At 42.1% G+C, this 56,885-nt stretch carries 62 protein-coding genes, 3 riboswitches and 1 other annotated feature (2 of these 66 only partly in view); of the genes, 11 read left to right on the top strand and 51 right to left on the bottom strand.

The features are described 5' to 3' along the window. The 8 genes from mgtE to NST01_RS06430 form a co-directional block, all read right to left on the bottom strand. Positions 1 to 850 carry the 5' portion of a magnesium transporter gene (gene mgtE, locus NST01_RS06465; RefSeq protein ID WP_007498785.1) on the bottom strand. The gene continues 509 nt to the left of window position 1, outside the view, so 850 of the gene's 1,359 nt are visible here — the first part of the coding sequence; it begins with the start codon at positions 848 to 850; the stop codon falls past the left edge of the window. Positions 851 to 1,057: 207 nt separating this feature from the next. Next, a riboswitch (M-box (ykoK) riboswitch) is annotated at positions 1,058 to 1,221 on the bottom strand. A gap of 131 nt (positions 1,222 to 1,352) precedes the next feature. Further along, on the bottom strand, positions 1,353 to 1,496 hold the full coding sequence (locus tag NST01_RS06460) for a hypothetical protein (RefSeq protein ID WP_008346168.1): 144 nt from the start codon (positions 1,494 to 1,496) through the stop codon (positions 1,353 to 1,355). Positions 1,497 to 1,670: 174 nt separating this feature from the next. After that, the gene (locus NST01_RS06455; RefSeq protein WP_008346169.1) at positions 1,671 to 2,189 is read right to left on the bottom strand and encodes a PepSY domain-containing protein; all 519 of its coding nucleotides are present in this window, start codon (positions 2,187 to 2,189) and stop codon (positions 1,671 to 1,673) included. 93 nt (positions 2,190 to 2,282) lie between these two features. Then, entirely contained in the window at positions 2,283 to 2,972 is a 690-nt protein-coding gene (locus NST01_RS06450; protein WP_065460251.1) for a PepSY domain-containing protein, read from the bottom strand. Between the two features lie 66 nt (positions 2,973 to 3,038). Beyond that, positions 3,039 to 4,388, bottom strand: coding sequence for a sensor histidine kinase (locus NST01_RS06445; protein WP_041092345.1), 1,350 nt, complete (start codon positions 4,386 to 4,388; stop codon positions 3,039 to 3,041). Positions 4,389 to 4,391: 3 nt separating this feature from the next. Beyond that, positions 4,392 to 5,078 (bottom strand): response regulator transcription factor, encoded by a 687-nt coding sequence (locus NST01_RS06440; RefSeq protein ID WP_041092343.1) that lies wholly within the window; start codon positions 5,076 to 5,078, stop codon positions 4,392 to 4,394. A gap of 199 nt (positions 5,079 to 5,277) precedes the next feature. Next, complete coding sequence (locus NST01_RS06435) at positions 5,278 to 5,481, bottom strand: helix-turn-helix transcriptional regulator (RefSeq protein ID WP_008346178.1); 204 nt, start codon at positions 5,479 to 5,481, stop codon at positions 5,278 to 5,280. Position 5,482: 1 nt separating this feature from the next. Next, the gene (locus NST01_RS06430) at positions 5,483 to 5,785 is read right to left on the bottom strand and encodes a hypothetical protein (RefSeq protein WP_098680932.1); all 303 of its coding nucleotides are present in this window, start codon (positions 5,783 to 5,785) and stop codon (positions 5,483 to 5,485) included. Between the two features lie 460 nt (positions 5,786 to 6,245). Between NST01_RS06430 and NST01_RS06425 the strand changes: the two genes are divergently transcribed. The 3 genes from NST01_RS06425 (at position 6,246) to NST01_RS06415 (ending at position 10,568) form a co-directional block, all read left to right on the top strand. Next, positions 6,246 to 7,205 (top strand): S8 family peptidase, encoded by a 960-nt coding sequence (locus tag NST01_RS06425; RefSeq protein ID WP_007498796.1) that lies wholly within the window; start codon positions 6,246 to 6,248, stop codon positions 7,203 to 7,205. Between the two features lie 112 nt (positions 7,206 to 7,317). After that, positions 7,318 to 7,510, top strand: a riboswitch (cobalamin riboswitch). Between the two features lie 156 nt (positions 7,511 to 7,666). Continuing rightward, positions 7,667 to 9,955 carry a 5-methyltetrahydropteroyltriglutamate--homocysteine S-methyltransferase gene (gene metE / locus NST01_RS06420; protein WP_326114328.1) on the top strand — a complete coding sequence of 763 codons (2,289 nt, stop codon included), beginning with the start codon at positions 7,667 to 7,669 and terminating at the stop codon, positions 9,953 to 9,955. Between the two features lie 142 nt (positions 9,956 to 10,097). Continuing rightward, on the top strand, positions 10,098 to 10,568 hold the full coding sequence (locus tag NST01_RS06415; RefSeq protein WP_008346184.1) for a nucleoside deaminase: 471 nt from the start codon (positions 10,098 to 10,100) through the stop codon (positions 10,566 to 10,568). A 64-nt stretch (positions 10,569 to 10,632) separates the two neighbouring features. On the opposite strand, the gene NST01_RS06410 is transcribed toward NST01_RS06415, so the two are convergent. Then, the gene (locus tag NST01_RS06410) at positions 10,633 to 11,052 is read right to left on the bottom strand and encodes an organic hydroperoxide resistance protein (RefSeq protein ID WP_008346186.1); all 420 of its coding nucleotides are present in this window, start codon (positions 11,050 to 11,052) and stop codon (positions 10,633 to 10,635) included. 161 nt (positions 11,053 to 11,213) lie between these two features. On the opposite strand from NST01_RS06410, the gene NST01_RS06405 reads away from it, so the two are divergent. After that, positions 11,214 to 11,660, top strand: a complete 447-nt coding sequence (locus tag NST01_RS06405) for a MarR family winged helix-turn-helix transcriptional regulator (RefSeq protein ID WP_008346188.1) — start codon at positions 11,214 to 11,216, stop codon at positions 11,658 to 11,660. Between the two features lie 34 nt (positions 11,661 to 11,694). Here the strand turns inward: NST01_RS06405 and NST01_RS06400 are convergent, their stop codons facing one another. From NST01_RS06400 to purU, 6 genes are all read right to left on the bottom strand, one after another. Further along, on the bottom strand, positions 11,695 to 12,123 hold the full coding sequence (locus tag NST01_RS06400) for an organic hydroperoxide resistance protein (RefSeq protein ID WP_007498801.1): 429 nt from the start codon (positions 12,121 to 12,123) through the stop codon (positions 11,695 to 11,697). Between the two features lie 176 nt (positions 12,124 to 12,299). Then, positions 12,300 to 12,434 carry a hypothetical protein gene (locus tag NST01_RS06395; RefSeq protein ID WP_008346190.1) on the bottom strand — a complete coding sequence of 45 codons (135 nt, stop codon included), beginning with the start codon at positions 12,432 to 12,434 and terminating at the stop codon, positions 12,300 to 12,302. After that, entirely contained in the window at positions 12,424 to 13,560 is a 1,137-nt protein-coding gene (locus tag NST01_RS06390) for a Rap family tetratricopeptide repeat protein (RefSeq protein WP_024719625.1), read from the bottom strand. The genes NST01_RS06395 and NST01_RS06390 overlap by 11 nt, the downstream gene beginning before the upstream one ends. Positions 13,561 to 13,685: 125 nt before the next feature. Beyond that, entirely contained in the window at positions 13,686 to 14,933 is a 1,248-nt protein-coding gene (locus NST01_RS06385; protein WP_081114173.1) for a glutamate-5-semialdehyde dehydrogenase, read from the bottom strand. Between the two features lie 12 nt (positions 14,934 to 14,945). Continuing rightward, the gene (proB, locus tag NST01_RS06380; protein WP_026050079.1) at positions 14,946 to 16,043 is read right to left on the bottom strand and encodes a glutamate 5-kinase; all 1,098 of its coding nucleotides are present in this window, start codon (positions 16,041 to 16,043) and stop codon (positions 14,946 to 14,948) included. 56 nt (positions 16,044 to 16,099) lie between these two features. Then, positions 16,100 to 16,318, bottom strand: a binding site (T-box leader). A gap of 43 nt (positions 16,319 to 16,361) precedes the next feature. Next, positions 16,362 to 17,264: a formyltetrahydrofolate deformylase gene (gene purU, locus NST01_RS06375; RefSeq protein ID WP_144684407.1), complete on the bottom strand. Its 903-nt coding sequence runs from the start codon at positions 17,262 to 17,264 to the stop codon at positions 16,362 to 16,364. Between the two features lie 163 nt (positions 17,265 to 17,427). On the opposite strand from purU, the gene NST01_RS06370 reads away from it, so the two are divergent. Continuing rightward, positions 17,428 to 17,613 carry a hypothetical protein gene (locus tag NST01_RS06370; protein WP_017367097.1) on the top strand — a complete coding sequence of 62 codons (186 nt, stop codon included), beginning with the start codon at positions 17,428 to 17,430 and terminating at the stop codon, positions 17,611 to 17,613. Between the two features lie 33 nt (positions 17,614 to 17,646). Here the strand turns inward: NST01_RS06370 and NST01_RS06365 are convergent, their stop codons facing one another. Both NST01_RS06365 and NST01_RS06360 read right to left on the bottom strand, forming a co-directional pair. Next, entirely contained in the window at positions 17,647 to 17,961 is a 315-nt protein-coding gene (locus NST01_RS06365; protein WP_017367096.1) for a DMT family transporter, read from the bottom strand. Beyond that, positions 17,958 to 18,287: a DMT family transporter gene (locus tag NST01_RS06360; protein ID WP_017367095.1), complete on the bottom strand. Its 330-nt coding sequence runs from the start codon at positions 18,285 to 18,287 to the stop codon at positions 17,958 to 17,960. The genes NST01_RS06365 and NST01_RS06360 overlap by 4 nt, the downstream gene beginning before the upstream one ends. A 66-nt stretch (positions 18,288 to 18,353) precedes the next feature. Then, positions 18,354 to 18,464, bottom strand: a riboswitch (guanidine-I (ykkC/yxkD leader). A 199-nt stretch (positions 18,465 to 18,663) separates the two neighbouring features. On the opposite strand from NST01_RS06360, the gene NST01_RS06355 reads away from it, so the two are divergent. Next, positions 18,664 to 19,707, top strand: coding sequence for a bifunctional transcriptional activator/DNA repair enzyme AdaA (locus NST01_RS06355; RefSeq protein ID WP_326114323.1), 1,044 nt, complete (start codon positions 18,664 to 18,666; stop codon positions 19,705 to 19,707). Positions 19,708 to 19,725: 18 nt separating this feature from the next. Here NST01_RS06355 and NST01_RS06350 read toward each other — a convergent pair whose 3' ends face one another. The 5 genes from NST01_RS06350 to NST01_RS06330 all read right to left on the bottom strand — a co-directional run bounded on the left by NST01_RS06350 (position 19,726) and on the right by NST01_RS06330 (position 22,807). Further along, positions 19,726 to 20,271 carry a GNAT family N-acetyltransferase gene (locus tag NST01_RS06350; RefSeq protein WP_181891533.1) on the bottom strand — a complete coding sequence of 182 codons (546 nt, stop codon included), beginning with the start codon at positions 20,269 to 20,271 and terminating at the stop codon, positions 19,726 to 19,728. A 17-nt stretch (positions 20,272 to 20,288) separates the two neighbouring features. Further along, a complete protein-coding gene (locus NST01_RS06345) occupies positions 20,289 to 20,777 on the bottom strand; it encodes a small multi-drug export protein (protein WP_007498817.1) in 489 nt (162 codons plus the stop codon). A 310-nt stretch (positions 20,778 to 21,087) separates the two neighbouring features. Next, positions 21,088 to 21,840 carry an HAAS domain-containing protein gene (locus NST01_RS06340; protein WP_341041681.1) on the bottom strand — a complete coding sequence of 251 codons (753 nt, stop codon included), beginning with the start codon at positions 21,838 to 21,840 and terminating at the stop codon, positions 21,088 to 21,090. Positions 21,841 to 21,844: 4 nt separating this feature from the next. Further along, complete coding sequence (locus NST01_RS06335) at positions 21,845 to 22,171, bottom strand: PadR family transcriptional regulator (protein WP_017367090.1); 327 nt, start codon at positions 22,169 to 22,171, stop codon at positions 21,845 to 21,847. A 114-nt stretch (positions 22,172 to 22,285) separates the two neighbouring features. Further along, positions 22,286 to 22,807 carry an acyl-CoA thioesterase gene (locus NST01_RS06330; protein ID WP_008346212.1) on the bottom strand — a complete coding sequence of 174 codons (522 nt, stop codon included), beginning with the start codon at positions 22,805 to 22,807 and terminating at the stop codon, positions 22,286 to 22,288. Between the two features lie 179 nt (positions 22,808 to 22,986). On the opposite strand from NST01_RS06330, the gene NST01_RS06325 reads away from it, so the two are divergent. Further along, positions 22,987 to 23,847: a dimethylarginine dimethylaminohydrolase family protein gene (locus NST01_RS06325; protein ID WP_035700470.1), complete on the top strand. Its 861-nt coding sequence runs from the start codon at positions 22,987 to 22,989 to the stop codon at positions 23,845 to 23,847. Between the two features lie 61 nt (positions 23,848 to 23,908). Here NST01_RS06325 and NST01_RS06320 read toward each other — a convergent pair whose 3' ends face one another. The 10 genes from NST01_RS06320 to proG form a co-directional block, all read right to left on the bottom strand. Beyond that, on the bottom strand, positions 23,909 to 24,877 hold the full coding sequence (locus NST01_RS06320) for an ABC transporter ATP-binding protein (protein ID WP_035700468.1): 969 nt from the start codon (positions 24,875 to 24,877) through the stop codon (positions 23,909 to 23,911). Next, entirely contained in the window at positions 24,867 to 25,784 is a 918-nt protein-coding gene (locus tag NST01_RS06315; RefSeq protein WP_025207219.1) for a C40 family peptidase, read from the bottom strand. Before NST01_RS06315 ends, NST01_RS06320 begins: the two co-directional genes overlap by 11 nt. Further along, positions 25,784 to 26,863 (bottom strand): dipeptide epimerase, encoded by a 1,080-nt coding sequence (locus tag NST01_RS06310; protein WP_272755267.1) that lies wholly within the window; start codon positions 26,861 to 26,863, stop codon positions 25,784 to 25,786. The genes NST01_RS06315 and NST01_RS06310 overlap by 1 nt, the downstream gene beginning before the upstream one ends. Next, positions 26,860 to 27,801, bottom strand: coding sequence for a S66 peptidase family protein (locus tag NST01_RS06305; RefSeq protein ID WP_017367085.1), 942 nt, complete (start codon positions 27,799 to 27,801; stop codon positions 26,860 to 26,862). Before NST01_RS06305 ends, NST01_RS06310 begins: the two co-directional genes overlap by 4 nt. 115 nt (positions 27,802 to 27,916) lie before the next feature. Continuing rightward, a complete protein-coding gene (locus NST01_RS06300; protein ID WP_341041678.1) occupies positions 27,917 to 29,536 on the bottom strand; it encodes a peptide ABC transporter substrate-binding protein in 1,620 nt (539 codons plus the stop codon). Continuing rightward, positions 29,533 to 30,546: an ABC transporter ATP-binding protein gene (locus tag NST01_RS06295; protein ID WP_136944424.1), complete on the bottom strand. Its 1,014-nt coding sequence runs from the start codon at positions 30,544 to 30,546 to the stop codon at positions 29,533 to 29,535. The genes NST01_RS06300 and NST01_RS06295 overlap by 4 nt, the downstream gene beginning before the upstream one ends. 7 nt (positions 30,547 to 30,553) lie before the next feature. Then, a complete protein-coding gene (locus tag NST01_RS06290) occupies positions 30,554 to 31,516 on the bottom strand; it encodes an ABC transporter permease (RefSeq protein WP_341041677.1) in 963 nt (320 codons plus the stop codon). Then, positions 31,513 to 32,448 carry an ABC transporter permease gene (locus tag NST01_RS06285; protein ID WP_008346233.1) on the bottom strand — a complete coding sequence of 312 codons (936 nt, stop codon included), beginning with the start codon at positions 32,446 to 32,448 and terminating at the stop codon, positions 31,513 to 31,515. The genes NST01_RS06290 and NST01_RS06285 overlap by 4 nt, the downstream gene beginning before the upstream one ends. 18 nt (positions 32,449 to 32,466) lie before the next feature. Continuing rightward, positions 32,467 to 33,291 (bottom strand): M55 family metallopeptidase, encoded by an 825-nt coding sequence (locus NST01_RS06280; RefSeq protein WP_341041676.1) that lies wholly within the window; start codon positions 33,289 to 33,291, stop codon positions 32,467 to 32,469. A 189-nt stretch (positions 33,292 to 33,480) separates the two neighbouring features. Next, positions 33,481 to 34,305: a pyrroline-5-carboxylate reductase ProG gene (gene proG / locus NST01_RS06275; RefSeq protein ID WP_326114312.1), complete on the bottom strand. Its 825-nt coding sequence runs from the start codon at positions 34,303 to 34,305 to the stop codon at positions 33,481 to 33,483. Between the two features lie 169 nt (positions 34,306 to 34,474). Here proG and NST01_RS06270 point away from each other — a divergent pair, with 169 nt between their 5' ends. Beyond that, on the top strand, positions 34,475 to 35,794 hold the full coding sequence (locus NST01_RS06270; RefSeq protein ID WP_326114310.1) for a S1C family serine protease: 1,320 nt from the start codon (positions 34,475 to 34,477) through the stop codon (positions 35,792 to 35,794). A gap of 42 nt (positions 35,795 to 35,836) precedes the next feature. Here the strand turns inward: NST01_RS06270 and NST01_RS06265 are convergent, their stop codons facing one another. Then, positions 35,837 to 36,787 (bottom strand): ring-cleaving dioxygenase, encoded by a 951-nt coding sequence (locus NST01_RS06265; protein ID WP_025207212.1) that lies wholly within the window; start codon positions 36,785 to 36,787, stop codon positions 35,837 to 35,839. A gap of 329 nt (positions 36,788 to 37,116) precedes the next feature. On the opposite strand from NST01_RS06265, the gene NST01_RS06260 reads away from it, so the two are divergent. Then, positions 37,117 to 38,442: an APC family permease gene (locus NST01_RS06260; protein WP_035392321.1), complete on the top strand. Its 1,326-nt coding sequence runs from the start codon at positions 37,117 to 37,119 to the stop codon at positions 38,440 to 38,442. Between the two features lie 13 nt (positions 38,443 to 38,455). On the opposite strand, the gene NST01_RS06255 is transcribed toward NST01_RS06260, so the two are convergent. The 18 genes from NST01_RS06255 to ggt form a co-directional block, all read right to left on the bottom strand. Continuing rightward, the gene (locus NST01_RS06255; protein WP_024719605.1) at positions 38,456 to 38,785 is read right to left on the bottom strand and encodes a hypothetical protein; all 330 of its coding nucleotides are present in this window, start codon (positions 38,783 to 38,785) and stop codon (positions 38,456 to 38,458) included. Positions 38,786 to 38,848: 63 nt separating this feature from the next. Then, on the bottom strand, positions 38,849 to 39,805 hold the full coding sequence (locus NST01_RS06250; RefSeq protein ID WP_007498849.1) for a sugar-binding transcriptional regulator: 957 nt from the start codon (positions 39,803 to 39,805) through the stop codon (positions 38,849 to 38,851). Between the two features lie 93 nt (positions 39,806 to 39,898). After that, entirely contained in the window at positions 39,899 to 40,684 is a 786-nt protein-coding gene (locus NST01_RS06245) for an SDR family NAD(P)-dependent oxidoreductase (protein WP_108611579.1), read from the bottom strand. Then, positions 40,662 to 41,357, bottom strand: coding sequence for an SDR family NAD(P)-dependent oxidoreductase (locus NST01_RS06240; RefSeq protein WP_046526584.1), 696 nt, complete (start codon positions 41,355 to 41,357; stop codon positions 40,662 to 40,664). Before NST01_RS06240 ends, NST01_RS06245 begins: the two co-directional genes overlap by 23 nt. Positions 41,358 to 41,370: 13 nt before the next feature. Beyond that, the gene (gene lpdA / locus NST01_RS06235) at positions 41,371 to 42,771 is read right to left on the bottom strand and encodes a dihydrolipoyl dehydrogenase (protein ID WP_341041674.1); all 1,401 of its coding nucleotides are present in this window, start codon (positions 42,769 to 42,771) and stop codon (positions 41,371 to 41,373) included. 12 nt (positions 42,772 to 42,783) lie between these two features. Next, positions 42,784 to 44,106: a dihydrolipoamide acetyltransferase family protein gene (locus NST01_RS06230; protein ID WP_108611577.1), complete on the bottom strand. Its 1,323-nt coding sequence runs from the start codon at positions 44,104 to 44,106 to the stop codon at positions 42,784 to 42,786. Positions 44,107 to 44,123: 17 nt separating this feature from the next. Next, entirely contained in the window at positions 44,124 to 45,104 is a 981-nt protein-coding gene (locus NST01_RS06225; protein ID WP_026050078.1) for an alpha-ketoacid dehydrogenase subunit beta, read from the bottom strand. A gap of 31 nt (positions 45,105 to 45,135) precedes the next feature. Then, positions 45,136 to 46,119, bottom strand: coding sequence for a pyruvate dehydrogenase (acetyl-transferring) E1 component subunit alpha (gene pdhA, locus NST01_RS06220; RefSeq protein WP_008346257.1), 984 nt, complete (start codon positions 46,117 to 46,119; stop codon positions 45,136 to 45,138). Positions 46,120 to 46,299: 180 nt separating this feature from the next. Further along, the gene (locus tag NST01_RS06215) at positions 46,300 to 47,331 is read right to left on the bottom strand and encodes an alcohol dehydrogenase catalytic domain-containing protein (protein ID WP_056704882.1); all 1,032 of its coding nucleotides are present in this window, start codon (positions 47,329 to 47,331) and stop codon (positions 46,300 to 46,302) included. Further along, entirely contained in the window at positions 47,328 to 47,774 is a 447-nt protein-coding gene (locus NST01_RS06210; RefSeq protein ID WP_008346260.1) for a hypothetical protein, read from the bottom strand. The genes NST01_RS06215 and NST01_RS06210 overlap by 4 nt, the downstream gene beginning before the upstream one ends. A 62-nt stretch (positions 47,775 to 47,836) precedes the next feature. After that, complete coding sequence (locus tag NST01_RS06205; RefSeq protein WP_008346262.1) at positions 47,837 to 48,115, bottom strand: PTS sugar transporter subunit IIB; 279 nt, start codon at positions 48,113 to 48,115, stop codon at positions 47,837 to 47,839. Positions 48,116 to 48,134: 19 nt separating this feature from the next. Continuing rightward, on the bottom strand, positions 48,135 to 49,508 hold the full coding sequence (locus NST01_RS06200; RefSeq protein ID WP_007498866.1) for a PTS galactitol transporter subunit IIC: 1,374 nt from the start codon (positions 49,506 to 49,508) through the stop codon (positions 48,135 to 48,137). A gap of 50 nt (positions 49,509 to 49,558) precedes the next feature. After that, the gene (locus NST01_RS06195; protein WP_008346265.1) at positions 49,559 to 50,026 is read right to left on the bottom strand and encodes a PTS sugar transporter subunit IIA; all 468 of its coding nucleotides are present in this window, start codon (positions 50,024 to 50,026) and stop codon (positions 49,559 to 49,561) included. Positions 50,027 to 50,266: 240 nt separating this feature from the next. Next, positions 50,267 to 50,998, bottom strand: a complete 732-nt coding sequence (locus NST01_RS06190; protein WP_170916879.1) for a sulfate/molybdate ABC transporter ATP-binding protein — start codon at positions 50,996 to 50,998, stop codon at positions 50,267 to 50,269. 15 nt (positions 50,999 to 51,013) lie between these two features. Further along, entirely contained in the window at positions 51,014 to 51,883 is an 870-nt protein-coding gene (gene cysW / locus NST01_RS06185) for a sulfate ABC transporter permease subunit CysW (RefSeq protein WP_081114899.1), read from the bottom strand. 5 nt (positions 51,884 to 51,888) lie between these two features. Then, complete coding sequence (gene cysT / locus NST01_RS06180; RefSeq protein WP_144625967.1) at positions 51,889 to 52,734, bottom strand: sulfate ABC transporter permease subunit CysT; 846 nt, start codon at positions 52,732 to 52,734, stop codon at positions 51,889 to 51,891. An 11-nt stretch (positions 52,735 to 52,745) separates the two neighbouring features. Next, positions 52,746 to 53,759 carry a sulfate ABC transporter substrate-binding protein gene (locus NST01_RS06175; protein WP_341042530.1) on the bottom strand — a complete coding sequence of 338 codons (1,014 nt, stop codon included), beginning with the start codon at positions 53,757 to 53,759 and terminating at the stop codon, positions 52,746 to 52,748. A 276-nt stretch (positions 53,760 to 54,035) separates the two neighbouring features. Beyond that, positions 54,036 to 55,790, bottom strand: coding sequence for a gamma-glutamyltransferase (ggt, locus tag NST01_RS06170; protein ID WP_017359155.1), 1,755 nt, complete (start codon positions 55,788 to 55,790; stop codon positions 54,036 to 54,038). 227 nt (positions 55,791 to 56,017) lie between these two features. Here ggt and NST01_RS06165 point away from each other — a divergent pair, with 227 nt between their 5' ends. Together NST01_RS06165 and NST01_RS06160 are read left to right on the top strand one after the other, a co-directional pair. Then, positions 56,018 to 56,476 carry an ASCH domain-containing protein gene (locus tag NST01_RS06165; RefSeq protein ID WP_035392337.1) on the top strand — a complete coding sequence of 153 codons (459 nt, stop codon included), beginning with the start codon at positions 56,018 to 56,020 and terminating at the stop codon, positions 56,474 to 56,476. A gap of 206 nt (positions 56,477 to 56,682) precedes the next feature. After that, a protein-coding gene (locus NST01_RS06160) for a DUF47 domain-containing protein (protein WP_017359157.1) crosses the window boundary here: on the top strand, positions 56,683 to 56,885 show its 5' portion. Its footprint extends 415 nt past the window's final position; 203 of the gene's 618 nt are visible here — the first part of the coding sequence; the start codon lies at positions 56,683 to 56,685; the stop codon falls past the right edge of the window.

Here is a 56,885-nt window from a genome sequence, read left to right as displayed (position 1 = left end):
GGTATGCCGCCACAAATGCCGGTGTGTCGAACGTGATATCTTTACCAGAGGCAGCAAACTTTTCATAGTCTTCTCCTGCCTCTTGAATCACAACATCAATGATATCATCGACTGTCACAATTCCGACTAGGACATTGTTCTCTTCTACAACAGGGATGGCAAGGAAATCATATCGTTCAATGAGCTTTGCGATTTCTTCCTGGTCTTGAAAGGCACCAACGGCAATGACTCTTGTAAACATAAGATCCTGCACTTTTTCATCTGGCTCACCTAAAATAAGATCCCTGTATGAGAGTACCCCTACAAGCTGTTTTTGATCATTTATGACATATAAGTAGTTGATCGATTCGGCAATTTCAGCAAAGCTTTTCAGCTTCACCACGGCATCTTGAACCGTATAATGCTGCGGAATCCAAACGTACCGGTTGGTCATGATCCGGCCTGCTGTCTCAGCAGGATAATTCATGAGAAGCTGGACGGCTTTGGATTCCTCTGCCTCCATGTTAGATAAAAGCTGATCCTTCAGCTCATCCTCCATCTCATCAAACAAGTTGGCAAGGTCATCGTTATCCATTTTGTTTGTGACGAAGGTGGCTTTGTCTTTCCCTACTTTTTCAAGAACAATCTCTTGATATTCCCGCTCCAGTTCACCCATCATTTCCGTCACGTCATCGACTGTTAAAAAGCTGAGAAAGCGGCCGCGGTGTTTTTCTGGAAGCTCCTTGAATAAGTAGGCCATATCATAAGGCTGAAGTTCTTCCATAATGTTTTTAAATTCTTTACGTTTTCCATCTCTTAGTAAAATAATGATGCGTAAAATGAGTTCATCGTACGTAATGTTCTGTATCATCGCTGTTACCTCCCCAAAATCAGGAGATACCCGAATCCCTTAGATTGTGCGGGGGTCAGGATCTCCGCTATCTGATGCGTCAATCTGATCTTTTGACATACTCTCTATGTGTCTCGAATCGGGATGATCCATCCCCACACCTCCTTTTCTCATAAAAAAGCACCTTCAATCGAATGAAGGCGCTTTGTAAGCATGACAAATAAACACTTGCTCCTTCAATCGTAGAGCTTTAGCACTGTATGGCATAGGATTCATCCAGCTGCATTAAAAATCACCTTATGTCGATGATTCCTGTTGACCCATTGGCGTCTTTGGACATTTTTGGGCAGCAGCGTATCTCCATACAGGAGCCTCACCTAACGAAGTCTCATATTGTTGACACACTGAGATTACAGAAAAAGCGCAATGATGTCAATAAGCAAGATGCCAAGTTTTCTGATGTATTCGCTTACTTTTCAAAAAAAGAGCGATAGACAAGTTGACCATCACCCTTTCATGTCTTCTATTCCTCTTCTGGCTGATTCATATCCTCTTGGGAGAGGAGATGAAAAGAATCATGCAAAAACAAAGCATATCCTTCTCCATCAGGATGGGGAACATATTCCGCACGATCCATCGTCTGTTCTTCTTCTTTTTTCTTCATCATATTCTCTCGCCTCCTTTCCAGTAGTTTGTCCCAATGAAAAAACCTTACACATAAAAGTGTAAGGTTCAGCGTGTGCGTGCTGGTGCTCACGATTGTCAAATTCGCCCCGCGCCAGTACTCGTCCTTCCTAGGACTGCAAAGGTTTTCTATCACGCTCAAAGGTTCTTTTATAGCTTAATCGTCCCATTCTTGCTTGAGGATTTTGCCTGTTTTAGCGGAAATCTCAAAATCAACTTCTTCGCCGCTTGGTGTCGTAATTTCAATTTCATACAAGTACACACCATTTTCTTTATCTAATTCTGAATCTGTGACTGTTCCTTTTACTTTTGCAAGGGCAATTTGTTCAGCCTGTTTTTTGGTGATTTTTACATTTTGTTTCTTTTCTTTGACTGGATCATTGAGCGCTTTGCCTGTTTTGGCATCGACATATACTTTATATTCAAAGCCGCCTTTTTTAATCTCGACCTCATATACCCATTTTCCTTTTTTACGCTCAAGATCTACATCATCTACATAGCCTTTCACAACTTTTAATGCTGCTTTTTCAGCCTGTTTCTTTGAGACAAATGAAGATTTCTTTTGCACCACTTGTTCGGCATTTGCCGTTTGATTGGTATTTTGCGCTTGAAGGGTGAAACCACCTGCGACAAGGGCTCCTGTGAATGCTGTAGCTACTAGTACTTTTTTTATCATGTTTAACTCCTCCTCTGTTTGATTTCTCCTTTATCTTAAAAAAACAAGATGATAAAGGAAGGAAAGGAAGATGAGAAAATCATGAGAAAATGATTAGTTTTCGTACGTAATACCTTCAATATCTCCTGTATAGGCATTCACTAACACCTCTGCCTCTCTTCCATCCGGCAAATCGAGCTCTACCTCAAACACGAGCATTCCGCTAAAAGTTTCAAGATCTGCATCATCCACTGTGCCGCCCACTTCTTTTACGGCAATCTGAATGGCTTCTTCTACCGTTATTTTTGTCAGCTTCTTTTCTTTAGAGGTTGGCTTTTTCTTTTCTGCTTCAATCACCTTGAACGTGTCTTTCTCAACATCCACTTGATACAGTTCTTTTTTTGATTGAATCGTAAAGATAAAGCGATCCGATTTTTCTTTCTTTTGAATCACAGTACCCTTCACTTTTTTCACTGCCGCTTCTTCTGCTTGAAGTTCGGCATTTTTCTCATTTGGTTTTTGATAGCTCTTTAACTGTTTCATCTCTTTCATTTGACCGCTTGAGGAAGATGCAATGATTTGATAGATGCCATTTGAATTTTCAAGCGTCAATGTATAGTCCTGTTTATGATTGATCAAATCAATATTTGTGATGTTTCCATTGTAGTCTTTTGCTATGATTTTTTTAATGTCTGCTTCGCTTAATATTTTTTGGTCAATGGTTTGAATCATGAGCATTGCAAAGGCCGCAAGAATGAAAAGACATCCTGCGAGCGTAAGCAGCATTTTCATTTTTTTAGACATGCAGCGCCTCCTTCCTATTTCCTATTTTATAAGGAAGAAATGAGAAATTGATGAGAAAAGACCTACTTATTTCTGAAAAAGAATGGTCATCACGGTTCCTTCACCGATACGGCTGTCTACCTTTAGCTCAGCCCCATGCTCTTCAGCAATTTGCTTCGCAATTGACAGGCCAAGTCCAGTACCGCCCGTCTCACTGTTTCTCGCTTCATCCACACGGAAAAAGCGGTCAAAGATTTTCGGCAGATCCTCTTCTTTTATGCCAATTCCTTTGTCAACAACCGAAATAAACGGTTTCTCTCCTGCTCGTCCGCAGTTCACATCAACTGGCTCTGCACTATATTTAACCGCATTATCAATCAAGATGGTCAAAAGCTGTTTGATCTTCTCTTCGTTCCCTTCAGCAATAACAGGCTGATCTGTTTGTACATGAGTAAGGATGGTTCGATTTGTTGCCACTTCAAGTGTATGGCCAACTTGGCTGCACAAATGACCAAGATCAACCGGCTTCATGTCCAAGTAAAGCGGCTGCCCATTTTTCGCCAGTGTGAGTAGTTGATCTGTCAGCCTTTTCATTTTTTTTGCCTCATCATGAATGGCTTGAGAGGATTCTTCTACGACCTCTGGCCGGCTTTGCCCCCAGCGTTTTAGTAAATTGCTGTAGCTCATGATGACGGTAATGGGTGTTTTCAATTCATGAGAAGCATCGTGCAAAAATTGCTGCTCTTTCTCATAATGTTTCTCAAGAATTTCGGCCATTTCATTAAAGGTTTGACCCATTTGATACAGTTCATCCTTTGAATCGCCTGTTAATTCAATTCGTTTAAATGCCTTTTCTCTCATACTTGCTTTCATCGTATTGGTCATTCTACTAATTGGGCGGACAATTTGTTTCGTTAAAATGTGGCCTGCAAAATAAGAAAGCACAATAAACAAAACGCCAGCAGCGATTAAAATCATTTTTAATAACGCCAAGTTCTCTTCTGTATTTTCAATTTCTTCATAAACTTGCAGCGACACAATGTCCCCATTTGTCCAAATGACAGGGATAGCCGCGAACGCAATCATATGCTTATTGTATTCTTGAATTTCTGCTGTCTGACCAGATTCGTATGTAAAAGGAAGTGAGCTAAACGTAGATTCCTTCGTGACGGTCAGCTTTGATTCACCTTTCTCTGTGACGACACGGATCATACCATTTTGAGGCAGATACGCTTTCAGAAGCTCTGAAGATGGAAGGCCCTCTTCTTCTGACTTCTTTAGTGCAATCGCAATATTTTCAGCTACTTCCGACAGTCTGGACATATCTTTTTGCGTCAAGGTCATCGAAAAAATAAAATAAATCGCTGTATGAAACAGCAGCACCATTAAAAACAAGGACAACGATGTATAAAGCTGGATCTTATTTTTTAATCTCATGCTTTATCCTTTCATCACATAACCCACACCTCTCACTGTGTGAATCAATTGTTTTTCAAACGGGTAATCGATTTTTTTCCTTAAATAGCGAATATAGACATCAACCACGTTCGTGTCACCAAAATAATCAAAACCCCAAACAGCTGTTAAAAGCTGATCTCTTGTGAGCACTTGCTGTTGATGTTTCAATAAATGAACAAGCAGGTCATATTCTCTCGGTGTCAGCTCAAGCGTCTGACCGCCTCTTTGAATTTCTCTTGTTTTCTCATTCACCGTTAAATCTGCAATACTTAGCTCAATTTCCTTTTCATCTTGCGCATTGTGATTGAACCTCAGCTGTGCACGAATTCGCGCTAATAATTCTTCTATGTCAAAGGGTTTTGTAATATAATCGTTTGCCCCAAGATCAAGACCGCTGACCTTATCGGGAACACTTCCTCTTGCGGTAATCAAAATGATCGGTGTTGCCGTATTTGTCTTTCGAACCCTTCTAAGCACTTCAAGTCCGCTTAATTCTGGAAGCATGACATCTAGAAGCACTAAATCAAAACTCTCCTCCTCGAGCGCCTGGAGCCCTTTCATCCCTGTATCTTGGACTGTGACCTCATATCCTTCATATTCAAGTTCTAATGACAGCACTCTTGCAATTTTCTTTTCATCTTCGACCACGAGTATCTTCCCTTTGTTCATCTCTATCTCTCCTATCTAAAAGGCAAGCTTGTCTTTCCATTATTATATGTTGCCTTTCTCCATTGGAACAGTCACAATCTTCATATCTTATTTTTCATGAATGAGGAATTGTTATGTAATATGGTTGATTTTTATTTTCAGCTGATCCTTTCACATTACACAAATCAACAAAAAAAGCCTCTTTTCTGAGGCTGGTCCTTTACTTCTTTTTAGGTTGACTGACAAAAAGCTCATCTACAGTCGTATTCAAAACAGAGGCGATGTCAAAGGCTAATTGTAAAGTAGGGTCGTACTTATCGTTTTCAATGGCATTGATGGTTTGTCTCGAGACCTTACACCGTTTAGCAAGTTCTTCTTGGGATAATTTAATGGATTTCCTTAGTTCTCTTATATGATTTTGCAATTTAATCACCATATTTTTTTCTGTATATGAGTAATGTAACTAAATATATGACCGAAATTACAGTTAGGAACATGATGGGAGAAATCCCAAACCCCTTATCAGAATTGTTCCCCTGGGTCGTTAAAAATATAGACTTTGCGACTTCTAATAAAAGCGTACCAATGACCACCATAAATGCATACGATTGAGCTTTTGAGTAGATAAATCTCTTTCTTTCATCACCCTTTTGAATCATAGGCGCGATAAAGATGAACAGTCCGACCACTAATAAGATGACTGAATACACAACTTTTACAACATCCAACGGTTAGTCCCCTCCTAATCAAAATGTCAAATACTTTTTACATTTTAATCATATCATCCGCTTAAAAAATGTCAAATACTTTTTACATTCTATATTCTTTCGATCATTATAATAAAAAAACAATTATCTGCACATGGCATGTACCTTTTTCTTTTCTGTCATCCTCTATCTCTTTATATGATTGTTTTTTCGATCTGCCTTTTTTAGTTCTTTTCACCCATTTTCATCTGTACAGGTGCAAGCTCACTATGCAACAATTCATTCTTTTTCATATGATACTAAGAGTTTTCCTCAAAAGGTGACTTCTTTCGGCAAGATATGAGGAGAACTGCACAATAAATAATTATTTGATTATTTGAAAAATTATTACAATTGACCCTTTCCGATCAAACATTTGTTTTATACAATAACATTACGCAACCTGAATCTACTTTGAAAACAAAATAAGGAGGGCTTTCTTATGAAAGGTGAAATTCGCTTAATTCCGTATGAAGTAAAAGCCAATGTGATGGAAGCGAAAGAGACGCCGGAAAGTATTCAGGAGATTAAAGCACCCGAACTTTGGTCAAGTGGCTTCAAAGGAAAAGGCATAACCATTGCTGTCCTTGATACAGGTTGCGACACGGAGCATCCCGATTTAAAAGATCAGATTATCGGAGGAAAAAACTTTACCGATGATGACAATGGAGATGCTGAGAATGTAAAAGACTACAACGGGCATGGTACCCATGTATCAGGAACGATTGCAGCAACAGATCAAAATGGTGGCATTTTAGGTGTTGCGCCTGAAGCCAAGCTGTTGATCGTGAAAGTTCTTGGAGGGAAAAATGGCAGCGGGAAATACGAATGGATTATCAATGGCATTAATTATGCGGTTGAACAGAAGGTTGATATCATTTCCATGTCTCTCGGTGGGCCAAGCAATGAACCAGAACTGCAAAAGGCTATCCAACATGCGGTAAGCAGCGGTGTGCTTGTTGTCTGCGCAGCAGGAAATGAAGGTGACGGAGACGAGCGTACTGAAGAGTTCTCCTACCCAGCTGCATACAACGAGGTCATTGCCGTCGGCTCTGTCTCTCTTGCAAGAGAATCCTCTGAATTCTCCAATGCGAATAAAGAAATCGACCTCGTCGCTCCAGGTGAAGACATTTTATCCACTCTCCCTAACCATAAATACGGAAGACTAACAGGCACTTCCATGGCTGCCCCTCATGTGAGCGGTGCACTCGCCATTATTAAAAATGCCGAAGAAGAAGCGTTCCAGCGTAAGCTGACAGAACCTGAGGTATATGCTCAGCTCGTACGGAGAACCCTTCCGCTAAAACAATCAAAAACCCTTGTAGGAAACGGGTTTTTATATTTAACTGCACCAGATGTGCTTCTTGAGAAAACATTGGAAGCAGAACTTTTGTCTCTATAGGTACATGTTAGGTCCTGAGAAAAGATAGAATTTTCTCAGGATTTTTTTAATTAAAATTATTCAAAATTTACTTTGACGAAATGAAGTGAACGTTATATAATCGAACACAATAAATTCATAGTTTGAGAGTCGGTAATTCGATCACACATCGAATTTTAATTGGGAAGACCGGTGAAAATCCGGCGCGGTCCCGCCACTGTAAGTGAGGAGAGCTTTTCGTTAATAATCCACTGTCATTAAGATGGGAAGGATGAAAAGCTTGCAGATTCGCGAGCCAGGATACCAGCCGCTCTATCACATCAAACCCCCTACGGTTGATAGGAGATGTCGGAAAAGCGTTCGTCATTGATACTTACGCCTTCTTTCGCACACACATTTTGTCTTTTTAAACCAGACATTTGCCCTCATCAATCTTAACCATGAGTGTGAGTGTCTTTTTATATTTAGAGGAGGAATTGGAATTGACAATTGTTAAAACAAGTAATCTAGGTTTCCCGCGAATTGGTTTAAACAGAGAATGGAAAAAAGCACTTGAGTCTTATTGGAAAGGTCAAACTGACCGAGAAACCCTCTTAAGCACACTCGATGAACAATTTTTAGCCGCTATTAAAACTCAAATTGATCAACAAATTGACGTTGTTCCTTCTGGAGACTTTACCTTCTATGATCACGTGCTGGATACTGCCGTTATGTTCAATTGGATTCCAGAGCGCTTCCGCAGCTTGAAAGACCCGCTAGATACATACTTTGCGATGGCAAGAGGAACAAAAGATGCTGTCTCAAGTGAAATGACAAAATGGTTTAATACAAACTATCACTACATCGTTCCAGAATACGAAAAAAGCACAGAATTCAAACTCACACATAACAAACCACTTGAAGCATACGAAAAGGTGAAAAAAGCGTTTGGTGTTGAAACAAAACCTGTCGTTCTTGGCCTTTATACATTTGTCGCACTTTCTAAAGGCTATGAAGCCAATGAAGTGAAAGAGATTCAGCAACGCCTAGTGCCGCTTTATACTCAGTTGTTAAAAGAGCTTGAAGAAGCCGGTGTAAAATGGGTTCAAATTGATGAGCCTGCTTTAGTCACAGCTTCAAGTGAAGACGTGAAAGCAGTAAAAGCCATCTATCAAACGATTAAAAAAGCTGTACCTGCCTTAAACGTTCTCCTTCAAACATACTTTGACTCAGTAGATGCCTATGAAGAGCTTGTGACGTATCCTGTTGAAGCCATCGGTCTTGATTTTGTCCATGATCAAGGACGAAACCTTGAACAATTTAAAAAACACGGCTTCCCAAAAGATAAAATTTTAGCAGCCGGTATCATCGACGGCAGAAATATTTGGAGATCAGATCTAGGAGAAAGATTATCGTTTATTTCTGAAGTGATTGCTGACGTGCAGCCAAAAGAAGTATGGCTACAGCCTTCAAGCAGCCTGCTACATGTCCCAGTTGCAAAACATCCGAGCGAACAGCTTGAAGAAAAACTATTAAACGGACTTTCTTATGCCACTGAAAAGCTGGCTGAATTAACGCTATTAAAAGAAGGATTATCAAAAGGAGCAGCTGCCATTGATGCAGACATCCATGCAGCAAATGAAGCACTTCTGACGTTAAAAGAATTCGCGAAAGGAACGAATGCGGACCTGACAGCAGAGCGCAACAGCCTTTCATCAAAAGATTTTAAACGTCCAGTTGCTTTTGAAGAACGACTACGCATTCAAAATGAATCTCTTGAACTGCCGCTTCTTCCAACCACAACAATCGGAAGCTTCCCTCAGTCAGCTGAGGTGCGCAGTGCTCGTCAAAAATGGCGCAAAAATGAGTGGACAGATGCAGAGTATGATGAATTTATTAAAAAAGAAACAAAAAGATGGATTGATATTCAAGAAGAGATTGGCCTAGATGTACTCGTTCATGGAGAATTTGAACGTACAGACATGGTTGAATACTTCGGTGAAAAACTCGCTGGATTTGCCTTTACAAAATTCGCTTGGGTTCAATCTTATGGATCACGCTGCGTGAAGCCGCCGATCATTTATGGAGATGTAGAATTTACAGAGCCAATGACAGTGAAAGAGACGGTTTACGCTCAAAGCTTAACAGAGAAAAAAGTCAAAGGAATGCTGACAGGACCTGTCACAATCTTAAACTGGTCTTTCCCAAGAACAGATATCTCTCGTAAAGACATTGCCTTCCAAATCGCTTTTGCTTTACGCAAAGAGGTAGAAGCGTTAGAAGCAGCGGGTATTCAAGTGATTCAAGTGGATGAACCTGCGCTAAGAGAAGGTCTTCCTTTAAAAGAGAGTGATTGGGCAGCATACTTAAACTGGGCAGCAGAGTCATTCCGTCTATCGACATCGTCTGTTCAAAATGAAACGCAAATTCATACACATATGTGCTACAGCAATTTCGAGGATATTGTTGATACGATTGAAGACCTTGATGCAGACGTGATTACGATTGAACATTCACGCAGTCATGGCGGGTTCCTCGATTATTTAGAAAAACACCCGTATTTGAAAGGTCTTGGACTTGGGGTATACGACATCCACAGCCCGCGCGTTCCATCTGTTGAAGAAATGAGTAAAATCATTGATGATGCACTGAACGTATGTCCGACAGATCGCTTCTGGGTCAACCCTGACTGTGGACTGAAAACAAGACAAGAACCTGAAACCATTGCTGCTTTGAAAAACATGGTGACAGCTGCTGAAGTCGCTCGTAAAAAGCTAGCGCAGCACGCATAATGGAATCACTCTTCCCCTGCTGAACATTTGGCAGGGGTTTTTTATGCGTAAATTGTCCTGTTCGATCTCCTCCTACAATGATTCCTTTTCTATCATGATTCGTTTATACTAGAGAAGTCAGTCGAACAAAGGGAGGAAGACAATGAATCACGAAGCTTTTTTACAACGCGCAATTGATCTTGCAGTAGAAGGAGTAAATAGTGGCACAGGCGGCCCTTTTGGAGCGGTCATTGTCAAAGACGGTCAGATTATTGCAGAGGGAAGCAACAATGTCACAACGAGTAATGATCCAACTGCACATGCAGAAGTGACAGCTATTCGAAAGGCGTGCCAAACACTACATACATATCAATTAGAAGACTGTATTTTGTATACAAGCTGTGAGCCTTGTCCAATGTGTCTTGGTGCTATCTATTGGGCTAGACCAAAGGCCGTATATTTTGCCGCTGGACACAAGGATGCAGCGACTTCTGGTTTTGATGACTCCTTTATTTATGAAGAAATCAATAAAGAATACGAATCAAGAAACATTCCATTTTACCAGCTGACCCTTCAAAAAACCCTTGCTCCATTTGAAGCATGGGACACATACGACAAAAAGAAAGAATATTAAAAAAGACACCTGCTCCACAGCAGATGTCAGTGAGAAAGGGCTAAATTTTAGCCCTTTTTTCTTTTCATGATTCCGCCACTTCAAGCTCTACTTCGATGTTTCCTCTTGTTGCTTTTGAATATGGACAGAATTCATGTGCAGCCTCAACAAGCTCTTTCGCTTTGTCATGATCAAGCCCTTTAGCGGAAACAATCAGCTTCACGCCAAGTTTAAAACCGCCATCACTTTCATCTTTTAATAGACTGACATGTCCTTCTACTTCTGATTCAATTTCGACACCTTGCTTCTTGGCGACTTGTTCAAGCGCCCCTCCGAAGCAGGCCGCATAACCCGCTGCAAATAATTGTTCAGGATTCGTACCAGTTTCTCCATCTTTCTTTGCGTTTGGCATCACAATGTTGTGGTCAAGCACACCATCATCAGAACGAACATGTCCTGCTCTTCCGTGCTGTGCTTTTACTTTTGCAGTAAATAATGGTTTCATCTTGATCTCCTCCTTCTTCTACTTATACCTTTCACGTTCTATTCGTTGCTCAAACATTTATGGCACATTGAAGAATTTTTCATTTTTAGTCTGTATTTATTTTAAAAAGGAAGAAAATCTTATACAATGATAAGTATGACAAAAAATAGTTGGTGACAGATATGACAAATGAATTTGAACATATGAAGCTGGAAAATCAGCTTTGTTTCTTGTTATATGCAAGTTCAAGAGAAATGACGAAGCAATATAAACCATTATTAGAAGAGTTAAATATCACATACCCGCAATATTTGGCACTGCTTTTGTTATGGGAGCATGGGACATTAAATGTGAAAACAATGGGAGAGCTTTTATATTTAGACTCCGGTACACTCACACCTATGCTAAAACGAATGGAACAAAATGGACTCATCATCCGTGAACGTTCAAAAGAGGATGAGCGTTCGGTCCAAATTCGTTTAACAGAATACGGAGAAGCTTTACAAGAGAAGGCCACTTCGATTCCATTTCAAATGCTGTCTGGAACAGGCAGATCAGAAGAAGAGCTGAAAACACTTCGCGCTTCTTTACATGAGCTTCTGCAAAAATTAACACAATCAAAAGGCTGAGGGAATATTCCCTCAGCCTTTTTTTTGATGTCTATTATTGAGCGACAGCTACTAATTCTACTTCAATGTTTCCTTGCGTTGCTTTTGAGTATGGGCAAACGCCGTGTGCTTTATGAACAAGTTCATCAAGTGCAGATTGCTCAATTCCAGTTCCTTTTACTTCTAATTTAACACCTAGTTTGAAACCGCCGTCTGAACTGTCTTTGATTAAGCTTACATGTGCCGTTACTTCACTTTCAAAACGGATACGCTCTTGTCTTGCGACCATTTGAAGGGCTGAATCAAAACATGCAGAATAGCCCGCTGCGAATAATTGCTCTGGATTCGTTGCTTTCTCAAGCTTTTTCGCTCTTGGCGTTCCTGGCATTGCTACATCATGCTCTAGTACACCATCTGTTGACACAACCTTACCTTCTCTTCCTCCTACAGCTGATACTGTTGCAGTAAATAAAACTTCTGACATGAATATAACCCTCTTTCGCTCTATTAATATTTTCTACAATTAAATTGTACACAATCTAAATTCAAGAGTCAATGAAAAACACTCACTTTCATCTTTCCTCCATTTTTTATTTTTATGAATGTGCAACCTACGATGATTGAAGCGGTCAATAAAAAAAGCCCTTTAAAAAGGGCTTTTTAGATCGTGATATGCTGCGGATTCGGTTTTTCTAGCGTATGGTTTCTGTTATCGGGGTCGGCATTAGGTGATGTGATCCATAATGCCAAGATCGTGATGCTTGTACAGACGACTGCCCATTTTTTAAAATTCATATAAACAATCCCCTCTCTGAATATAGATACGAGCATGTTCCGCTTCCCCATAGAACATGGAAGATTTTTCATAATCCTCCATTTCATTATAATACTTTGCGGTGTCTAAAGCCAGCTCTTCTATATCTGGATATGCATAGGAAGATTCTAAAAAATGGAAAATCCGTTTAATATGCTCTGCATCTTGTCGTAAGTACAACGCTTCTAAAAAAATGGTCTTCTGAATATGAATGTCATCCTGCAGAGCTTCTGCTCGTTTCATACATTCTTCTCTGTAATATAATGCTTCATCGTTTTTACCTTGTTTGTATAAGATCTGAGCGGCTGTATAAAGAGGGTCTATCGATCGACGAAGATGATCAGATTGGTTTTGATCAAATAATGAGATGGATTCTTTCATTAAGTCGAGTGCGCGGTTCAAGTCTCCCATTCTGTAATAACTGTTGCCCATATTAAACAAAGAAGAAGCAATAAAACGCACATTCTGAAAGTCTCTTGATCTTGCAAGTGCTCTTTCGAGATGTGGCAATGCCTTTTCATGCCTTCTCATATCATCATAATTACCGGCTACAATAAATTCACACTGAATGGTACGAAGCGCATATAGTTCGTGCTGAATATAGACATCCAGCGCTAGTTTGGCATGGTGCATCGAAATGTGTGTTTGTTTCATGTGATAATATATTTCTGACATTTTAAAATGAAATTCTGCACGTTCAATATCGTCGGATACAAAAGAAAGCTTATGCTCTGCCTTTTGATAGGACGATATGGCAGCAATGTACTCTCTCCGGCCGAACTCATACATGCCTCTGAAGAAATGATAGTAATATTCAAGCATGCCTGTGACATGCGTTTGATGCTCATCTATTTCTTTCGAAAGCTCGGAAAAGTTGGCGCGAAGCTTTCCTTCCTTTAATGGCTTTAAATAATCGAGCATGACCTCATGCCTGAATTCCATTAAAGAAAAATAGAGAAGCAAATTCTGATCTTCTTCCATTGAATCAAGAGAGGTGCGAATTTCCTGCTTTAACTGTTCTGCTTGTTCTGAATCAAATCTGCGGATTAATTCATACCACTTGTTGATTTTCACTCCAATATCCGAAGAGGGAATGATTTTCGCCATACGTTGCCTTCTCCAATCTTCTCAAAATATAAAACATTACCATATTTTATCATACTTGACCGAAGAAATACAAAAATGAAAGGAAAAAGAGAGCCTTGTGCGATAAGACTCTCTTTTTGGATGGGTTATTCTCTTATTTGTCCTTGACCACGAATGACAAATTTTTCAGAGGTTAGGGCTGGCAGACCCATTGGTCCTCTAGCATGCAATTTTTGTGTGCTAATGCCGATTTCCGCTCCGTAGCCAAATTCAAAGCCATCTGTAAACCGGGTAGATGCATTATGATACACAGCGGCAGCATCAACGGCTGTTAAGAAAAGTGCCGCATGCTGCTCGTTTTCCGTAATGATCGCTTCAGAATGCTTAGAGCTATACATTTGAATATGCTGTATCGCCTCTTCCATGGTCTTTACGGTTTTAATACTGACAATCGGCGCTAAAAATTCCGTTTCAAAATCAGTGGTTGTCGCTAATGTGGCACTCGGTGCAAGTGCACATACTGCTTCATCGCCCCGTATTTCTACACCATGTGTCTGAAGTGCTTCAAAAAGCGAAGCGCCATGTTCTTTTGCCCATGTTTCATGAATGACAATGCTCTCAATGGCATTACAAACAGATGGTCTTTGTGTTTTCGCATTCAGAACAATTTGTTCAGCCATTTCTTTTTGGGCTGTTTCATCAATGTAAATATGACAATTCCCTGCACCCGTCTCAAGTACTGGAACAGTAGACTCTCTCACAACAAGATCAATTAAATGTTTCCCGCCGCGTGGAATAAGGACATCTAGATAGTCATTTAAAGTGAACAGGGTTTTAGCCGTCTCACGGCCTGTATCTTCAATCAATTGTACACTGTCTACTGGAATATCCGTTGGTTGCAGCGCTTCGTGAATGACTTTCACAATCGCTTTATTACTATGAATGGCCGATGAACTTCCTCGAAGAATCACAGCATTTCCAGTTTTCAAGCAAAGAGTGGCCGCATCGACTGTCACGTTTGGTCTTGCTTCGTAAATCATCCCAACCGTTCCAAGAGGCACACGTACTTTTTCAATGAAAAGCCCGTTTTCTTTTTGAATGGTTTCTAATGTTTCACCAATTGGGTCTTTGAGCTGAATGAGTTGATGCGTAGCGTCTGCAATCGCTTCAATTCTCTCTTCTGTTAATGTAATTCTGTCGATCACAGATGGCGTGAACTCTTTGTCTATAGCCGCCTGAACGTCCTTTTGGTTCTCGGCAATTAAATAAGCTGAAGATGCTTTTAATGCTTTTGCAATAGCGTCTAATGCAGCATTCTTTTGTTCAGTCGTTTTTAATAGCAGCTGATCTTTGGCTGCACTTGCCTTTTTTGCTTTTTCTAGAACTTCATTCATCGTTTTCCCTCCTCAGTTTTGTATGTGCTGAACCCAGTGATCTCGGTGAATGACTTCAGGTTTTTCATGAGAAAGCTCATGACTTCGCATCCCTTTGATGCCAAGAAGCTCATCAGAATCATACAATGTTTGTCCTTTACCGACTAATCCGTTTGGACCAACGACTTCGACGACCTCTCCTTTAGAAAATTCACCAGCTACATCAATGACACCAGCTGGAAGAAGACTTCTTCCATTATGCAAAATCGCCGCCTCTGCCCCCGCATCAATCATGATCTTCCCAGAGACTGGTGAGTGGAATTGAATCCATTGGCGACGGTTATTGACTGATGATAAGTCTTGTTCACCAATATATGTGCCGTTTCCTTGACCAGCGAGAATGTGAAGAAGCTTGTCTTCTCCTGCACCTGTGCCAATGAAGACTTTAACGCCAAGGGAGAGAGCTGTTTGTGCAGCTGAAAGCTTAGATTTCATCCCGCCTGTTCCAACCTTTGAACCCGTACTCTTCGCATATGAGAACAATTCATCTGAAATGTGAGTCAGCACATCAAACCGCTTCGCATCAGGATTCTCACTTGGATTGGCATCATAAATTCCGTTGATATCTGTTAAAATGATCAATTGGTCTGCATGAATTAAGCCACTGACCAGTGCTGATAACATGTCATTATCACCAAAGGTAAGCTCCTCGATGGACACAGAATCATTTTCATTAATGATCGGTAAAATTTTTCTTTCGAGCAGTTCCATCATCGTTGCGTAAGCATTTCGATATCTTGTACGATCTGAAAAGTCATTACGTGTTAAAAGCATTTGTGCAGGCGTCATCTGAAACTGTGAAAATAGTTCTGTGTATTTCTGCATTAACAAGCCTTGACCAACAGCAGCAGCAGCCTGCTTTCCTTTTAAGGTCACAGGTCTTGACGGATATCCTAAACTGCCAAATCCCGCCGCAACGGCACCTGACGAAATGAGAATGATTTCATGCCCTGCCTCTTTTAGCTTTGCGATGGCTTTGACATGATCCTGCATTTTGTGTTCATCAATGGCTCCCTTTTGCTCTGTTAATGAACTGCTACCAATTTTTATGACGATCCTTTGCTTTTTCATCATTGATTCCCTCCGCTATACCTTTCACCACATAAAAAATCCCTTTTTCTCCTTATGTAAAGGACGAAAAAGGGATTTTCCGTGGTACCACCTTCATTGAATAAGCATACGTCTGCTTATTCCACTCAACTCCTGTAACGCCAGGCATGCGCTTAGATTTTTCCTCTAAGGCTCAAAGGGTAGGTTCAGCAGCTGTCTGCGGCAAATGTTTCAGCATGTCATTTGCTCTCTTTACACAGCAGGTCCTGCTTACTATTCCTTCTCAACGCTCGTTAATTTTTTTATATTATCACCAATTGCTTCAGAAAAGTCAAGCGGTCAATTAAACACAATCGTTTTATTCTCATGGACAATGATTCGATCTTCTAGATGCCATTTGACAGCACGGGCAAGCACGCTGCGCTCAATCGTGCGGCCAATATTTTTTAATGCCTCTGCATCATCTCTATGATCTACCCGCTCAATATCCTGTTCAATGATTGGTCCTTCGTCTAAATCATTGGTGACATAATGAGAAGTCGCACCAATTAATTTGACTCCCCGCTCGTATGCCCGCTTGTATGGGTTTGCACCGATAAACGCTGGCAGGAAGGAATGATGAATATTGATGATTTTGTTCGGATGCTGTTCAATAAAGGCTGGCGTCAAAATTTGCATATATCTAGCTAGCACAACCGCATCAATGTCATACTCTTCTAATAATGCAAGCTGTTGTTTTTCTGCATCTTGACGAATGTCTTTATTTGCCTTCACGAAATGGAATGGAATGCCGAGTGCTTCGACTGTATCTTTTGCCGTTTCATGATTGCTGATGACAACCGCTATTTCAGCCATTAAATTACCGCTTTGCCATTCCCATAAAAGTTCATGTAAACAATGAAGCTCTTTGGACACAAAGATCGCTAGCTTTTTCAGATCACTTGCACGCGACATGCTCCACGTCATGTGAAATGATTGCGCAATTGGCTCAAAACTGCTTTTCAATTGATCTAAGTTGGCAGAAATGTCTTTCCAATCAAATTCAATTCTTAAAAAGAACCGGCCGCGCTCATGATCTGTTGTGTATTGACTAGATTCAATGATGTTTGCTCCATGTTCAAATAAAAAAGTAGAAACAGCTGACACAATACCAGGCTGATCCGGGCAGCTGACTAAAAGCCTTCCTTTTTGCTCATGCTTTTGTCTGTGTAATTCAAGTTTCTCTGTAATCAATGTTCTCATGTCTTATGACCTCATTTACGTTTTTCATTCTAATGAAATATTATACTGGACTGGAAAGAGAAAAAGCAATTAAGCGTCGTATTTTTTATTGAATATTCATTCAATTCCGCACCTGGCGTGATATAATATGAATAGACCTTTTATCACAAAAGGAGTGATGGAGATGAAAAGCATGACTTTGTTTGGTAAAGTGAGCTTTTGGCTCGGCATCGTATGTCTCATTACGGGCATTTATCTATTTATGACCGGAGAAAGACTCATTCCTTTACTTACATTTGGTGTATGTTTTCTGCTTGTGAGTCAGCTTTACCGCAAAAATGAAAACGATTCCAATCACCCTTCGATGTAGCAAAAAGGCTGGCAAACATGTGCCAGCCTTTTCTTATTCAATGATTTTCAACCCGACCGCTGCCGATAAAATCAGTGCGATAAAGAAAATACGTTTTGCATCTTTTGACTCACCGTAAAACAGCATTCCGACAATCGCTCCTCCAGCTGCTCCGATTCCTGTCCAAATCGCATACGCCGTTCCCATCGGAATTGTATTCATCGCAAGAGACAGCATCAGAAAGGATAGCGAAAATCCAGCTGCTATGAAGAAAATCCATTTGACATGGCGATCTTTCTGGAATTGATTCATCATGGTGACACAAAGCATTTCTAAGATGCCTGCCCCAATGAGTAAAAGCCAGCTCACGATTCAGCCTCCCCTTTCTTTTCACCTGTGGTTAATTTGAGTCCTAATACACCGCTTAAAAGGACCATGATCAAAAGTAATTTTACTAGCTGTACCGGCTCACCCATGACCATACCTACTATGACCGTACCTGCTGTTCCAAGTCCGGTGAAAACGGCGTAAAGCGTGCCAACTGGAAGTACAGTCGTGGCTTTCAGGAGTAAATAAAAGCTGACGACAATACAAACGATGGTTGCGCTCCATTCCAATATAGAGTCAGCATATTTCAACCCCATTACCCAGCCGACTTCAAATACGGCTGCAATCAAAACGTTTCCCCATTTCATTCGATCTCTTCCTTTCTTACCGATTCCAAGCAATTAAAAAAGCCCGGAAATCGATCGTTTGATCAAATCTCCCGGGCTTTTATCCCTCCGTGTCCATACGGCCCATTCTTAGAGGACCCTATGTGTTTTCTCTCGGTCCAGACTGCGCTGCCGCACGGAACCCTAGAAAACCAATTCATGATAAGCAGATCTAGCGTAAAGCCGATTCTGTATGAAAAAGTGTATCACACCCTGATATGCCGGTCTACCACTTTGCTTTTCCCCTTCAAATATACTTGTTCATTTTTCGAAAGAAAGTGGATGAAAGCGAAGTATACTAAATGTTAGAAAGAGGAACGACCACATCACTGATATAATAAAACAAGAGGTGGATCAAATGATGATGACCGACGAACAAAAACACGAATTTTATCAAGCACTTGTTGATAAAAATCCGCAATATGACGGCACGTTCTTTGCAGGTATTAAAACAACCGGCATCTTCTGTCATGCCACATGCACTGCTAGAAAACCAAAATATGAAAACTGTGAGTTTTTCTTTACAGCAGAGGAGGCGCTGCTTGCAGGGTATCGGCCGTGTAAGCGATGCACGCCTTTAACATATCCTAACAGCATTCCAGAAGAAGTCAAAACACTTGTATCAGCAGTTGAAGAGAGTCCTGAGAAACGATGGAAAGAAGAAGATTTTCGCCAATTAGGGATTCACTCTGCAACAGCTCGGAGAAAATTTAAAGAAATCTATGGAATGACCTTTGTTCAATATGCTAGATCACGCCGAATGGGGCTAGCGTTTAAAGAGATTCTGAACGGAAAAAAAGTCATAGATCAGCAAGTCACCTTCGGTTACGAGTCTTCCAGTGCCTTCAATGACGCCTTTACGAAAATCATGGGAAATCCACCCAAAAAGGCGCAAGTCAATATTTTGCATGCGAATTTTATTTCTACTCCGATTGGGCGGATGATGAGCATTTCAGATGCAACCCATGTGTATTTGCTTGAATTTATGGACAGGCGAGGATTAGAAAGAGAAATTGAGAACATCAGAAAAAAACATCATGCCCGTATTTTAGTTGGAGAAACAAACGTCCATCAGCAATTAGCAAAGGAATTGGCCTTATATTTTGAAAAGAAACTCACGCAGTTTACTGTGCCACTTTCTATACATGGCACACCTTTTCAAAAAAGGGTATGGGATCTTCTATTACAGATTCCACCAGGCGAAACGAGATCGTATCGAGATCTTGCCATCATGCTTGGCGATCCCCATTTGGTTCGGGCAGTTGGAAATGCAAATGGTGCCAATCAGTTGGCCATCATCATTCCTTGTCACCGAGTCATTCAAACAAGCGGTGAACTTGGCGGATATGGCGGGGGAATCGAACGAAAGAAATATTTACTTCAGTTAGAACAGCGTATATAAAAGAAAAAGCGGCTCTCCTTATGATTCAAGCGAGCCGCTTTTTCCGTCACGAGTAACACTGTAAACATCAATCATTTGATCCCATTTTGAAATGGTTTTTTCTTTTTTCATCCCCATTTTCATTGCGACCTTGACTGACGCTTCATTGTCAGGGCGAATTAAGCTGACCATTCGCCTCACCTTCATATCGTCAAAACCATACGCAAGACAGCCTTTTGCAGCCTCAACAGCATATCCTTTTCCCCATGCCGATCTCTTTAGCATATAGCCAATTTCAAGCTCTGTTTGTCCTTCGACGTTTTGGAGAACAATTCCGCTTTGTCCAAGTGGTTCTTTCGTTTCTTTTTCTTCAATGATCCACAGGGATGTATGGTACGTGCGGTCATTCTTTTGATTCCAAGCAATCCACTCTTTTGTCTGCTCTTCATCCTTTAGTGAAGGATAATACTTCATGACCTCTTCATCTTGGAACAGCTTTTCATATAAAAAAGGCGCATCGTCTTCATCCATTGTTCTCAGTCTGAGGCGCTCTGTTTCAAGCACGATCCGTGTTTGATGTGCCATTTTTTATCCCCCCCTGCTTACTTGCTAAAAATATCTCCGAACAACCCATTTGAATCTGGGGCAAAGTAATGGAACCCCGCACCCGTTAAACTAGCAGCTAATGCGGTCCACATGATTAAACTGACCGTCATCCACACAGTGACTTGTTTTCTTTTCGTACCGAAGCTCATACACATAAAAGCCGCTAAATGACTGCCAATGATAAAAGGACCGATAAGTGCCAAACCAGGGAGACCATACCGTTCCCAAACCTTTCTGGCTTTCAGCTGTTTTTTCTCTCCTTTTTCATCATGTTTCTCCTCTTTCCTCTTCAGCCACCACGCTTTAAATCGGTCCACGAAGACGATGAGTAGCAAGACGGTAAGAAAGTTGCCGACGAATCCAATAACTGCCGTTGTCACAGGATGCAGACCACTTAAAATCCCCAGCGGAACGACACCAACCACTTCAAAGAAAGGTAAAGCAGCCAATATAAAAACGAGTACATACCCCCATACAATATCCAATCACAGAACCCCTTTTCATTTTTGTCCTCTTCTCATTGTAAAGAAAAATGTGATCCCATATCTACATTTTTTTAGTAAAAGAAAAGCACATCGCAAGAGATGTGCTCCAGATTGTTGACAAAGGGCTAAAATGAACTTTATTTTAGCCCTTTGTCTTCTTTTCAGCGTGATAGAAAACCTTTGCAGCCCTAGGAAGGACGAGTACTGGCGCGGAGCGAATTTGACATTCGTGAGCACCAGCACGCAGGACTGACAAAGAATGCGAGGGTTTGTCTACACGCTGAAGCACATCGCAAATGATGTGCTCTATTTACATTAAATGTTCATTTTTCTTGTTTGTTTTCCGTAAAAAAACGATTGTGAGCAAGACTAAAATCACAATGGATACCAGACTTGTGAAAAGAAGCATGAGAGGTGATGTCCATCCAAGCCATTCGAATAGGAGTTGCGGTCCAAAGAAGATCAGCGGAATGAGCGACATCATATTCGCCTTTAATATGGCATTCAATAAGATAATACACAGCAGCAACAGAAGAATGACGCCCCATCTTTGGCTCGAGGTCAGCACAAGTAAAGGAGTACCAAGTTTTTGGTCCAATAATTTCACTGTGATCAAGGCTGTCATCTGAAAAACACCTAATATCCAAAAGTAAAAGAATGCCCTCCTGCTTGTTTGAAAGGCAGAAGCTCTAAACATCACAATGGTCATGATCACATTGGCCACTATGATGAGCGGATAACCAATGAGTGCATACCAAGAATACGATAAACTTTGACTGATGGCATCTGCTAACATCATGTAAAAAAGAGATCCAATTAAAAAAGCACTGACAAACGTAACCCAATCTTTATGGTTTCTAGAGAGCTCTTTTGATAGCTCATCAGCAAAGCCCCGTGGATCTCCGCCAAATACATCTTCCCCTGTTTTCCCATCTTTCTCAGCTTCGACAGCGTGTGTCGTTAATTCATCCATCACTTCGTCGATCTCGTCCTGATTTTTCCCTTTTGATATGAGATAGAGTTGCAGTTCTAATAAGATGTGTCTCGTTTCTTTTGTTACCATCTTCTCACTTCCCTTTATGTAATAATCGCTCTACATTCCCTGACAGCTCATTCCATCGCATGGTAAAATCCGTCAGCGCTTCTTCGCCTCTTTGTGTGAGCGTATAGTATTTCCTTTTCGGCCCGCTCGCCGATGCTTTTGTGGACGTATGAACTAGTTGTTCTTTTTGCATGCGCAGCAAGATCGGATAAATACTACCTTCACTAATTTGATCAAACCCATAGTGCGCAAGCTTCTTTGTCATTTCATATCCATAAATTTCACCTTCAGAAATAATCGACAGTAGGCATCCCTCTAAAATTCCTTTTAGCATTTGTGTTGATTGTGTCATCATCGATCCTCCGCTTTCAGTATCTTGCATGACAAGATAGCATGATCTTACCACACACTATCTTGCTATGCAAGATACTGACTTAGAAAAAAATCACCGCATAAAGGGTGATTTTTACGCCCAAGGCTTATCCGTCCCAAGTGCGTCAGCCAAAGCTTTACTATGCTTTCGGCGGCTTTTTCTTTCCTCTGCCCGCTGCTTCGCTGTTTGATGAAGCATGATTTCTTCCTCTGTTTCCGGCATGACTTGCGGGACTCGTTTTGGCTTCCCGTTTTCATCAAGCGAGACAAATGTAAGAAATGAAGTTGCTGCGAGTCTGCGTTCTCCAGACATCAAGTTTTCCTTAATGACTTTGACGAATACTTCCATAGAAGATGTGCCGACCCATGTCACATAAGATTCTAAGCAGACGGACTCCTTCTGTCCAATCGGCTCTAAAAAATCAACTGAATCCATTGATGCGGTGACTGTTTCACTACGGCTGTGTCTTGCTGCCGAGATGGAAGCAATGTCATCTATATAACTCATTAATTTCCCGCCAAATAACGTTTGGTGGTTATTCGTATCGAGAGGGAATACCCTGCTGGTTTTCACAACTTTTGATTCCTTGCAGTATTTGAAATTTTCTTCACTCATCGTCATAGCTCCTTCTTGCTGTTTTCGTTGATGCGGAACGACTTTTATTAAACACTATTCTATTAGGTTTGTCTAAACTTTTTGCTTTAGTCTCTCATGAGAGATTTTCTTTCGGAAATGTTTCAACATTTACTAGAAGGAGGAATAATATAACTATCGATAAACAAGGAGGCCCTTTGATGGATTCTATGAAATCAGAGAAAGTGTATAAAACGCCGCAATGTATGAGTGAATATGATGATTTACAAGAAGTCCTCTTATGCAGTCCAATTTATATGGAAATTAAACAGATCATCAATGAAACCCAAAAGCATTTTGCAAGAGAAAATATTTCTCAAATCAAAGCCCTCACGCAGCATAAGCAATTCATCCAAACGCTGAAAAACCATCATGTCCGGCCTGTCCTTCTTCCTGCAAATGAACGTTTCCCTGAACAAGTCTTCACTCGGGATATTGGATTTACAATTGGACAGACTTTATTTGTTTCAAACATGGCAGCCCCTGTCAGACAAGGAGAAGAACATTCCTTAAAAGAATGGGCACAGACAAAAGGATGGACAACCATCACGCTGGATGATGGAACGATTGAAGGCGGCGATGTGCTTGTAGACCAAACCCGTGTATTTGTGGGGATCAGCAAAAGAACAAATCTAGCCGCCATCCAGCAGCTCAAAAAAGAACTGCCGAATCACGACATCATTCCTATTCATCTTCCTTCTCACATTTTGCATCTTGATTGTGTGATGAATATTCTTTCTCATCATGAGATCTTGATTTACCCTGAAGCTTTTACGGAAAAGGATCTTCATATGCTCAAAAAGCATTATGATCTCATTGAAATAAGTGAGCAAGAGCAGTTCACACTTGGACCAAATGTGTTGTCCATTGGTCAGAAAAAAGTCATCAGCTTACCAATCAATCAAGAAACAAATGCTGCATTAACAGCCCGCGGCTACACCGTCATTGAAGTAGATTTTTCAGAAATCATTAAATCCGGCGGCTCTTTTAGATGCTGTACATTACCTATTAGGCGTTCATAAAAGCCAAAAAGCCAGCTTGTCTACTCGCTGGCTTTTTAAACGCTTGTCTACTTCCCTTTATCTATTTCCTATCATATAAATGACAAGCCACTTCATGTCCTTCTTCGACTGCTTGTAATACTGGCTTTTTGTCCGCACATACATCCATTGCAGCAGGACATCTTGTCCGAAATACGCAGCCGCTTGGCGGATTCACTGGACTTGGAATTTCTCCCTTTAAAATAAACCGCTTGCGTTTATCTTCCACATCAGGATCTGGAATCGGGATAGCAGACAGCAATGCTTGTGTATATGGATGAAGTGGTGTTTTATATAAAGCATCACTGCTGGTCATCTCCACGAGATGTCCTAAGTACATGACACCGATTCGATCGCTAATATATTTGACCATCGATAAATCATGGGCAATAAATAAAAACGTCAATCCTTCTTCTTTTTGCAGTTTTTTCAGCAAATTCACGACTTGAGCTTGAACGGATACATCTAGTGCAGAAATCGGCTCATCTGCCACGATAAACTTTGGCGATAAGGCGAGTGCTCTAGCAATCCCTATTCTTTGCCTCTGACCTCCGCTGAATTCGTGAGGATAGCGTGTAGCAAAATCATGACTTAGCCCCACCGCTTCAAGCAGTTCCTTCACGCGCTCGATCCTTTTCTTTTGACTGCCATACAATTGATGGATCTCCATCGGTTCTAGCATAATATCTTTTACAGAGAGCCTAGGATTTAAAGAAGAATACGGATCTTGAAACACCATTTGAATTTGTCTATTGAAATCAAATGATTCTCGGTTCGATAAGTGATGGAGACTTTTCCCTTCATACAAAGCTTCACCTTCTGTCGGGTCATAAAGCCGCATGAGCACTTTTCCAAGTGTAGATTTACCGCAGCCTGACTCACCAACAAGACCAAAGGTTTCGCCTTGTTTCAGCTGAAAGGTGACACCATCTAATGCTTTTAACGTTCTTCCTTTCGATAGATGAAAATGCTTTTTTAAGTTGTTGACTTGCAGAAGTGGTTCACTTCCCATCACATCTCCCCCTCTCAGCTTTCAAATACCGCCTTGTTCCTGCCCATTCCTGTTCATATGAAGTACCAGAAAGAGAAAGAAGTTCAATCTGTCTGCCCGTTTTTGGCGAGTGAAGCATCATGCCATCTCCAGCATACATCCCTACATGGCGAACTGCTCCCTTCCCATTGTCATTGGCAAAAAACATGAGATCACCTGGCGCCAAATGATTTGATGCGACTGGAGTTCCTTGAACTGCTTGGTCACTTGCGTCTCTCGGTAATAAACATCCACACGCTTTGTACATGCTGTAAACAAAACCCGAACAGTCGTAGCCATAGCTGCTCATGCCGCCCCACAAATACGACAGTCCAATAAATTGTTTTCCTATGGCTAAGGCATCCTTACCGCTCATAGAAGAAGGTGATGAAGCGCGGCGCACATCTTCTTTTTTGATTTCTCTTCTTCCTACTGGAGTCAGAACATCAAAGGAATCGCTCATTTCTTCAACAGGTGCTAGTTCTGTTAAAAAACTAACCTCCATATCCGGTGTTCCATTTTGATATAAAACCGCTTTTTTCTGACAAACAATCAAGGGACTAGCAGCTGGTTCACTCTCTGATACTTCATTTAATTGCTCTACAGGGATATAACCTGGGTAGCCTTGCGGGTGTTTCCGGCTTGCCTGCTGCGGGATGACAACTTTCATCCAGCCATCTGTCTCCTCCAGCCCAATGACTCGTTCGCCAAGCAGTACTTGGGTTTGAATAAGGTTTTCTTCACATAAGGCCAATTTCTGTTCATATGTTTGCTGATCAATCCATTCTTTGATCTGGACGGAACTTTGAAGAACGTGTCGATCCATATCTCTCGGCGACTGCGGTGCTGTCCATATATTTGCGACTGGAACCTTTGATTCATATAACATCATAAGACCCCTTTCACTCCTTGAATGCCTAATCCATGATGCGGTGGAAAGAGAATATCTTTTCCTTGATAGACAATTCCTCCGTCTATTAAGTCCTCTTTGAGCATAAGCGGCGCATCAAAATCATAACGGGTAATATTCGGCTGGCTTGCAGCAAGATGAGCGGCTGCGGTAATCCCTAGTTTTGACTCGATCATACTGCCAACCATGCACTTGACGCCGTATGCTTCTGCTAAACTATTGATTTTCAGCGCTTTTTTGATACCCCCTGTTTTCATTAATTTTAAGTTGATGAGATCACAGCTTCTCGTTTCTAACACCTTGATGGCATCATGGAGGCTAAAAATACTTTCATCTGCCATAATCAATGTGTCTGTTGCTTCCGTCACCCGGCGCAGAGCCTCGATGTCTTCTTTAGGCACTGGCTGCTCGACTAGTTCAATATCGAGTGCCTCCATTTTTCGAATGGCCACAATCGCTTCCTTCCACGTCCAGCCTTGGTTGGCGTCAAGCCTGATTTGAATATCCGGCCCGACTTTTTCTCGAATCCGCTTGATCCGCTGAATATCCGTCTCTATATCATCTTTTCCCACTTTGATCTTTAAGGTACGAAAGCCTTCAGCTGCATATTGCTTCGCATCCTCTGCCATTTCTAGCGGACGGTTGACACTAACCGTGTAATCCGTTTCCAGCTGATCGCGATAACCACCAAGATATTGATAAAGCGGCAGGCCAGCCTGCTTCGCTAAACCATCGTAAATCGCCATATCTATTGCAGCCTTTGCACTCGTGTTTCCTACAAGTACACGGTCGATCGCTGAAAAGATTTGTTCATATTGTGACAATGAGGCCCCAATCAAGATCGGCCTCATCACAGCGCAAATAGCATAGTCGATGCTTTCCAGTGTTTCACCTGTAATGACCGATGTCGGCACTGCCTCTCCATAGCTGACATCACCTTGATCATAGGTGATGATCACAATAAGAGATGCGGCATCATACACCGTTCTTAATGCTGTTTTGAAAGGCTTCTTTAGCGGTACACTCGTTCTGCATGTGCGAACATCTACGATTTTCATTTGATCGCCTCTTTCGCTGCAACACCTGGGGAAATATGCAGTTTTTTCCCTGTAGCATCTAATGTAGCCTGCACGCCGATTGGAATGGCGAAGTTTGGAGATGAATGACCGATCCGAAAGCCGCCAAGTGCAGGTTTCTGTTGCGGGACAATATACGTCTCCCATAGCTGATCGAGCGTTAACGACTGCTCTTTCTTTTTCGGCTCACATTGATGAAAATCACCAATGATAAATCCCGCCGCATCATGTAATTTTCCTGCAGATGCTAAGTGCTGCATCATTCGATCGATTTTATATGGTTCTTCGTCAATATCTTCTATCAATAAAAGCTTCCCCTTTGTATCAATTTCAAAAGGTGTACCAAGTGTCGTGACGATAAGGGCAAGATTTCCTCCGGTGATTTCGCCTGAAGCCGTGCCATGATAAAAAGTGTGAAGAGGTGACAGGTGGTTCGTATACGAAAAGGCTTTCGGAGTGAATAGCTGTAAAAAGGTATCTTTTGTATACGGATGAACCTCCTCAAGTCCCACATCAGAGGAGAGCATTGGACCATGAAAGGTCACAAGACCCGTCTGCTGCTGAATCGCTGTATGTAAAAACGTAATATCACTGTATCCCCAAAAGATTTTTGGGTTCCGGCGAATGAGGTCATAATCAATGGCTTCTGCAATTCTTCCTGTTCCGTATCCTCCGCAAGCACAAATCACTGCCTTCACGTCTGGATCTTGAAACATGTGATGAATATCTTCCACTCGTTCATGATCATGACCTGCTAAATAACCATACCGGGAGTCGATATACTTCCCCTTTTTCACCTTTAGCCCTAAGCTTTCTAAAAAAGAAATACCTCTTGCTAATTTCAGCTCATCAGGCGGGCTTGCTGGTGCAATGATTCCCACTGTATCTCCTGTTTGAAGTGCCACTGGCAGATGGTTCATGCCAATCCCCTCTTTCTCTTCGTTTCTTTCAATCTATGGGCATCTTCTTCATAACATGAACGAATAAAGGAACAGACGCTTTTTTCAAAGCGTCCCGTTCTCTCATTCTTTTCATTTACTCTCCATCTACCTGTGCCCATTTCAAATCAATGTAACCAACCGGATGACGGACAATGCCCTTTACGCCTTCTTTTTGTAAATAGACTTGGTTATAAAAATGAATGGGAATGATCGGTGCTTCTTCCATCAGAAGTGCCTCGGCATCATGCAGCATACGATTTCTCTTTTGTTCATCTGCTTCTTGACTCGCCTTTTTGATCAGCTGATCATACGTATCGTTTGACCAACCTGTCCGGTTCATCGCATTTCCTGTTTGGAAGCTCTCTAAGAAATTGATTGGGTCTGCATAGTCAGCTAGAAATGAACTTTGCGAGAATTGGAATTTGAGTGCCTTTTGATCTTCTGCAAACACATTTGCTTCCATGTTGGCAAGCTTCACATCTACCCCTAGCGCTTCTTTTAATTGTTGCTGAATGGCTTCTGCTTTTTTCTTATTTTCAGGCTTTGTACTATATGTTAATGTGACGGGCGGAAGCTTAGAATAGTTCTCTTCTTTCAACCCTTTTTCTAATAGTTTTACAGCTTCACTCGTATCATGTTTGACAAGGTCGCCGCCAGCTTCTCTGAAATCTTCACCCTTTGAATCTAAAATTCCTGGTGAAACGAAGGCACGTGCTGGCTTCTCTTCATTTTTCGTCACATACTCTACAATATCCTGAGAATTGATCGCCATTTGAAAGGCTTTACGAATGTTCTTATTTTGAAAAGGCTCCATGTTGACATTTAGGCGATAAAAAAACAGCCCTGCTTGATCTTCAATTTGCACATCTTTGCTTTTTAACAGGTCTTCACTTTGTTCTGCCGGAACGAAGGCCGTATCTAAATCTCCTGATTGATACATTTGGTAATCTGTATTTCGATCACTGATCATGAGCCATTTCACTTGATCTAGCTTGACCGTTTGTTTGTCCCAATACGTGTCACTTTTTTCCATCGTAAAGCTTTCATCATGCTTCCACTCTGTCAGCTTAAACGGTCCATTACCGACAAAGGTTTTCGCATCCTTGGCCCAGTTCGGGTCCTTTTCCGCTACCTTCTCATTCACTGGGAAAAAGGCAGGGTTTGCCGTCATATTTAAGAAAGATTTCTGTGGGTATGCTAGCTTGACCTCTAGCGTTTGATCATTAACAGCCTTGACTTTTACATCTTCTTTCTTCCCTTTCCCGCTGTTAAACGCTTCGCCCCCTTCAATCATATAAGCTAAGAATGCCGCAGAAGAGCCCGTCTTTGGATCTAGCAGCCGCTTCCACGCATATTCAAAGTCACTTGCTTTGACTGGATCACCATTTGACCACTTAATCCCATCCCTTAAATGGAACGTGTACGTTTTTCCGTCCTTTGAGATGTCCCATTTTTCCGCCATGGCAGCAGATGGTTCGTGCTTTTCATTCAGTCTTGTTAATCCTTCCATTAAGTTATTGAGCCCTTGCCAGGACACATTATTAAAACCAATGGGCGGATCAAATGATGTCGGTTCGTTTTCGTTATTTAATGTTAAAACTTTCTCTTCGCTCTTGCTTGAAGATCCTTTGCCTGCTTGCTCATTGGCTGTACATCCTGCAAGCAGCATCACTGCGATAAAGCACATACTGAGAATCCAACCTGTTTTTCTCATGAAAAACTCCCCCTTTGTGTTGAAGATAAAACCGTTTGCTTCGCTCGTTCATCTTGAAGCCAGCAATGTACTGTATGTGTAGGTGAACGCTGCGTTTCATGCGGCATGATATGATCACACACTTTCATCGCAGACGGGCATCGATCGGTATATGGACATCCTTTTGGCGGGGCAAATAAATCAGGCGGGCTTCCTTCAATAGGAATGAGCTCATCTTTCATATCCAGCCTTGGAACGGATTGCAGCAGCCCTTTTGTATAGGGATGCTGTGGACTGTAAAAGATATCTCGCCTTGTCCCAACTTCAACGATTTTCCCCCCGTACATGACAGCCACTCGATCAGCGACTTGTGCTACGACCCCTAGGTCATGTGTAATTAAAATAATCGTCACGCCTGTTTTTTTCTGAATCTCTTTAAATAGTTCTAAAATCTGCGCCTGTATGGTGACATCTAGTGCAGTTGTCGGTTCATCTGCAATCAGCACCTTCGGCTCACAAATAAGAGCCATTGCAATCATGAGCCGCTGTCTCATGCCGCCGCTGAATTGATGCGGATATTGCTTTAGCCTCTCTTTCGGCTGCGGTATCCCCACCAAATCAAGCATACGAAGCGCCTCTTCTTTCACTTCTTTTTTTGTCAGCTTCTGATGCACTTTTGCAGCCTCCATCAGCTGATCTCCAATTGTCAGTGTCGGGTTGAGTGCCGTCATAGGATCTTGAAAAATCATGGAGATATCGACACCACGTATGCTTCGCATGTCTTTTTCAGATAATGACAGCAAGTTGCGATCACGAAACCAAATTTCCCCTTGATCGACTTGTGCGCTATATGCAGGGAGAAGCCGCATGATACTTTGAGACGTCACACTTTTCCCGCAGCCTGATTCTCCTACAATGGCGAGGGTTTCTTTTTCATACACATCCACATTCACCCCGCGTACCGCTTGAACAGAACCGCCATATGTCCGAAAGCTAACATGCAGATCGATAATCCGAAGCATTTTTTTCATCACGCCATCACCTCTTCATCTTCGGATCAAGCGCATCTTGCAAGCCATCACCTAAATTATTAAAGCAAAACATCGTCAGCGAAATAAAAAATGCCGGAAAGAATAAACGCCACCAGTGACCATTATCTGACAGCACTGTCGGCAAGGCGTCATTGGCCATCACACCCCAGCTTGCAAACGGGGCTTGAATCCCTAAACCGAGAAAACTTAAGAATGCTTCAGCAAAAATCGCTGTCGGTACAGTTAGCGTCATCTGGACAATAATCGGTCCCATCGTATTCGGCAGTAAATTTTTGCGGATGATGCGCAAACTTTTTGCGCCAAAGGTTTTCGAGGCAAGGACATATTCTTGGCTTTTCAGCTGAAGGACTTGACCTCTCACGATTCTTGCCATCCCGATCCACCCTGTGACAGTGAGCGCCACAATAATAGTGACAAGCCCAGGTCCCATCAGGACCATCAATAAAATGACGACGAGTAAATACGGCAGACCGTAAAGCACCTCGACGATCCGCATCATGACATGGTCATACTTCCCGCCTTTATAGCCTGCAATACCGCCATAGATGACACCGATTGCAAAATCAATGAGAGCGGCCATCACGCCCACAAATAATGAAATGCGTGCGCCGTACCAAGTACGTGTAAACACATCACGTCCAAGTTCATCTGTTCCAAACCAGTGAGCAGCTGACGGTGGCAAGTTTTGCATGGAAAGCCGCTGTTCTGTCACACTATTCGGTGCAAGGAGTGGGCCTAATATAGCCATGACGAAAAGAAAAATCAGCACCGATAAACTAAACATAGCGAGTTTATTTTGTTTTAACCGTCGCCAAGTATCTGCCCAATACGAAAGTGAAGGTCTTTTAATGGCATGGACTTCAGATGTCTTTTGTTCTTTAGGCGCAAACCATTCATCTGGCACTTCATGCGCTTGATTCATTTGATCATGCTGAAGGTGTATACTCATGCCTTTCCTCCTTTCTGATGCAGCTGGATCCTTGGATCAAGCAGACGATATGTCACATCTACAATGAAAAGAAGGGTAATTAAGATGATGCTGTAAAAAACAGTGGTTCCCATGATGACAGGATAGTCACGGTTGTTAATACTCTCGACAAAGTATTTTCCCATTCCAGGGATCGCAAAGATTTTTTCAATGACAAAACTGCCTGTTAAAATACTTGCGACAAGTGTGCCGAGGATCGTGACGACAGGTAAAAGTGCATTCCGCAGGGCATGTTTAAACACAATTTTATAAGGGGAAAGTCCTTTCGCTTTTGCAGTTCGAATATAGTCCTGCGACAGCACTTCAATCATGCTCGATCTCGTTAATCGGGCAATGATCGCCATTGGACCTACCGCCAGTGCAATGGTAGGAAGCACCATATGCATTGGACTTGTCCACATCGCTGTAGGAAAGAGTTTTACATTCACAGCAAGCTGCTGAATTAATAAGGTAGCAAAGATAAAGTTTGGTATGGATATACCGAAAACAGCAATCGTCATGGCGATATAATCAATCAAGCCATTATGCCGGAGGGCAGCCATGATTCCGAGCAAGATGCCGGAGATGACAGCAATCAAAATAGAGATAAGACCAAGTTCTAATGAGACTGGAAAACCTCTCGCCAATAAATCATTGACACTTTCAGAAGGCTTTTTAATGGAAGGACCAAAATCAAAAGTAACGATGGATTTTAAATAGATCATATATTGAACATAGAGTGGTTCGTCTAAGTGATAGTAGCTTTCGAGGTTTCGCTGGACAGTTTCGTTTGTATTTCGTTCTTCATTGAAGGGCGATCCTGGGATGACCTTCATTAAAATAAACGTTAACGTCGTAATCGTTAAAATCGTGGCAATCATCGCAATCAAACGCTTGAGCAAAAAGCTGGCCATCTGCTGTCTCCCCCTCGCTTAACAAAATGTTGTACGTGCGGCAAGCTCTGTCATGACAAGCATCGCTTGATAGGCTTCTAATATATTCTTCGCTTGGTACGTCACCGTTGTTGTCCCTTCAATGATGGCCGTACCCGGCATTAAATTCGCCCATTCGGCTTGTCCATAATTGGCAAACTCGATTTTCAGCACTGGCTGCTCAGGAGGCGTGAGCGGCTTCATTTGATGAATTTGTTTCATGGCAGCTTCCACTTGCTGCGAGATGAGGGTGCTCACTTTTGCTGGTGTTAAGCATTTCACAGCAGATCTTGAAATGGTTTCTTTCACCGCCACTGTTTTCACGCCAGGCATTAGCTTTTCTGCTTCAAGTGCCGCTTGATCGTCTCCGCATACAAGAATGACCGGAACACCATAATAGCCTGCGACATACGCATTAAAGCCCATTTCACCAACTGGATGATCATTTATGTAAAAATGTCTGACACCAAAAATCATACTGTGAGACATCACACCTTTCATTGATGCCCTCGCATGGTAGCCTAAAAAAACAGCGGCATCATACGTTTGATCTAATCCTTGAACCATTGAATAAGGCTTTACATCACCTGATATGAGAGATGCTTCCTCATGCAATTCTTCAATCAACAGATTATTCATTTTAGAATGGCTATCATTCACTAAAATATCGGTCGCCCCATGTGTAAGAAGAGCTTCTACACAGGCGTTCACTTCACCTGTCATGATTTTTCTCCCGCGCTCATAATTGTGCTGGCGGCTATCAACAAATGTATGATCAGCTAGACCAGTAATTCCCTCCATATCGACTGATAAATAGAGCTTCATCCCCATCCCCCTTTAATTAAACTTAAAATTTGTGTATATTTTTCTAAATTTTCTAAAAAATTATATGAGAACTTGATTGATTTTTCAATACAATGTCTGAAAATAAGGAAATTAGACTCAGGTAATACAGGTCAAAAGCATTGATGCGAAAGGATTTATTTTACAGAAAAAACACCACTAGCTATGTCTTTAGTGGTGTTTGTCCGCTTCATCGATTTGCGATTTTAGCTGCGCATATTTTTTCATCGTTTGTGTAAATAAGTCATCGAACATTTGCGGTGCCTGCTGCTGAATGACTGCAGCGCCCTCTCCTGTAATCCCGCCTTTTGTTGCGACCCTGTTCACCGTTTCAGCAAATGTCAGTCCGCGTTCAACAAGAACCTGACCTGTTCCTAGCAGCGCATATGTTAAAAATTCATAGGCTTCTTCTAAAGAAAGCTCACTATTCCGAACAGCGGCTCTTGCCATTTCTTCAAAGATTGCTGCAATAAAGCCCGGAGAAGAGCTTGTCAAATTACTCGCCGCATCAAACCGGTCCTCTTCCACTTCCCTGACGATACTAAAAGCTGAAAGCAGGTGGTGGAGCCGTTCTTGCGCCTCCTGCCCAGCGGTTTCACCATGCGCCACAAGGGATACACCCGTTCCTACGGCTGATGTCAAAGTGGGAATGTATCTAGAAACCGGCTGATTCGTATGTTGCATTAATTTGTCTAACGTGACAGCCGCTGCCACTGATACGATATGAAGAGATGTCTTTGCGGGGCTCAGCTGATCTAAGACATCCAGTACAGCAAGCGGTGGTACACAAACAAACACGACATCACATGATGCAGAGATGTCATCTAAAGAGCAAATGTTGACATGCTGGTTCTTCTCTTTCAGCTGTTGCAGCCGCTCCGTTTCACTTCTTGTATGGATCATAAACTGACTGGCATGAAGTACTCCTTTGTCCAGCCATTTTTGCACCATCATATCTGCCATGCTTCCATATCCAATGATTCCAATAGTCTCCACAGTTTAATCTCCTCTATTTTGCTTAGATTCACTACTTATTTTAACAATTTCCCACAATGTTTTCATTTTTATCCCACACTTTTTTCTTACGATAAAGTCAGTATCCACCACATACGGTCAATCACCTTAAACACATACATGAAAAAATCGATGAAAGAGAGTGATCTTGATGACACATCACAAAGATGAAAAACACACTTCTTATGAATTACAAACAATTGAACAGCCGAAAAAACAGCAGAAGAAGCCAAGTGGCTGGCTGAAGCCATTTGTCAGCGGGATTGTAGGCGGTACGTTAGCGTTAGGTGTTTACGTTCTGACTCCATATGCTCAGCATTCAGAAAATAGTTCAACTGATTCGTCAACGAAAACAGCCGCTGTATCGACAAATGATACAAGTACAAATTCGTCAAAAACAACAGCGTCACAAACATCCAATTCGACCAGCAGTATTTCCAGTATGGTCGAAAACGTATCACCAGCCATCGTCGGCATTACAAACTATCAAACACAAAGTCAAACAAGCACAGATTTTGGCGATATGAACACACCTTTTGATGGATCACAGCAAAATCAAAACAGTAGCAGTCAAGAGCAAGAAAGCGGTACCGGATCAGGGGTTATTTTCAAAAAATCGGGCAGTAAAGCCTATGTATTAACAAACAACCATGTGATTGAAGGAGCAAGTAAATTAACAGTCTCCTTGCATAATGGCAAGACGGTGGAAGGAAAAGTAGTCGGCTCTGATCCGCTGACTGATCTTGCTGTCGTGGAAATTAGTAGCAGTGGCGTTACAAAAGTCGCTGAACTTGGAGACTCCTCATCCCTTCGTGCAGGAGAAACCGTCATCGCAATCGGAAACCCGCTTGGTGAAGATTTATCAAGAACAGTGACGCAAGGAATTGTCAGCGGTGTCGATCGAACAGTGTCTATGGATACATCAGCTGGCGAAAGCAGTATTAATGTCATTCAAACAGATGCCGCCATTAACCCCGGCAACAGCGGCGGGCCGCTGTTAACAACAGACGGAAAGGTTGTGGGGATCACCAGTATGAAAATTTCTGAAACAGGTGTGGAAGGTATCGGGTTTGCGCTCCCAATCAATGATGTCAAACCAATTGCAGAGCAGCTTCTCACAAAAGGAAAAATCGAACGACCTTATATCGGTATCAGCATGCTGGATCTCGAACAAGTTCCAGATGCTTATCAGAAGGAAACGCTTGGACTGACAAGCAGTCAGCTCGATAAAGGCGTGTACGTAAAAGAAATCGCTGCTGGCTCACCTGCTGCAAAAGCTGGATTAAAGGCAGAGGATGTCATCACCGCCATCAATGGTAAAAAAGTGACAACCGGCAGTGAATTACGTCACGAGCTTTACACGAATGCAAAAGTAGGAGATACCGTCAGCATCACACTCGTTCGTAATGGAACAGAAGAAACAAAACAAGTGACATTAACACAATCTGAATCAAAGCAAGTCAGCTCTTAACGAAAAAAGCAGCTCAATTTTTATGAGCTGCTTTTTTCATGTTCACTTGATTGGGACTAATCTTTGTTCAATTTCTGCTCGTTTGTGCTCTAAAAATGGTGGAAGTGCTAATTGATCACCAAGCTCATCCACGCTTTCATCCACTGTAAATCCCGGACCGTCTGTTGAGATTTCAAACAAAATGCCGTTTGGCTCTCTAAAATATAGGGCTTTAAAATAAAAACGTTCTACAACACCAGAGTTGGTGAAACCGGCTTTGGCTATTTTATCATGCCATTTTTCAAGCTCTTCTGCGTCCGCTACACGAAAGGCTACGTGATGAACACTCCCTCTGCCAGATCGCTCAGCAGGTCCTTCTGCTTTTTCAATGACATGAATCTCTGTTCCAGCTCCGCCTTGTCCTGATTCAAAAATCGTCACGATTTCCCCATCATTTGATTGTTCACGTGCTTTTTCTGTGAAACCAAGGATGCTCGTTAACACACTGATCGTTTTATCTGCTTCTGCGACTGTTAATTCTACTGGTCCCAAACCTCTGATCGCAAAATCAGCAGGAATCTCATCATGCACTGGCGGCTTCGCTCCATCTTGCACGCTTGGTTCTACAGTCAAAAACAGCTGCTGTCCTTCTGGATCTGTAAATTTCAAGGCAGGTCTGCCGCCTCTTAAAGAAGCTGTTTCTTTCTTTACACCTTTTTCTTCAAAGCGCTTTTCCCAAAAGGTGAGTGCCTCCTCTGAAGTGACAATCAAACCTGTGCGTGAGATCGCATTTGTTCCGTCCAGCCGGCGGGCGAGCATCGGTATTTCAAAAAACGTCAGCTCTGTACCAGGTGAGGCGACCTCATCTCCATAAAATAGATGATACATCGATGGATCATCTTGATTGACTGTTTTTTTCACCAGTTTTAAGCCAAGGATTTGGCGGTAGAAATCAACGTTTTTCTGAGCATTTGCTGTTAGTGCTGATACGTGGTGAATCCCATTTATTTTCATTGTGTTCACTCCTATTATAAAATATCTCGAATTCAAGATAATATCCTTATGAATAAAATAGGTCATTTTAGAAGAAAAGTCAACCATTCGGCTGCATCTTTATTGGATGTTCGGCTTTCACCTATTAAATTAACATTAAATCGAAAATATTATTATATTGTTCGTTTTTAAGATAACATTCATCCTAATATCTCCAATAAACGAACACTTTTAAATACAAATACGAAAATCAGAAAATTTTTTTAATTCTTGTTTTCCTAAAATCGTATTACAATGAACAAAATACATGTCACAGTAACGTACGAAAGTGATGCAGGAGGTCGTGTGTAATGAACAAAGAACAACCAGCGTTAAAACAAGACATCGGCTTATTTTTTGCCCTATCTCTTGTCATCGGAACAATTATTGGATCGGGCGTTTTTATGAAGCCTGGCAACGTCCTTTCTTATTCAGGAAGCTCAGGCATCGCCTTATTCGCATGGCTGTTAGGCGGGATCTTAACCCTTGCAGGCGGACTCACAGTCGCTGAAATTGGTACACAAATCCCGCGTACTGGCGGTTTATATGCCTATCTTGAAGAAGTATACGGTGAATTTTGGGGCTACTTATGTGGCTGGGTGCAAATTATTATTTACGGACCAGCGATTATTGGTGCTCTTGGTCTTTATTTTGGTTCATTATTAGCTAATTTATTTTCTCTTTCATCTATATGGGCTACAACCATTGGCATTATCACCGTTCTTTTTTTATGTGTGATCAACATCATGGGAACGAAATACGGTGGTTTTGTCCAAGGACTGACCACGATCGGAAAGCTTGTTCCAATTGCAGCAATTATTGTGTTTGGCTTATGGAAAGGAAATGAACATATTTTCACAGCCGTCAATGAGAGTATCGCTCAGATGAACTTCGGTGCAGCAATTTTGGCAACATTATTCGCCTATGATGGCTGGATTTTGCTTGCAGCGCTTGGTGGTGAAATGAAAAATCCAGAGAAACTGCTTCCTCGCGCGATGGCAGGAGGTATTTTAATTGTCACAGCATGTTATCTCTTTATTAACATCGCCCTTTTGCATGTGTTACCAGCTGATCAAATCGTTCAACTAGGTGAAAATGCCACAAGCACAGCTGCTACAATGCTCTTTGGTCCCATTGGCGGTAAAATTATTAGTATCGGAATCATCATTAGTATCTTTGGCTGTTTGAATGGAAAGGTTCTTTCGTTCCCGCGTGTCATTTTTGCAATGGCAGAACGAAAACAAATTCCGTTTGCCAAAGCCATTTCACGCATTCATCCTACTTTTCAAACACCTTGGATCGCTGTATTTGTACAGATTTTGATTGCCATTGTGTTTATGATCGTCAGTAATCCTGAGAAGCTGTCAGAGGTTTCGATTTTCATGATTTACATCTTTTATGTGATGGCCTTTTTCGCTGTCTTTAAGCTAAGAAAACAAAACAAGGGAATGAAGCGCACTTATAGCGTACCACTTTACCCGCTCACACCGATCATTGCGATTATCGGCTCTTTCTTTGTCTTAATCAGCACCATGATCACCGATTGGCAAAGCTGCCTGATCTCCATGCTGATCGGCATTGCCGGACTGCCGATTTATTACTACATGAAAAAAACACAAAATAAAGCAGAGCGCTAAGACAGCCTCTGCTTTATTTTTTATATTGCTTAATGACCTTATAAGATTCGTTTAAATATCTCATCAGCCGGTATGGCTTACTTAAAACCCGGATGGGGAGTCTTGAAATAAATCCATTCAGATTCGCCTTATACTCCTGCGTCATCCGCTTCGGCTTTGTCGCAATTTTTTCATATACTTCTTTGTAAAATTCCTTCATGATGTCGACTTGCACACTGATCTTCTGATGACACTCTGTACACTCAACGCTTTTCATCTGATCATTCACATAAACGATGCTGTGGAGGGTCTCTTCTTGGCACCGAGTACAGTGTAGGTTTGCTTCCATTTCGGTTTGCTTCAAGATACACAGCTCCTTTCTCGTTTGATGTTGCTCTTTTTATACAATACGATGGCTGTCAGCTGTTTATTGGACAGATGCTTCCTTTAAAATAGCTGCCGCAGTCAATTCATCGGTGACGAGCACCTGAATAAAGCCGCCGTTTAAGGCCCCTAAAATACTTTCAGCCTTATGGGTTCCTTCCACAACTGCGATGACTTTTTTCACGCTCTTTAATTGTTCTAACGATAATCCAATCACCTTTTGGTTCAGCTCATCTTGGACTGGTTTCCCTTCCCCGTCAAAGAAACGAAAACCAATATCACCAACAGCTCCTGATTGCCTTAAACCAGACAAATCTTCTTCTTTTAAATAACCGACTGTTTTCAATGTAGAGCCTTTATGCGGATTCCCAATACCAATCAGGGCAATATCAACATTTCTGCCTTCTTCAAGCACAGCTTCTATGTCCTGCATCGCCATCAGCCGCTCTTTTAATTCTTCTGTTTCTAAGATCGCAGGTGCATATAAATAGGAGCACGTACCATTCATTTTCTTTGCCAGCTCATACGCCAGCTGATTCGCGTGAATGTCGACCGCCTGCCTGCCCATTCCACCCTCTAAAGGAATGACTTTGACATCGTTTCTTCGTTCAAATGGATATTCCTTCACTAGCTCGGCAAGTGTGGTCCCCCATGAAATACCGATTTTCTCAGCGCCTTTCATGTTTTTAGAAAGATAATAGGCGCCCGCTTGACCGACTGCCCGTTTGACCATCTCAGACATTGTCCCGACACTTGGAACAACGACAGCATCCGTTAATTGAAAGGTCGTTTCCAGCTGTTTTTCAAGTTCCACTGTATGAATACTTTCGTCTTTAATGTACACTTCAACGATTCCCACATCTTTTGCTTTTTGTAAGAGCTTTGAAATGACTGGTCTTGAGACATTGAGTTTTTTTGCAATCTCCTGCTGCGTCCACCCGTCTGTATAATAAAGATGAGCAACCTTGACGAGCTGTCGTCTTTCTTCCCAATTCAGCATGTGACATCATCCTTTTAATATACTATGATTACCAGTATACCAAACATTCGTTTCTAATTGGAACAATTGTTATGAAAATGACAAAAAGAGCGATCAACTCTCCGCTCTTTTTCCCTCGCTATATTTAGGCTGATACGTTCTCCCGCCATCTAATAAGAGTATCTGTCCGTGCAAATAGCTTCCCTCGTCACTTGCGAGAAATAAAGTGACTCCAGCAATATCTTCTGGTTTTCCTAATCTCCCGATAGGAATAAGTGATCGAAGCTGACTTTTCTCAAGCTCAGTCGGATAGAGCGTATCAAGCATCTGAGATTCAATGACGCGTGGTGCAATGACATTGATGCGGACATGATGGGAACCCAATTCCTTTACGAGCGAACGCATGAGACCAAATGCCCCGGCTTTTGATGCGTAATACTGGATGCCGCCGCCAGAGCCTGTTATCGCAGATCCTGATCCAATAATGACGACGCTGCCTTCATTCCGCTCACATAGATAGGGTGCTAATGCTTTGATGCAGTAGAAAAGACCATATAGATTCACAGCCAGTGTCTTTTTCCAAAGTGAAAAATCAACCTCTAAAAAAGGAAGGGATTTCGTCATTCCTGCTGAATAGACAAGATGCCCAATGCCACCCAACTCCCTTTCAGCTGCTGACGCCATTTGCTGAACACTTTCCCACGATGAAACGTCAGCTTGGAACGTCAGCAGCTGAGGATGCTGTTGTTTTAAAAGCAAAAGTCCCTGTTCATCTATATCTGACACAGCTACACGATGCCCTTCTTTTAAAAAACGCTGAGCAATTTCTTTGCCGATCCCTTGGGCGCCACCTACGATGAGAACTGGTTTTTGTTGATTAGCCAGCGCTCTCACCCCCATCAAGCATAATCGCTGCTCCATCTGTAAATGCGCCGTACGATGTACTTAAGAAAACCGTCATATGAGCCACCGTCTCCTTGATTTGCTCTTTGTCAGGAAGCAAATGGAGAGGCGGCGGAAGTAGTGCCAATACCCGGATGCCTTTGTCTTTAAATTCGCGCGCTAATCCTTTTGTCATGGCATTCAACATACTATTTGATGTAGCATGTGAGATCCCGCCATCACCTGTTATGCTGCCTGATGAGGAAATATTAATGATACAGCCCTGCTTCTGATCCACCATATGCCACACTGCAGCTTGACTGGAAAGAAAGACTGTATTTACGGACCTTTCCACTTCATCGACCCATATCTCAGGACTTACGTCATCAATCTCCCCATCTGCTGTTTGCTCGGCTTGATTGACTAAAATATCAAGTTTGCCGCATGTATCGATGACTTGTCTTAGCATCAGCGTGGCATCACGCGGTGTCTCAAGCGGATTGATGACAACAGTCGATTGGCCGCCTAATTTTTCAATGTCTTCGCTTATCGACTTTGCTTTTGATTCATCACGAAAAGCGTGTATGAAAACATGTGCACCTGCCCGGGCCAAAGCCAGGCAGATGGCTTCTCCAAATCCATCTGTGCTATCTGTCACAAGTGCCACTTTCTGATGAAGCTGGACGTGCACACGGATCTCCTCCCTATCCCTTGTTTGGCATGTATTTTCTCAGCTTACTCACAATATCAAGAGCTGCTTCATAAAAGCCTTCTGAGATGGTTGGATGCGGATGAATCATTTTGGCCATCTCTTCAGCTGTTCCTTCTAAATACATAAATGAGGAAGCCTCTGATATCATCTCCGTTACGTGCGGACCAACCATTGTAGCGCCAATGACTTCACCATATACGGTATCGTACACGAGTTTAATAAAACCGGTTTGAACACCTGCTGCCAACGCTTTTCCGCTTGCAGCTAAATCAAATCGCTCTGCCCGCACGTTTAGCCCTTTGGCTTTTGCCTCTTTCTCTGTCAGTCCCACACTCGCTACTTCTGGCAATGTATAAATACATCTAGGAACGATGTCGTGATTCATTCTTTCAGGCTCGCCGCATATATTGCTAACCGCAACAGCTGCCTCTGCCATCGCCGCATGAGCGAGCTGATAGCCGCCGGCTACATCGCCAATTGCATATACACCTTCAGCACTTGTCTTCATCTCATCGTTTACTTTAATAAAAGGACCATCCAGCTGAAGGTCCAGCTGACTGACAGCAGAGACATTTGGTCTTCTTCCGACGCAAACTAGCAGTCTTTCAGCCGTAAAGATGTGCGTCTCTCCTTTATCGTCTGTCGCATGAATCGCTTTGACTCCTTCACTTTCTGTTACCTCTGTCACCGTCGTTTTCTTTGCGATATGGATGCCTTTTTTCTTCAATTCTTTTTCTAGTAATTTCGACGCTTCTTCATCTTCCTGCGGAATAATCGACGGAGCGGCTTCTATAATGGTGACTTTTGATTGGAGACTCTGGAAGATGCATGCCAGCTCAAGACCAATTACACCCCCGCCAATAATGACGACAGATGCAGGAATATCTGGGATGTCAAAGATCGTATCACTTGTGTCAAATTGAATCTCTTTGAGCCCTGGAATAGGCGGAATAGCAGGTGATGAGCCAGTGGCAATGATCAGCTCTTTTGTTTCAATCGTTTCTGACCCATCTTGTTTTTTAATGTCAATGCGATTTTTTGTCACAGCTGTGCCTCTGCCGTTATATACATCAATCTTTCCTTGCTTTAATAAAAAGGCGATTCCGCCCCTGAGTTTTTCGATGACATCATCTTTACGTTTTCTCATTTTATCGAAGGAAAGAACCATCTCACCTGTTTCGATTCCCCAGCTTTTTGCTTTCTCAATGGATTCAATGACTTCTGCATGTTTGAGCAGTGTCTTTGAAGGGATACAGCCTCGATTTAAACAAGTCCCCCCTAGAAAATCCTCTTCAATCAATGCAACTTTGTGTCCACGTTCAGCGGCTTGAAGGGCGGCAGTGTATCCGCCAGGCCCTCCGCCAATGACTGTCAGATCATACGTTTTTGTCATCCGATTCATCTCCTACATTAGCAATTCAAATGGTTGTTCAAGCACTTTTTTAAGGTCTGTTAAAAAGGCTGCTGCTGGTGCACCATCTACCACTCGATGATCAAATGATAAACTGACGCCCATCATTGGCCGCACCTGAATTTCTCCATCGATCACTACAGGTTTTTCTTGAATGCGTCCAACACCTAAAATCGCCACTTCCGGCTGATTAATAATTGGGGTAAACGTGTCAATGGCATACATCCCTAAGTTACTAATGGTAAATGTAGACCCCTTCAACTGGTCTGGCAGCAGCTTTTGATCGCGTGCATTTCGACCAATTTCTTTTGCTTCTTTTGTGAGCTGTTTCAGCCCTTTTTGATTTGCATGAGAGATGACCGGAACCATTAAGCCGTCTTTCACAGCAACCGCAAGACCAATGTGCACATCCTCATGGAAATGGAGCTCATTTTGTTCAAACGTCATATTGATTTGCGGATGGCGCGTTAGGACACTGCTGACCGCATGGATGATGATTTCTGTAAACGACAATCTGTAGCCTGTCTCTTTTTCAATCGCTGGGAGCAGCTGTTTGCGCACTTCTTTTGCTTTTGTCATATCAATTTCACTTGTTAATGTGACGTGCGGCGCTGTAAAGGCACTTTGTGACATGCGATCTGCGATCACTTTTCTCATCCCGGCTAGTTTTTGTGTTCTCACTGGAGCAGCTTCTGCCTTTTGTGCGCCTGCTGCTTTCACGTCACTCTTCATGATTTTTCCGTGGACGCCAGAACCAGCAACATTCGCTAAGTCGATCCCTTCACGAGCAGCCACTTTTCCTGCAAGTGGTGATACGCGCTGGCCTTTCTCGTTCGTATGAAGGGCCGCTTCGACATCCCGTTTTTGAATTCTGCCTTTTGGTCCTGTACCAGATACTTCGTGAATGGCAACTTGGTGATCTTTTGCCGTTTTTCTCGCTGCAGGAGTTGCGCGTACTTTCTCACCCACCGCTGGTTCAGCTTCAGTCGAAACAGATGGTTCAGATGGTGATGACGTTCCGCTGTCTTCAGAAGATGCTTCATCTGACTGCGCTGGCGGCTCGCTCGGTACCTGCTCATTAGCCTCTCCGATATATCCAATGACAGCATTAACTGGAATCTGATCATCTGCTTCGTAATATTTCTTTAGAAAAACGCCATCATCATAGGCTTCAACCTCGATATTGATTTTGTCTGTCATAATCTCAAATAGAGGCTCACCGATTTCAACCGAATCTCCTTCTTCTTTAAACCATTGAAGCAAGGTACCGATCTCCATCGTACTGCTTAGCTTCGGCATAAATATCTCTTTTGGCATGATCTTCTCCCCTTTACTTAAGAGCGCACGAGCTCTTTTGCTGCTTCAATAATATCTGGCACTTGTGGAATGACTGCTTTTTCCAGCGTTGGGTTGTACGGTATTGGGACGGCAAGACCGCCAAGTCGTTTAATAGGTGCATCTAAATAGTCGAAGGCTTCACTTTCCGCTATCATACTGGCAATCTCTCCGCCGTAGCCGCCTCGTTTCACTGCCTCATGCACAACGATACATTTGCCTGTTTTTTTCACAGATTCAATAATGGTTTCTTCATCTAATGGGACGAGCGTTCTCGGATCAATGATCTCGACATCGATTCCTTCCGCTTCTAGTTCCTTCGCTGCTTCGAGCGCTTTGTGCACCATAATGGCTGTTGCGACAATTGTGACGTCCTTTCCGCTTCTCTTCACATCCGCTTTCCCTAAAGGAATCGAATACTGCTCTTCTGGTACTTCACCAATTGTTTTATATAAAAGCTTGTGTTCATAGAAAATGACAGGGTTGTCATCATCCATTGCTGCTTTTAAAAGTCCTTTTGCATCATAAGCTGTTGAAGGCTGAACCACCTTTAGTCCAGGAATATGAGCCATCCACGCTTCTAAGCTTTGGGAGTGCTGCGCTGCGGCACCTGTCCCAGAACCTGCTGGTGTTCTGACAACAAGCGGCACTTTCCCTTTTCCGCCAAACATGTAACGTGTTTTCGCTGCTTGGTTTACAAGCTGATCCATTGCAATTGTAATAAAGTCAGAGAATTGTAGTTCTAAAATCGGACGCATTCCTGTCAAAGCCGCTCCGACTGCGCCTCCTGCGATGGCAGCCTCTGAAATCGGCGTATTGCGGACGCGTTCTGGACCGAATTCCTCGATCATCCCGCGCGTGACACCAAATGCGCCACCGTATACGCCGATATCTTCACCTAAAATGAAGACATCTTGATTTTTTCTCATTTCCTGACTCATTGCTTCTCGAACGGCTTCTAAATATGAAATCTCTCTCACTGTCGTGTTTGTCACGTGATTCCCCTCCTAATTAGGCGTATACATCCTCTAATAGTGTGTCAATTGATGGTTCTTTACTATTTTTCGCAAATTCAACAGATGCCTCGATCTCTTGCTTCGCTTCTTCTTGTAAACGAGCAGCCTGCTCTTCTGTCAGAACATCTAGCTCCATTAAGAGTGACTTAAAGCGTTTAATTCCGTCTTTTTGTCTCCATTCTGTCTCTTCTTCACGTGTACGGTATTTTTTCGCATCACTCTTTGAGTGACCCTTCCAGCGATACGTTTTCATTTCAATGAGTGATGGCCCTTCTCCAGCTCTTGCACGGCTTACCGCTTCATCTACTGTATTCATGATCTCAACCATGTCATTTCCATCAACTGTTTTCCCTGGCATTCCGTAGCTTTCTGCTCTTGTTGAGATGTCTTCAATGTTGATCATTTCTTTCACAGGACCAGACATGCCGTATTGGTTGTTTTCACAAATAAACACAACAGGTAAATCCCAAATGGAAGCAAGATTCAGCGCTTCATGGAAGCTGCCTTCATTTGTGGCGCCGTCTCCGAAGAAACAAAGGACCACAAAGCCTTCCTTTTTCATCTTGGACGTGAGCGCCGCACCTGTTGCAAGTGGAATACCGCCGCCAACAATTCCATTTGCCCCAAGGTTTCCTTTTTCTAAATCGGCAATATGCATGGAACCGCCTTTTCCTTTGCAGTAACCTGTTTCACGTCCGAACAGTTCAGCCATCATTTTATTGACCTCTGCACCTTTTGCAATACAGTGACCATGTCCGCGGTGTGTACTGACAATCTTATCTTCATCCTTTAACACAGCAATAGATCCAACAGCCGATGCTTCCTGTCCAACACATAAATGGGTCGTTCCATGGATTAATCCTTTAGCAAAGAATTGATCGACCTTTTCATCAAAATATCTTACTAACCACATTTGTTTATATAAATCTGCTAATTTCTCATGACTAATCTGTTCAGGCAAAGTGATTTGTTTTTGCATTTCTTCTCTCCCCTTTACATTTGTTCTTATGTGTTACATTTGTAATTATCATACGTTTAACTCTCATTGAAGTCAAGCATTTCCGTTTATTTTTTAAGCGTTTTCATCTTTTTTCAGAAAAAAAGAGAAAGGCAAAGCCCTTTTCCAAAGACCTTCTCTTTCTCTCCATCTCGTACATTCTCATTCATCTGGATACATCATGATTTTGACGCTTTCACCTTCTGGATGCCTAGCGCATTCTATCGCCTGACGAAGCTGACTTAATGGATATCGATGCGTCACCATTTTTTCTGTATGAACGACCTTTGCTTTTAAGAGCTCCAGCGCTTCACGATAATGGTATGGATGCGACGAATAAGCTCCGACTACTTTCACTTCATCATGGAAAAAACGTTCTGCTGGAATGGAGACATCCCCTTTCGGAAAGTGAGCAAAGACCAAAATCGTTCCGCCTCTTGCGACAGCTTGAAATGCTTCTTTTAAAAGCGCACTGCTCCCCACAGAAATAATAACAAGGTCCGCTCCCTTTCCACCTGTTTCTTTCATGACGCGGTTTTCTACTGGCTCAGATGCTGGATGAAAGGCGACGTCCGCCCCAAGATTTCTTGCTTGAAGGAGCCTGTTCTCATTTACGTCTGTGATCATCACTTTTCCAGCCAAATAATATTTGGCAAGCTGTAATTGAATGCAGCCAATTTGCCCCGCTCCAAGAATCAACACCGAATCTCCAGGATGAACGGGCGCCCTTTCAAAGCCGTGAAGACAGCAGGCAACCGGTTCGACCATCGCTCCTTGTTCATATGAGACGTCATGTGGGAGTTTGCCCATTGTATGCTTCACATGTAAAGCAGGAACACGAATATATTCCGAAAAACCGCCCGGCTCTACATTTGTGGCTGCAAATTGCGGGCACATTGTATAAAATCCTCTTTGACAAAAGTCACAAGTAAAACAAGGGACATGATGCGCTACATACACCCTGTCTCCCGTTTGAACATGTGTGACGTGACGGCCTGTTTCGATAATGTCACCAGCGATTTCATGCCCTAGCACTGTGCCAGGAGGTACCGTCTCATGTGTCGCTTTATAAATATCCGTCCCGCATAACCCGCAGGCACGCATTTTTAATAATACTTCATCATCACCAATGGCTGGCCGCTTCCGCTCCTCGTAACGAATGTCCTCTGAAGAATAAAAGACAGCTGATTTCATTTAGCCGCATCCTCCTTTTCATCACATGTCGCAAGACTCTGCAAGGATTGAACGAGCTGCTTGTACTCACTCATCTCACTTGAAATCCAGTAGCGTCCTCCAAATATTCGCGCAGGTCCCACTCTGACATATACTTTCCCGATATGAGGATATGGTTTTAAAAACAATTTTCCTTTAATATCGGACACGGCATATGTGTGCCACCTGCCAAACGCACCTATTTTCAGCTCATCTTCACTAATCATGATATTCGTTGGCTGATTCAGGCCAGTGATGCTAGAAAGCATAAGGATAGGCAGCGTATAGACACCTAACACAGCTAATGGCTCAGGTCCTGCCGACATCAACGTATAAAGAGACCAGAGAAAAAACACACATATTAACAAGGCCGGAAGGAAAATAGAAAACATGGCAGACGTTCGGCTATAAGCATGCTGCTGCATGAGAGCTCCTCCTTTCAAATGACATGGAAGGAGCTTTCGCAGCTCCTCCACGCAATCATCGTTCACTTAATATGATCGATAATTTTTTCAATATCTTCTTCAATACCAAATCCCGTTAAAAAAGATAACGTTTGAATCACAGGTGTTCCTTTTGTATCACTAACAGGCGTTGTCGTCACAATTAAATCAGCACCCTCCGCTTTCTGCGGAACCTCAGATGCCTTACACTGTTCAACGATGACATCGTATCCTTTTTCCTTTAATGTCTCTTCTACCTTTTTTGCCACAACCGTTGACGTTGCAACTGCCGTTCCGCAAGATACTAATATTTTTTTTGCCATGAGAATCCCTCCAGCTCATTTATTGATCTTTCTGATCTAAGCCCATTTCTTTTGCATACTGCTTTTTAATATCATTTCGCACCCAGTACCAAAGAAGCGCATATGCCAGTGCACAGACAATCGCTGCAATGAAGTAAGGATTGCTCGGATCAAGAAGTCTCACCATGATCCAAGGAATGACGTGTGAACCAAGATCGATACCAGAGATCATATTTGCCCCTTCTGGGAAGTCGAAACCAACTGCTTTCCCCATTGTTGTGGCGAGTGGTGCAAGGTTCGTTGCAATGAAGAAAACAATCATTAAAGTAAAAATACTGTTAATGAGGCCGCGAATAATATTCCCACGAGCGGCAGCTACTGCCCATACGACTGTAAATGGCAGAACCGATAAGTCTGCAAACGGCAGCATACCATTGTAAGGAAGGACAACAGCGAGCAAAATGGTGATTGGCACCATCAAAAGGGCTACAGCCATATTCGCTGGATGACCAATGACAATCGCTGTATCCAAACCAATATACACATTTTTTCCAGGGAAACGCTTTTGAATATAAGAACGAGCACCCTCAGAGATTGGAATAAGTCCTTCCATTAATAAAGCAACCATTCTTGGCATTAACACAAGCACTGCAGCCATTTGAATTCCAAGGGTCATGACACCTTTTGCATCATAGCCACCAAGAAGACCAATAATGATACCAAGTATAAGACCCATCACAAGCGGTTCACCAAAGATGCCAAAACGTTTTTTCAAAGTTTCTGGATCCGCATGAATTTTGTTTAAACCAGGGATTTTATCAATCACTCGGTTTGACGCATACATCAGCGGAGCGAAGTTGACCGTTTCAGCATGAGCCATCGATACGCCTTTTAATCCGAAATGGTGTTCGATCGTCGGTGCCGTCCAATCGGCTAGTTTTAGTGTAATCGCAGAAACGATTAAACCAACGGCAAGGGCTAAGAACATATTATGATAAGCGTAGTAAGTAACAGAAGCAGCGAAAATCAAATGCCAGAAATTCCAAATATCCACATTCAATGTTTTCGTAAAGTTAACAGACAGCAAAATGACATTTAACAAGAGCACAAGAGGAATCATCAAAGGGGCAACAGGTGTACCAAATGAAATGGCGGCTCCAATCGGCCAGCCGACATCTAAAATATCAAGCTTTAATCCAAGTGAATTGACCATGGCTTTGGCTGCTGGTCCAAGACCGCTTACAAGTAAATTAATGACCAGATTGACCCCAACAAATCCAATTCCGATCGTAATACCTGCACGGAAGGATTTTTTAAATCCTTGCCTTAAAATCATACCGAATAACGTCATAATAATTGGGAGCATAATTGTTGGCCCTAAGTCTAAGATGAAATCGACGGCTTGCTTGATCATACATCCACCTCCTGATTTTAAATAAAGCGCTTACATTATGTCATGAATAGCTATTGGTTTAATTCTTTTTGAAGTACATCAACAGCTTCTTCATACGATGTCATGTGAGATAAACTTGTCATCACTTCTTCTTTTCTGAAAAGCGTCATCAGTTTCTCTAACATCACGAGCTGCTTACTAGGTTCAGAGATTGCCAGAACGAACACAATTTTGGCTTGAACTGTCTCATGAGGGCTTCCCATCTTATGAAAAATAACAGGTTCCTTTAATGTCGCTACACTGATCGCCGGTTTGTTTACATGTTCAGGATCTGTATGGGGAATGGCTACCCCAAAGGTCGCAAGAGGAAGACCGGTCGGATATGTTTTTTCTCTTTCAAGCACTGCTGGTAAAAAGCTCGATTTAATATAACCTCCAGTTTCTAACCTTTCTGCTAAATAGGCAGTCACCTCCTCACTTGAAGATGCTTCGTATTGCAGCTCAATCAGCTGTTGATCTAACTCAAACAAACTGTTCAAACAACCACCCCTTTCATTTGGTATAAATATGAACACATGTAACAAAAAGAATGAACATTTTAAAATAGAACCTTTTTTAAAGCGCTTACAAATAGATGTTTTATAAAATGTTCAATACTGTTACCTTTGTAAAGATATTATAATATTCGAAATTATAAGTCAATGTTCCTAGGAAAATTTTTATAAAAAAAGATGCAGCTTTTTGCCGCATCTCTTTCATTACATCACATCAACTTCTTGTTAAATATGGCTTCCTATATCTAAAAATTCAGCTACAAAAAGGTTGTCTGTCTGCTCTGCCATTTCTTTTTTTGTGCCGATTTTTTCGATTCTGCCCTCATTCATCACCACAACACGATCAGCGATATCAAACGCTTCTTCTTGATCATGCGTCACAAAGATGGTCGTCATTTGAAATTCTTGATGAACTTTTTTCAGCCAATGTCTTAAGTCTTTTCTCACCTTTGAATCTAGTGCACCAAAAGGTTCATCTAAGAGAAGAGCTTTCGGTTTAACGGCTAGAGCACGTGCAAGTGCTACACGTTGCTTTTGTCCACCTGACAGCTGCTCTGGATAACGGTGTGCATACTGCGTTAATTGAACGACTTTCAGCAGCTCATGCACCCGCTCTTTGATGTCTTTTTTAGGCAGCCTTTCACCTCTAGGTTTCATCTTCAATCCAAAAGCCACATTATCAAATACCGTCATATTTCGAAAAAGCGCATATTGCTGAAAGACAAAACCAATTTGCCGTTTTCGCACTGGGATGTGAGTATAATCCTGTTCTCCAAATAAGATCTGTCCTGCATTCGCATCATCAAGCCCTGCAATAATTCTTAATAAAGTCGTCTTACCTGATCCTGATGGTCCTAGTAAGGATATTAATTCCCCATTTCCGATCGTCAAATCCACGTTTTGCAAAACCTTCGTCTGCCCAAATTGCTTTGATATTTGTTTCGCTGTAATCCCCAAGGCTGATCCCTCCATTCATTTTGAACGCTTGCCAAGCCTGTGATCTCTCTGCTGAATGATCTGCTTGATGATTAATGTAATGACCGCTACAAACGCCATGAGAGAGGCCACAGCAAAAGCCGCTTGGAATTGATACTCGTTGTATAGAATTTCTATATGAAGCGGCATCGTATTCGTCATTCCGCGGATATGACCAGATACAACCGACACTGCACCAAATTCACCAATTGCCCTAGCCCCCGCTAAAATGGCGCCGTAAAAAAGGGCCCATTTTATATTTGGAAGTGTCACAAGGAAAAAGGTCTTCCACCCACTGGCACCAAGCGTAAGCGATGCTTCTTCCTCATGAATGCCTTCATTTTGCATAAACGGAATTAACTCTCTCGCAACAAAAGGAAATGTCACAAAGATGGTCGCAAGAATCATCCCCGGTACAGAGTAAATCACTTTCCATCCATTTGCTAAAAGCCACGGTCCTAAAAGTCCATTTGAACCAAATAAAAGTACAAATACAAGTCCTGCAATGACAGGTGACACCGCAAACGGAAGATCAATGACAGTCGTTAACAAACGTTTTCCCGGGAAATGAAATTTTGTGATGAGCCAAGCAGCACTGACCCCAAAAATCATTTGAAGCGGCAATGTGATCATCACAATGAAAACAGTCAATTTAATTGCCGCAATCGTGTCTGGATGTGAGATGGCAAGAAGATAAGAACTCCATCCTTTCTCAAAAGCCTTTGAAAACACAGCAATCAACGGCATGAGTAAAAACAAAATCAAAAAAGCATACACCACACTAATCAACATACGCTTCACCGCTTTTGATTCCGTCACAGGACTCCTGTACTTGATGCGGTGCTCTTTAAGAAGCTCCCTTTCCAATCGTCTCACCTCACTTCCACTTGTTTTTTCCGCTCGACAAACCACTGCAATCCGTGAATCAATAACAAAATGACAAATGATAAGAGCAGCATGAAACAAGCAATGGCTGCGGCACCTTGATAATCATACTGCTCAAGCTTAGACATGATCATCAGTGGTGTAATCTCTGTTTTAAACGGAATATTTCCCGCTATAAACACAACGGAGCCATATTCACCGAGTGCTCTTGCAAATGCAAGAGAAAATCCAGTCAGCACCGCTGGAAACAAGGCAGGCAGCAGTACATGAAAAAAGGTCTGTTTTCTTGTAGCACCAAGTATAGCTGCGGCCTCTTCCACTTCCTGCTCAAGCCCCTCAATGACCGGTTGAACCGTTCTTATGACAAATGGAACGCCAATAAAAATCAGTGCCAAAATAATACCGAGCGGGGTGTATGCCACCTTCACATGCAAAAATTGCCCAATCCACCCATTCGGAGAATAAAGAGTCGTCAAAGCGATGCCAGCCACTGCCGTTGGAAGAGCAAACGGCAAATCGATGAGGGCATCCAGGATGTTCTTTCCTGGAAACGAGTACCGCGTGAGAACCCATGCGATCAGTACACCGAAACCTGCATTGATGAGTGCAGCTGCAAAAGAAGTCGTAACCGTAAGCTGCAGCGACTTTAGCACCCGCGCATCACTAAAGACATTCCAAATTCCTTTTGCTCCTAATGAAGCCGTCCAAATAAATACCATAGATAAAGGAATCACGACAATCGCACTGACATAACCAAGTGTCACTCCGAGACTCAGCCCGAATCCAGGCAATACACGTTTTCTTTTATTGACGGCAGTATAGCCTTTCTTCATCACGTCGCCCCCTATTTTTGTCCGCTATATATTTGATCAAATAATCCGCCATCATCAAAAAATCTTTTCTGCGTCTTTCGCCATCCGCCAAATGCCTGATCAATGGTCACCATATCAATCTCTTTAAATTGATCTTTATATTTGTTTAGCACTTCTTGATTTCTTGGTCGATAATAGTTTTTCGCCGCAATTTCCTGTCCTTTTTTAGAATACAAATAATCTAAATAAGCCTTTGCCACTTTCTCTGTTCCTTTTCGTTTCACATTTTGGTCGACAACGGCAACGGGCGGCTCTGCTAAAATACTAATGGAGGGGCTGACAATCTCAAATTTGTCTTTGCCTAATTCATGCAGTGTTAAATAGGCTTCATTTTCCCAAGCAATTAACACATCACCAAGACCGCGCTCGACAAAAGTTGTTGTGGCACCACGAGCACCTGAATCGAGCACCTCGACATGTTCATATAACTTTTTCACAAAATCCTTCGTTTTTTCTTCATCCCCATGAAAGGTTTTATCTGCATATGCCCATGCGGCTAAATAATTCCATCTTGCACCGCCTGACGTTTTTGGATTTGGTGTGATGATAGATACACCTGGCTGAAGCAAGTCATCCCAGTCTTTAATATTTTTGGGGTTCCCTTTCTTCACAAGAAACACAATCGTAGACGTGTAAGGTGTGGACTGATTCGGAAATTCTTTTTGCCAATCCTTTGAAAGTAGCCCTCGATCTGCAATGGCATCAATGTCGTACCCAAGAGCAAGTGTAGCCACGTCTGCTTCGAGTCCATCAATAATCGATCTCCCCTGCTTACCCGACCCTCCATGAGACTGCTGGATTGTCACATCTTCACCGGTTTTTTCTTTCCAATAAGTCTGAAAGGCTTGATTGTATTCCTGATACAATTCACGGGTAGGATCGTATGACACATTCAACAGCTCAACCTTTCCCTTTTGATTTGAGGCTTCATTCGCATTTGAGCATGCAGCACTTGTGATGATGAAAAGTGTGATCGCAATAGACATCCATATCCATTTTTTCACGTTATCCGCTCCCTTTCACATTGAATAGTGACACCAACCTTGCCGTTTTCAGTTCTATACGCAAAAAAGGCCCTCAGCGATTGAAGTACAAAAAAGTCCTGTACGTCAATGCCAAGAGCCTTCGGTTGTCCGATCAGCTATGTATGATTGATGTTAGTCTATATATTATTCAAACTATTCACAGGTGTCAACTGTGTTTTTATTTTAATGAAAAAAAGAAACGCCTTCTTGATGAGGCGCTTCTTTTCCCGGGAAATGCTATTGATCTGCAGCTACCTTTAGATTGACACCAACAGCAGTTCCATTTCTCGTTGAATCAGCTACTCCAGTAAATGTCCCTGCTTTTCGATCAATCAGTAAAGCTTGCACATTCCCTATATCAATAGGCGAACTGCCAAACTGGTGACCCATATCATTTAACTTTGTTCTTACATCTAGAGGGACACCTACTTCATAACGATACGAAGTTAAGCTGTTTGTGTAGATTCTTGGCTCTTCTACCGCATCCTGAAGCTCCATGTCATATTCAAGTAAATTGAGAATCGTCTGTGAAACAGAAGCAATGATCGTCGTTCCACCAGGAGATCCAACAGTCATGACAGGCTCTCCATCTTTAAAAATGATCGTCGGGGTCATACTTGATAATGGACGTTTATTTGGCTGGACTTCATTTGCACCGCCAGGTCGTGCATCAAAATCAGTTAGTTCATTATTTAAGAAAAATCCATACTCTGGAACAAGAATCCCTGTACCAAATAATTGTTCAATGGTAGTGGTGAATGACACAACATTTCCCCACTGATCTGCAACAGTAAAATGGGTCGTCTCACCAATGGTTTTATCTTCCGGCTGAGGAACAATTGGGGATGGATTTTTTTCATCCTCATATGCCCAAGGATCTCCTTCTTTCGGGCTGCGATTCATTTGATCTAATTGAATGAGAGAGGCTCTTTCTGAAATGTAATCATCGTCTAATAGTCCTTTTAGTGGAACATCTACGAATTCGGGGTCGCCGGCATATGCGGCTCGGTCAGCATAGGAGAGGTGCATTGTTTCAGCAAGCAGCTGATATTTTTCGAATGATTTGGGGTCATACTGAGACAGGTTAAAATGGTCAAGTATTTTGAGAATTTGTAGCATAAACACCCCGCCTGAGCTTGGTGGAGGCATGCTTGCAAGCTGATATCCTTTATAGTCTCCCCAGATTGGCTTGTCAGTCTTGACTTCATAACGTTTGATATCTTTTGAAGTCATCGTCCCGCCAAAATCTTGAACTGTATTTGCAAGTGCCTTTGCTACTTTTCCTTCATAAAATGCTTTGCTTCCTTTTTTCGCAATGAGTTTAAATGTTTTTGCAAGACCTGGCTGTACAAGCAGATCTCCTTCTTCGAGCGGCTGATCATTTGGAAGAAAAATTGGCGCTGCGGCCGTTTTTTTCAATTTTCCTTGATGATCATCAATCGCTTTTGCCAAGACAGAATCAATTTCAAAACCATCTTCTGCAAGTTGAATGGAGGGCTCAATCAATTCCTTCATAGAACGAGTACCCCACTTATCTAATGCAGCTTCAAGACCTTTTACAGTCCCTGGAACACCTACCGCATTTCCATGTGTAGATCGCTCAGCAAACGGAATCACTTTTCCATCATCTGTTAAAAACATGTCAGGTGTTGCGCCCTGTGGTGCTCGCTCTCTGCTATTGATGATGGATGTTTCCTTTGTTTTCCCATCATAAACCATCATAAATCCGCCACCGCCAATTCCAGACATCATTGGCTCTGTTACGTTAAGTGCGTACTGAATGGCAACAGCAGCATCCACTGCGTTCCCACCTTTTTTCAATACGTCAGCACCAATCTCTGATGCAAGCGGATGTGCAGTAGCCACCATACCATCTTTGCCAACAGCTACTTTATTCCCATGAGTTTCGTTTGCAGTGACTTGGCTGACCGGCAGGAAAAACGAGAAAACAAACAGACATATGGACAAAACAGTTAGAGAAATGCGTTTCATGAACAACACCCCTTCCATATTCTTACTTTGACCTTACCGACTTCTTGACCAGAATACAATAGATTATTCTAAAATTTCAAAATTTTTCATTCTATCATCCTATATCTGCCAAACAAAACGCATGTTTTCAAAACATATGACATGCACAGTTCGTAGTAATAAAGACATATGATTTCCAAGTTTGAAACTTCACGATATAATAATCTCTTAACAAAGGGGGAAAAAGAATGAACCACAAAAGCACTTTATTTTGGGAATCTTATTGGGAAGAAAAATCAGAAAAAACTCCTGATCACGCCTCTGTTTCTGCTTGGGCATTTGGCGCAGATCCAGATCACTTGCTTGACCTTGTACAACAAGGAAAAAAAACAGCCACTTGTTCTGGATACCTTTTTTACGAAAAAGAACAAGAGCCTCTTCCAAAACCCGGTCAATATGCGGTCATTTTGGACAGCAGGGAGGAACCAAAAGCCATCATAGAGATCACACAAGTAGATATCATGCCAATGAATGAAGTTCCTGAATCATTTGCAAAAGCAGAAGGTGAAGGCGATCTTTCATATGACTATTGGTACAAAGAACATGAAGAATTTTTCACAGAAGCCCTTAAGCCGTACGGATTAACATTTAAGGAAGATATGCTTCTTGTTTGTGAGCGATTTAAGCTTGTTTATTCAGCTTCTTAACTTTTAAGCGGTGCCAAAAATGGTCCGCTTTTTTGCTTTCTTTTCCCCTTTCTGAAAAAGGTGAGTTGAGATCACATCTTTAGGTCAGAATAAGATCAAATAGAAAAAGTGAAGAAATTTTCGACTACACCTGTTTTTTTTCGACAAAAGAATATATAATTATTTGATGTGTGCATTGTCTCATTTATACAATGGAGGGTTTTTACATGTTAAAAAGGAAAAAAGACAAGTTTTCCGTCTTGTTAACGGAAATTGCTAAAAATTTAGATGAAACTGCTGAGTATTTTGTTAGCTATAAAGTAACAAATCAAACCACTCTGAAAGAATTTTCTGACACATTGAAGGAATATGAGACAAAAGGTGATAATCATGTTCATACCATGATTAAAGAGCTGAACAAAGCCTTTAT

The sequence above is a fragment of the Bacillus sp. FSL R7-0166 genome (assembly GCF_038008935.1).
Lineage (GTDB): Bacteria > Bacillota > Bacilli > Bacillales > Bacillaceae > Bacillus > Bacillus altitudinis.
This window is presented reverse-complemented; position numbering and strand designations above follow the sequence as displayed.

What these genes read in the sequence shown, in the direction of transcription:
- NST01_RS06460 (WP_008346168.1), bottom strand. Translation starts at nt 1,496, where the DNA reads ATGATGAAGAAAAAAGAAGAAGAACAGACGATGGATCGTGCGGAATAT.
- NST01_RS06455 (WP_008346169.1), bottom strand. Translation starts at nt 2,189, where the DNA reads ATGATAAAAAAAGTACTAGTAGCTACAGCATTCACAGGAGCCCTTGTC.
- NST01_RS06450 (WP_065460251.1), bottom strand. Translation starts at nt 2,972, where the DNA reads ATGTCTAAAAAAATGAAAATGCTGCTTACGCTCGCAGGATGTCTTTTC.
- NST01_RS06445 (WP_041092345.1), bottom strand. Translation starts at nt 4,388, where the DNA reads ATGAGATTAAAAAATAAGATCCAGCTTTATACATCGTTGTCCTTGTTT.
- NST01_RS06440 (WP_041092343.1), bottom strand. Translation starts at nt 5,078, where the DNA reads ATGAACAAAGGGAAGATACTCGTGGTCGAAGATGAAAAGAAAATTGCA.
- NST01_RS06425 (WP_007498796.1), top strand. Translation starts at nt 6,246, where the DNA reads ATGAAAGGTGAAATTCGCTTAATTCCGTATGAAGTAAAAGCCAATGTG.
- NST01_RS06415 (WP_008346184.1), top strand. Translation starts at nt 10,098, where the DNA reads ATGAATCACGAAGCTTTTTTACAACGCGCAATTGATCTTGCAGTAGAA.
- NST01_RS06410 (WP_008346186.1), bottom strand. Translation starts at nt 11,052, where the DNA reads ATGAAACCATTATTTACTGCAAAAGTAAAAGCACAGCACGGAAGAGCA.
- NST01_RS06405 (WP_008346188.1), top strand. Translation starts at nt 11,214, where the DNA reads ATGACAAATGAATTTGAACATATGAAGCTGGAAAATCAGCTTTGTTTC.
- NST01_RS06400 (WP_007498801.1), bottom strand. Translation starts at nt 12,123, where the DNA reads ATGTCAGAAGTTTTATTTACTGCAACAGTATCAGCTGTAGGAGGAAGA.
- NST01_RS06395 (WP_008346190.1), bottom strand. Translation starts at nt 12,434, where the DNA reads ATGAATTTTAAAAAATGGGCAGTCGTCTGTACAAGCATCACGATCTTG.
- NST01_RS06390 (WP_024719625.1), bottom strand. Translation starts at nt 13,560, where the DNA reads ATGGCGAAAATCATTCCCTCTTCGGATATTGGAGTGAAAATCAACAAG.
- NST01_RS06385 (WP_081114173.1), bottom strand. Translation starts at nt 14,933, where the DNA reads ATGAATGAAGTTCTAGAAAAAGCAAAAAAGGCAAGTGCAGCCAAAGAT.
- proB (WP_026050079.1), bottom strand. Translation starts at nt 16,043, where the DNA reads ATGAAAAAGCAAAGGATCGTCATAAAAATTGGTAGCAGTTCATTAACA.
- purU (WP_144684407.1), bottom strand. Translation starts at nt 17,264, where the DNA reads ATGAGAACATTGATTACAGAGAAACTTGAATTACACAGACAAAAGCAT.
- NST01_RS06370 (WP_017367097.1), top strand. Translation starts at nt 17,428, where the DNA reads ATGAAAAGCATGACTTTGTTTGGTAAAGTGAGCTTTTGGCTCGGCATC.
- NST01_RS06360 (WP_017367095.1), bottom strand. Translation starts at nt 18,287, where the DNA reads ATGAAATGGGGAAACGTTTTGATTGCAGCCGTATTTGAAGTCGGCTGG.
- NST01_RS06355 (WP_326114323.1), top strand. Translation starts at nt 18,664, where the DNA reads ATGATGATGACCGACGAACAAAAACACGAATTTTATCAAGCACTTGTT.
- NST01_RS06350 (WP_181891533.1), bottom strand. Translation starts at nt 20,271, where the DNA reads ATGGCACATCAAACACGGATCGTGCTTGAAACAGAGCGCCTCAGACTG.
- NST01_RS06340 (WP_341041681.1), bottom strand. Translation starts at nt 21,840, where the DNA reads ATGGTAACAAAAGAAACGAGACACATCTTATTAGAACTGCAACTCTAT.
- NST01_RS06335 (WP_017367090.1), bottom strand. Translation starts at nt 22,171, where the DNA reads ATGACACAATCAACACAAATGCTAAAAGGAATTTTAGAGGGATGCCTA.
- NST01_RS06330 (WP_008346212.1), bottom strand. Translation starts at nt 22,807, where the DNA reads ATGAGTGAAGAAAATTTCAAATACTGCAAGGAATCAAAAGTTGTGAAA.
- NST01_RS06325 (WP_035700470.1), top strand. Translation starts at nt 22,987, where the DNA reads ATGGATTCTATGAAATCAGAGAAAGTGTATAAAACGCCGCAATGTATG.
- NST01_RS06320 (WP_035700468.1), bottom strand. Translation starts at nt 24,877, where the DNA reads ATGGGAAGTGAACCACTTCTGCAAGTCAACAACTTAAAAAAGCATTTT.
- NST01_RS06315 (WP_025207219.1), bottom strand. Translation starts at nt 25,784, where the DNA reads ATGTTATATGAATCAAAGGTTCCAGTCGCAAATATATGGACAGCACCG.
- NST01_RS06310 (WP_272755267.1), bottom strand. Translation starts at nt 26,863, where the DNA reads ATGAAAATCGTAGATGTTCGCACATGCAGAACGAGTGTACCGCTAAAG.
- NST01_RS06305 (WP_017367085.1), bottom strand. Translation starts at nt 27,801, where the DNA reads ATGAACCATCTGCCAGTGGCACTTCAAACAGGAGATACAGTGGGAATC.
- NST01_RS06300 (WP_341041678.1), bottom strand. Translation starts at nt 29,536, where the DNA reads ATGAGAAAAACAGGTTGGATTCTCAGTATGTGCTTTATCGCAGTGATG.
- NST01_RS06295 (WP_136944424.1), bottom strand. Translation starts at nt 30,546, where the DNA reads ATGAAAAAAATGCTTCGGATTATCGATCTGCATGTTAGCTTTCGGACA.
- NST01_RS06290 (WP_341041677.1), bottom strand. Translation starts at nt 31,516, where the DNA reads ATGAGTATACACCTTCAGCATGATCAAATGAATCAAGCGCATGAAGTG.
- NST01_RS06285 (WP_008346233.1), bottom strand. Translation starts at nt 32,448, where the DNA reads ATGGCCAGCTTTTTGCTCAAGCGTTTGATTGCGATGATTGCCACGATT.
- NST01_RS06280 (WP_341041676.1), bottom strand. Translation starts at nt 33,291, where the DNA reads ATGAAGCTCTATTTATCAGTCGATATGGAGGGAATTACTGGTCTAGCT.
- NST01_RS06270 (WP_326114310.1), top strand. Translation starts at nt 34,475, where the DNA reads ATGACACATCACAAAGATGAAAAACACACTTCTTATGAATTACAAACA.
- NST01_RS06265 (WP_025207212.1), bottom strand. Translation starts at nt 36,787, where the DNA reads ATGAAAATAAATGGGATTCACCACGTATCAGCACTAACAGCAAATGCT.
- NST01_RS06260 (WP_035392321.1), top strand. Translation starts at nt 37,117, where the DNA reads ATGAACAAAGAACAACCAGCGTTAAAACAAGACATCGGCTTATTTTTT.
- NST01_RS06250 (WP_007498849.1), bottom strand. Translation starts at nt 39,805, where the DNA reads ATGCTGAATTGGGAAGAAAGACGACAGCTCGTCAAGGTTGCTCATCTT.
- NST01_RS06245 (WP_108611579.1), bottom strand. Translation starts at nt 40,684, where the DNA reads ATGGGGGTGAGAGCGCTGGCTAATCAACAAAAACCAGTTCTCATCGTA.
- lpdA (WP_341041674.1), bottom strand. Translation starts at nt 42,771, where the DNA reads ATGACAAAAACGTATGATCTGACAGTCATTGGCGGAGGGCCTGGCGGA.
- NST01_RS06230 (WP_108611577.1), bottom strand. Translation starts at nt 44,106, where the DNA reads ATGCCAAAAGAGATATTTATGCCGAAGCTAAGCAGTACGATGGAGATC.
- pdhA (WP_008346257.1), bottom strand. Translation starts at nt 46,119, where the DNA reads ATGCAAAAACAAATCACTTTGCCTGAACAGATTAGTCATGAGAAATTA.
- NST01_RS06215 (WP_056704882.1), bottom strand. Translation starts at nt 47,331, where the DNA reads ATGAAATCAGCTGTCTTTTATTCTTCAGAGGACATTCGTTACGAGGAG.
- NST01_RS06210 (WP_008346260.1), bottom strand. Translation starts at nt 47,774, where the DNA reads ATGCAGCAGCATGCTTATAGCCGAACGTCTGCCATGTTTTCTATTTTC.
- NST01_RS06205 (WP_008346262.1), bottom strand. Translation starts at nt 48,115, where the DNA reads ATGGCAAAAAAAATATTAGTATCTTGCGGAACGGCAGTTGCAACGTCA.
- NST01_RS06200 (WP_007498866.1), bottom strand. Translation starts at nt 49,508, where the DNA reads ATGATCAAGCAAGCCGTCGATTTCATCTTAGACTTAGGGCCAACAATT.
- cysT (WP_144625967.1), bottom strand. Translation starts at nt 52,734, where the DNA reads ATGAAGAAAGGCTATACTGCCGTCAATAAAAGAAAACGTGTATTGCCT.
- NST01_RS06175 (WP_341042530.1), bottom strand. Translation starts at nt 53,759, where the DNA reads ATGTCTATTGCGATCACACTTTTCATCATCACAAGTGCTGCATGCTCA.
- ggt (WP_017359155.1), bottom strand. Translation starts at nt 55,790, where the DNA reads ATGAAACGCATTTCTCTAACTGTTTTGTCCATATGTCTGTTTGTTTTC.
- NST01_RS06165 (WP_035392337.1), top strand. Translation starts at nt 56,018, where the DNA reads ATGAACCACAAAAGCACTTTATTTTGGGAATCTTATTGGGAAGAAAAA.